The organism is Cetobacterium sp. ZOR0034 (genome assembly GCF_000799075.1).
Taxonomy (GTDB): domain Bacteria; phylum Fusobacteriota; class Fusobacteriia; order Fusobacteriales; family Fusobacteriaceae; genus Cetobacterium_A.
This window is the reverse complement of record NZ_JTLI01000022.1, coordinates 1-47,891: the sequence shown is the minus strand read 5'-3', so window position 1 is coordinate 47,891 and position 47,891 is coordinate 1. Positions and strand designations below refer to the sequence as shown.

At 30.8% G+C, this 47,891-nt stretch carries 42 protein-coding genes; 13 read left to right on the top strand and 29 right to left on the bottom strand.

Annotated elements, in window-relative coordinates; genetic code table 11:
• Nucleotides 1-1,181 (top strand): putative basic amino acid antiporter YfcC (gene yfcC, locus L992_RS05980; protein ID WP_047395045.1); only part of this gene is annotated, 1,181 nt, incomplete at its 5' end.
• 211 nt (nucleotides 1,182-1,392) lie between these two features.
• Complete coding sequence (argH, locus tag L992_RS05975; protein ID WP_047395042.1) at nucleotides 1,393-2,808, top strand: argininosuccinate lyase; 1,416 nt, start codon at nucleotides 1,393-1,395, stop codon at nucleotides 2,806-2,808.
• Between the two features lie 604 nt (nucleotides 2,809-3,412).
• Here the strand turns inward: argH and L992_RS05970 are convergent.
• Nucleotides 3,413-3,946: a DUF2250 domain-containing protein gene (locus tag L992_RS05970; protein WP_047395040.1), complete on the bottom strand. Its 534-nt coding sequence runs from the start codon at nucleotides 3,944-3,946 to the stop codon at nucleotides 3,413-3,415.
• 13 nt (nucleotides 3,947-3,959) lie between these two features.
• Nucleotides 3,960-5,039, bottom strand: a complete 1,080-nt coding sequence (locus L992_RS05965; protein WP_197053388.1) for a replication initiation protein — start codon at nucleotides 5,037-5,039, stop codon at nucleotides 3,960-3,962.
• A 226-nt stretch (nucleotides 5,040-5,265) separates the two neighbouring features.
• Here L992_RS05965 and L992_RS05960 point away from each other — a divergent pair, with 226 nt between their 5' ends.
• The 4 genes from L992_RS05960 to L992_RS05945 are packed head-to-tail and all read left to right on the top strand — an operon-like array spanning nucleotide 5,266 to nucleotide 8,633.
• A complete protein-coding gene (locus L992_RS05960) occupies nucleotides 5,266-5,571 on the top strand; it encodes a PTS sugar transporter subunit IIB (protein ID WP_047382876.1) in 306 nt (101 codons plus the stop codon).
• Nucleotides 5,572-5,585: 14 nt separating this feature from the next.
• Nucleotides 5,586-6,947, top strand: a complete 1,362-nt coding sequence (gene celB / locus L992_RS05955; RefSeq protein ID WP_197053387.1) for a PTS cellobiose transporter subunit IIC — start codon at nucleotides 5,586-5,588, stop codon at nucleotides 6,945-6,947.
• Nucleotides 6,948-6,957: 10 nt separating this feature from the next.
• The gene (locus tag L992_RS05950) at nucleotides 6,958-7,269 is read left to right on the top strand and encodes a PTS lactose/cellobiose transporter subunit IIA (protein ID WP_047382878.1); all 312 of its coding nucleotides are present in this window, start codon (nucleotides 6,958-6,960) and stop codon (nucleotides 7,267-7,269) included.
• A 17-nt stretch (nucleotides 7,270-7,286) separates the two neighbouring features.
• Nucleotides 7,287-8,633, top strand: coding sequence for a 6-phospho-beta-glucosidase (locus L992_RS05945; RefSeq protein ID WP_047395034.1), 1,347 nt, complete (start codon nucleotides 7,287-7,289; stop codon nucleotides 8,631-8,633).
• Nucleotides 8,634-8,666: 33 nt separating this feature from the next.
• On the opposite strand, the gene L992_RS13310 is transcribed toward L992_RS05945, so the two are convergent.
• From L992_RS13310 to L992_RS05925, 4 genes are read right to left on the bottom strand one after another with little or no spacing between them, the layout of a single operon-like run.
• Complete coding sequence (locus L992_RS13310) at nucleotides 8,667-9,302, bottom strand: (deoxy)nucleoside triphosphate pyrophosphohydrolase (protein WP_081982725.1); 636 nt, start codon at nucleotides 9,300-9,302, stop codon at nucleotides 8,667-8,669.
• Nucleotides 9,299-12,193, bottom strand: coding sequence for a DUF3427 domain-containing protein (locus tag L992_RS05935; protein WP_052193927.1), 2,895 nt, complete (start codon nucleotides 12,191-12,193; stop codon nucleotides 9,299-9,301). The genes L992_RS13310 and L992_RS05935 overlap by 4 nt, the downstream gene beginning before the upstream one ends.
• 12 nt (nucleotides 12,194-12,205) lie before the next feature.
• Nucleotides 12,206-12,616, bottom strand: a complete 411-nt coding sequence (locus L992_RS05930) for a nucleotidyltransferase domain-containing protein (protein ID WP_052193926.1) — start codon at nucleotides 12,614-12,616, stop codon at nucleotides 12,206-12,208.
• Nucleotides 12,617-12,619: 3 nt separating this feature from the next.
• Nucleotides 12,620-13,024: a DUF86 domain-containing protein gene (locus L992_RS05925; protein WP_047395032.1), complete on the bottom strand. Its 405-nt coding sequence runs from the start codon at nucleotides 13,022-13,024 to the stop codon at nucleotides 12,620-12,622.
• A 142-nt stretch (nucleotides 13,025-13,166) separates the two neighbouring features.
• On the opposite strand from L992_RS05925, the gene L992_RS05920 reads away from it, so the two are divergent.
• Entirely contained in the window at nucleotides 13,167-13,718 is a 552-nt protein-coding gene (locus tag L992_RS05920; RefSeq protein ID WP_047395030.1) for a flavodoxin family protein, read from the top strand.
• Nucleotides 13,719-13,761: 43 nt separating this feature from the next.
• Here L992_RS05920 and L992_RS13110 read toward each other — a convergent pair whose 3' ends face one another.
• The 5 genes from L992_RS13110 to L992_RS05895 all read right to left on the bottom strand — a co-directional run bounded on the left by L992_RS13110 (nucleotide 13,762) and on the right by L992_RS05895 (nucleotide 21,622).
• Nucleotides 13,762-15,894, bottom strand: coding sequence for a flavocytochrome c (locus tag L992_RS13110; RefSeq protein ID WP_052193925.1), 2,133 nt, complete (start codon nucleotides 15,892-15,894; stop codon nucleotides 13,762-13,764).
• Between the two features lie 78 nt (nucleotides 15,895-15,972).
• Nucleotides 15,973-17,193 (bottom strand): AarF/UbiB family protein, encoded by a 1,221-nt coding sequence (locus L992_RS05910; RefSeq protein WP_047395029.1) that lies wholly within the window; start codon nucleotides 17,191-17,193, stop codon nucleotides 15,973-15,975.
• A gap of 71 nt (nucleotides 17,194-17,264) precedes the next feature.
• Nucleotides 17,265-18,665 carry a glucuronate isomerase gene (uxaC, locus tag L992_RS05905; RefSeq protein WP_047395027.1) on the bottom strand — a complete coding sequence of 467 codons (1,401 nt, stop codon included), beginning with the start codon at nucleotides 18,663-18,665 and terminating at the stop codon, nucleotides 17,265-17,267.
• 30 nt (nucleotides 18,666-18,695) lie between these two features.
• Entirely contained in the window at nucleotides 18,696-20,186 is a 1,491-nt protein-coding gene (locus L992_RS05900; RefSeq protein ID WP_047395025.1) for a UxaA family hydrolase, read from the bottom strand.
• Nucleotides 20,186-21,622, bottom strand: coding sequence for a tagaturonate reductase (locus L992_RS05895; RefSeq protein WP_047395023.1), 1,437 nt, complete (start codon nucleotides 21,620-21,622; stop codon nucleotides 20,186-20,188). Before L992_RS05895 ends, L992_RS05900 begins: the two co-directional genes overlap by 1 nt.
• A gap of 197 nt (nucleotides 21,623-21,819) precedes the next feature.
• Here L992_RS05895 and L992_RS05890 point away from each other — a divergent pair, with 197 nt between their 5' ends.
• The gene (locus L992_RS05890) at nucleotides 21,820-22,461 is read left to right on the top strand and encodes a GntR family transcriptional regulator (RefSeq protein WP_047382897.1); all 642 of its coding nucleotides are present in this window, start codon (nucleotides 21,820-21,822) and stop codon (nucleotides 22,459-22,461) included.
• 51 nt (nucleotides 22,462-22,512) lie between these two features.
• Here L992_RS05890 and kduD read toward each other — a convergent pair whose 3' ends face one another.
• The 6 genes from kduD to L992_RS05860 form a co-directional block, all read right to left on the bottom strand.
• Nucleotides 22,513-23,274 (bottom strand): 2-dehydro-3-deoxy-D-gluconate 5-dehydrogenase KduD, encoded by a 762-nt coding sequence (gene kduD / locus L992_RS05885; protein ID WP_047382899.1) that lies wholly within the window; start codon nucleotides 23,272-23,274, stop codon nucleotides 22,513-22,515.
• 65 nt (nucleotides 23,275-23,339) lie between these two features.
• Entirely contained in the window at nucleotides 23,340-24,176 is an 837-nt protein-coding gene (gene kduI / locus L992_RS05880; protein ID WP_047382901.1) for a 5-dehydro-4-deoxy-D-glucuronate isomerase, read from the bottom strand.
• A gap of 33 nt (nucleotides 24,177-24,209) precedes the next feature.
• The gene (locus tag L992_RS05875) at nucleotides 24,210-24,881 is read right to left on the bottom strand and encodes a GntR family transcriptional regulator (RefSeq protein WP_047395021.1); all 672 of its coding nucleotides are present in this window, start codon (nucleotides 24,879-24,881) and stop codon (nucleotides 24,210-24,212) included.
• Between the two features lie 189 nt (nucleotides 24,882-25,070).
• Complete coding sequence (locus L992_RS05870; RefSeq protein ID WP_047382908.1) at nucleotides 25,071-26,420, bottom strand: 6-phospho-beta-glucosidase; 1,350 nt, start codon at nucleotides 26,418-26,420, stop codon at nucleotides 25,071-25,073.
• A 52-nt stretch (nucleotides 26,421-26,472) separates the two neighbouring features.
• Nucleotides 26,473-27,804, bottom strand: a complete 1,332-nt coding sequence (locus tag L992_RS05865) for a PTS sugar transporter subunit IIC (protein ID WP_047395019.1) — start codon at nucleotides 27,802-27,804, stop codon at nucleotides 26,473-26,475.
• A 15-nt stretch (nucleotides 27,805-27,819) separates the two neighbouring features.
• Nucleotides 27,820-28,134 (bottom strand): PTS sugar transporter subunit IIB, encoded by a 315-nt coding sequence (locus L992_RS05860; RefSeq protein ID WP_047395018.1) that lies wholly within the window; start codon nucleotides 28,132-28,134, stop codon nucleotides 27,820-27,822.
• Nucleotides 28,135-28,376: 242 nt separating this feature from the next.
• On the opposite strand from L992_RS05860, the gene L992_RS05855 reads away from it, so the two are divergent.
• Nucleotides 28,377-29,495, top strand: coding sequence for a replication initiation protein (locus L992_RS05855; protein ID WP_047382914.1), 1,119 nt, complete (start codon nucleotides 28,377-28,379; stop codon nucleotides 29,493-29,495).
• Nucleotides 29,496-29,531: 36 nt separating this feature from the next.
• Here the strand turns inward: L992_RS05855 and L992_RS05850 are convergent, their stop codons facing one another.
• From L992_RS05850 to L992_RS05840, 3 genes are all read right to left on the bottom strand, one after another.
• Nucleotides 29,532-29,753: a DUF6485 family protein gene (locus L992_RS05850; protein WP_047395016.1), complete on the bottom strand. Its 222-nt coding sequence runs from the start codon at nucleotides 29,751-29,753 to the stop codon at nucleotides 29,532-29,534.
• A gap of 180 nt (nucleotides 29,754-29,933) precedes the next feature.
• Complete coding sequence (locus L992_RS05845) at nucleotides 29,934-31,301, bottom strand: glycoside hydrolase family 32 protein (RefSeq protein WP_047395014.1); 1,368 nt, start codon at nucleotides 31,299-31,301, stop codon at nucleotides 29,934-29,936.
• Between the two features lie 118 nt (nucleotides 31,302-31,419).
• Nucleotides 31,420-32,415, bottom strand: a complete 996-nt coding sequence (locus L992_RS05840; protein WP_047382917.1) for a LacI family DNA-binding transcriptional regulator — start codon at nucleotides 32,413-32,415, stop codon at nucleotides 31,420-31,422.
• A gap of 301 nt (nucleotides 32,416-32,716) precedes the next feature.
• Here L992_RS05840 and L992_RS05835 point away from each other — a divergent pair, with 301 nt between their 5' ends.
• Genes L992_RS05835 through L992_RS05820 form a run of 4 tightly spaced genes read left to right on the top strand, consistent with a single transcriptional unit; the run spans nucleotide 32,717 to nucleotide 37,912 of the window.
• Nucleotides 32,717-33,589, top strand: a complete 873-nt coding sequence (locus L992_RS05835) for a carbohydrate ABC transporter permease (protein ID WP_047395012.1) — start codon at nucleotides 32,717-32,719, stop codon at nucleotides 33,587-33,589.
• Nucleotides 33,589-34,407 carry a carbohydrate ABC transporter permease gene (locus L992_RS05830; protein WP_047382919.1) on the top strand — a complete coding sequence of 273 codons (819 nt, stop codon included), beginning with the start codon at nucleotides 33,589-33,591 and terminating at the stop codon, nucleotides 34,405-34,407. The genes L992_RS05835 and L992_RS05830 overlap by 1 nt, the downstream gene beginning before the upstream one ends.
• 17 nt (nucleotides 34,408-34,424) lie before the next feature.
• Entirely contained in the window at nucleotides 34,425-35,657 is a 1,233-nt protein-coding gene (locus L992_RS05825) for an ABC transporter substrate-binding protein (protein WP_047382921.1), read from the top strand.
• 11 nt (nucleotides 35,658-35,668) lie between these two features.
• Nucleotides 35,669-37,912 (top strand): alpha-galactosidase, encoded by a 2,244-nt coding sequence (locus L992_RS05820; RefSeq protein ID WP_047395009.1) that lies wholly within the window; start codon nucleotides 35,669-35,671, stop codon nucleotides 37,910-37,912.
• Between the two features lie 50 nt (nucleotides 37,913-37,962).
• Here L992_RS05820 and L992_RS05815 read toward each other — a convergent pair whose 3' ends face one another.
• The 9 genes from L992_RS05815 to L992_RS05775 all read right to left on the bottom strand — a co-directional run bounded on the left by L992_RS05815 (nucleotide 37,963) and on the right by L992_RS05775 (nucleotide 47,655).
• Entirely contained in the window at nucleotides 37,963-40,269 is a 2,307-nt protein-coding gene (locus L992_RS05815) for a patatin-like phospholipase family protein (RefSeq protein WP_047395007.1), read from the bottom strand.
• A gap of 11 nt (nucleotides 40,270-40,280) precedes the next feature.
• Complete coding sequence (locus L992_RS05810) at nucleotides 40,281-41,015, bottom strand: potassium channel family protein (protein ID WP_052191742.1); 735 nt, start codon at nucleotides 41,013-41,015, stop codon at nucleotides 40,281-40,283.
• Nucleotides 41,016-41,076: 61 nt separating this feature from the next.
• On the bottom strand, nucleotides 41,077-41,796 hold the full coding sequence (locus L992_RS05805; protein WP_047395004.1) for an amino acid ABC transporter ATP-binding protein: 720 nt from the start codon (nucleotides 41,794-41,796) through the stop codon (nucleotides 41,077-41,079).
• A complete protein-coding gene (locus L992_RS05800; RefSeq protein ID WP_047395000.1) occupies nucleotides 41,786-42,577 on the bottom strand; it encodes an amino acid ABC transporter permease in 792 nt (263 codons plus the stop codon). The genes L992_RS05805 and L992_RS05800 overlap by 11 nt, the downstream gene beginning before the upstream one ends.
• Nucleotides 42,578-42,585: 8 nt before the next feature.
• Entirely contained in the window at nucleotides 42,586-43,365 is a 780-nt protein-coding gene (locus L992_RS05795; protein WP_047382929.1) for a transporter substrate-binding domain-containing protein, read from the bottom strand.
• A 99-nt stretch (nucleotides 43,366-43,464) separates the two neighbouring features.
• Nucleotides 43,465-44,805: a YjiH family protein gene (locus L992_RS05790; protein WP_047382931.1), complete on the bottom strand. Its 1,341-nt coding sequence runs from the start codon at nucleotides 44,803-44,805 to the stop codon at nucleotides 43,465-43,467.
• Nucleotides 44,806-45,043: 238 nt separating this feature from the next.
• Nucleotides 45,044-46,396, bottom strand: a complete 1,353-nt coding sequence (mgtE, locus tag L992_RS05785; protein ID WP_047382934.1) for a magnesium transporter — start codon at nucleotides 46,394-46,396, stop codon at nucleotides 45,044-45,046.
• Between the two features lie 246 nt (nucleotides 46,397-46,642).
• Nucleotides 46,643-46,843 (bottom strand): cold-shock protein, encoded by a 201-nt coding sequence (locus L992_RS05780; protein WP_047382936.1) that lies wholly within the window; start codon nucleotides 46,841-46,843, stop codon nucleotides 46,643-46,645.
• Nucleotides 46,844-47,025: 182 nt separating this feature from the next.
• Complete coding sequence (locus L992_RS05775; protein ID WP_047382937.1) at nucleotides 47,026-47,655, bottom strand: polysaccharide deacetylase family protein; 630 nt, start codon at nucleotides 47,653-47,655, stop codon at nucleotides 47,026-47,028.
• Nucleotides 47,656-47,891: the final 236 nt, after the last annotated feature.

The following is a 47,891-nucleotide window of genomic DNA, read 5'->3' as shown; positions in this document are numbered from 1 at the left end:
TTCTGATTACAGGTGGAGCTTTCGGTATTATTTTAAAAACTAAAGCTGTTGAAGCTGGAATTTTAAATATGATTAAAAAAACAAAAGGATCTGAAGTATTATTGATTCCTTTAGTATTCCTACTTTTCTCTCTTGGTGGAGCTGTATTTGGTATGGGAGAGGAAGCTATACCATTTGCTATGATTTTAATACCTATTGTTGTTGGTATGGGATATGATTCTATTACAGGTATCTTTATGTGTTACATCTCAACTCAAATTGGTTTTGCTACATCTTGGATGAATCCATTCAGTGTGGCTATAGCTCAAGGAGTTGCGGGAGTTCCAGTACTTTCAGGAGCTATGTTTAGAATAGCTATGTGGATATTCTTTACAACGTTTGGAATTGTTTACACTATGAACTATGCTAAAAAAGTTAAAGCCAATCCTGAATTATCAATCTCTTATGAGACTGACAAATTCTTTAGAGATGACTTTAAAGCGGATGAATCTGAAGATTTAGAGTTCAAGTTTGGTCATAAATTAGTATTTTTAACTATATTCTTAGGGATGTCTTGGATTATTTGGGGAGTTGTATTACATGGTTACTATCTTCCTGAAATCGCTGCTCAATTCACAATTATGGGTATTATCTCTGGAATAATTGGAGTTATATTCAACCTAAATAACATGACTGTTAATGATATCGCTATATCTTTCAGAAAAGGAGCAGAGGAGCTAATCGGAGCTGCCTTAGTTGTTGGTATGGCAAAAGGAATCGTACTAGTTTTAGGTGGAGTAGATGCAGGAACACCTACAGTTTTAAACACAGTTCTTAACTCTGTAGCTGGAATTCTTAGTCACCTACACGCTTCTTTATCAGCAATAGCAATGTACTTCTTCCAATCTACATTCAACTTCTTCGTTGTATCTGGATCTGGTCAAGCTGCACTTACTATGCCAATCATGGCACCACTTGCTGACTTAGTTGGAGTTCCTAGACAAGTTGCTGTACTTGCTTTCCAATTGGGAGATGGATTTACAAATATGTTCGTTCCAACTTCTGGAATTCTGATGGCGATTTTAGGAATTGCTAAGATCGAATGGGGAGTTTGGGCAAAGTTACAAATTAAATTCCAAGGAGTTCTGTTCCTTCTAGGTTCAATCTTCATGGTAATCGGGGTTTTAATCAATCTTCAATAGATTGTATAAAAATAAAAAATAGAGGTTAGTTCACTTCCATAGACGGAGCCTAAGGCCGACGGCGTTGATGTCATGATCCTGTGAATTAAGTATTGTGACGCTGCCATAACAATACGCTTATTAACTTAGTTAAGTTCTCTAGGGCATACCATATTTGGTATGCCTTTTCTTTTGGGGTAGTAATTTTTACTAAATTTTAGGAGGATGAGAAATGCAGTACTTTTCAGGAAGATTCAAAGAAGCAGCAAGTGATTTAATTTTAGATTTTCACTCGTCAATCCACTTTGATAAAAGATTATATAGATATGATATTATGGGAAGTATCGCTCACGTTAGAGGGCTAGCTAAAATGGATATCATTTCGAAAGAGGATGGAGAGCTAATAGAAAAAACTCTTATAGAAATTTTAGAGAGTATCGAGAAAGGTGAGATTGAGTTTTGTACAACATATGAAGATATTCATATGAATATTGAGAAGATTTTGATTGATAGAATTGGGGATGTTGGAAAAAAGCTACACACTGGACGTAGCAGAAACGACCAAGTAGCTGTTGATATGAGACTCTTTGCAAAGGATGAAGTTAAAAAGATTCAATCGTTTCTTTTAGAGTTGATTGAGGTTACAACAGAGCTTGGAGAGAAAAATTTTGAGACGTATATGCCTGGGTTTACTCACCTTCAAAAAGCTCAACCCATCTCTTTTGGACACTATATGTTTGCATACTCAGAGATGTTTAAAAGAGACTTCAAGCGTCTAGAAAATGCTGCGGAACTTATGGATTACTCTCCTCTTGGAAGTGCTGCTCTTGCAGGAACAACTTATCCAATAGATAGAGAGTTCACAGCTGCAATTCTAGGTTTTAAAGGACCTACTTTAAACTCTTTAGATGGGGTTAGTGACAGAGATTATCTGATTGAGATTATGTCAGGGCTTTCTATAACAATGATGCATCTTTCTAGATTCTCAGAGGAAATCATAATCTATAGCTCAAATGACTATGGTTATATTGAGTTAAGTGACTCTTTCTCAACTGGAAGTAGTATCATGCCACAAAAGAAAAATCCAGATGCAGCTGAGCTAGTTAGGGGGAAAACTGGTAGAGTTTACGGGGATTTAATGGCACTTTTAACTACTATGAAAGGGATTCCTTTGGCATACAATAAAGATATGCAAGAGGATAAAGAGGCTTTCTTTGATGCTGTAGATACTGTCAAAGGATGTTTACAGGTGTTTATTGGAATGGTTAAAACTCTAAAAGTGAAAGATGAGGTTTTACTTTTAGCATGTAACGACGGTTTTATAAATGCGACTGACGTTGCTGACTATCTGACAGTGAGAGGAATGAGTTTTAGAGAGGCTTACAAAATAACTGGGGCAATTGTGAGTTACTGTATTGAAAACAACTTAAATCTAGAGACTCTTTCTCTAGAGAAGTATAAAGAGTTTTCATATATTTTTAGCGGGGATATATATGAAACTATAGCTATTAAAACGTGTGTTGAAAAAAGAAAGTCCTTAGGTGGACCTAGTAAAGATAGTTTACTATCTCATCTAGAAGATTTAAATAGATTTATTGCGGGGGCTAAAATAGATCTTATTAACTATAGATTAAACGATATCTTTTAAATAGTATATTTTAAGAAAAAGCTCTAGGGATATCAAAATCCCTAGAGCTTTTTTTAGTCTTTTTTCACTACAAACATCTTTGTCAATATGAATGTGAAAACTCCTAATAGAGGGCGGTGGTAGTTCATAAGACGGTTTATTTTCCTTACCCCATTTTAGAGTTATTTTCAAAATAACTAAAAAAAGTACAGAATAGAAAAAAGAGAGAAAATTTCTCTTCTCTCTAATCGTAAAGAATAGTCAGTTCTTTACTAAGTGCTATATCCTATTTTAATTTCTAGTATGCTAATTTAGTCAGCATAAAGAAAATCACGATAATAAATAACTTAGTCAAAGTTTCCACCCCCTTTCTGTTAGGGATAATTTTCTTTAATCTGGAATCTAGCACTTACTTATATTTTAGCATTAATTACAAAAAATAAAAAGAGCTTTAAAAGTTGACTAGACTTTAAAGCTCTTTCTCGGAAACTTGACATCTCCAATTATTTATTTATCGTTAACTAAAGTATACTATCTTTTTATATAAAAATCAACTTATACTTTTGATGCTACACTTCCTAAATGTAGTTTATTCAATTATAAATACTCCTACTTACCTAGTCGATTATATTATAACTATATTCTCTAATTTAGCTAACTGTTCTCTTTGAACCTCTAGTATCTCACCACGAAGAGTTATTGTTGAGCCGTACTCTTTTGATAAGATTTCAAAACTATCTTCTAAAACTGTTTTTACAGCAGACTCTTGAGAGTACGGAAAATCTATAACACAATACACTCTTTTTTCAACTGAAACTGTAGAGTTATCCAAACTATTTTGAAGAGCTTTATTATAAGTTTTAAAAGCTTCTCTCACCTCTAGCTCCTCATCAAATTGTATCTCTTTTGCTACTTTCTCACCTAGCTTTGTCAGCTCAAAATAGGTATGATTTCTATGTTTTGTTACAACATTATTCTCTTTCGTTTTATACTTCACCATTACATTTTGCACTCTTTGAAGAACTTTTTCTAAAACTAATTTTTTAACTGTATCTCTCACATCATTTTGATTCTCTAAAATTCTATTGGCCAACTTTGATATAAACGTCGGTCCTATTTTATATATCGTCAATATTATCTTCTTTTCTAAACTATTCATATGAACATCCTTTCTATTTTCTATACTTTAAATAAATATCTATTTTCGAATTTCCAGTAGGATTAAATAGAAGCTCTAGCTTCAAATTCTCACTTATAATTTCTAATGGCTTTTCGGATTTAATTGAAAATAACTGTTTTGCTAAGTTTGTATTATAATCCAATGTACTTATCTCTGGAAAATTAAGAGGATGAATCTCTCTATGGACAATTTTTCTAAAAACATCTATATTTTGAGCTTCGATTTCGTTGCTTTTTAACAAAACATAAAACTCTCCAATTTTATCACATAAAACCCCTTCTAATAAACTATCAAAATTTAATCCATACTTCTTTTTATTTTTTATAGTGAATAATACCTTAGCTTTTACATAGTCATAATTATGTAAACTCATAGCATCAAATAATAGATACGCTACCTTTTTTTTGTCTACTACATGATTCTTATATAATTTTAAAAATAATTTTGTATATATTTTCAATGTTTCAACTTTAGAGTTTTGAATATTAAATACTATACTCCAATTCTCCTCTATCTTTTTCATTGTAAATCCTATATTAAAATCTGTATTTTTATTTATATCCTCAATTAATGGAGTTAATACAAATCTTTTTAAATCATACAATCTCGAGTAACTTTCAATTGATATCAATTCCTTAAATTTTTCCACATCAATATCTAATGTATTTTTTAAAATATTTGTTTTTAACACTTTATAAAAAAATTCAATTGAAAATATATTTTTTAAAAACAGCGCTTCTCTTAATGAGTATTTAAAAACTTTCTCTTTATTTATTAAATAATCTACAAACTCTGAATTTAAGCTAACCTTAAATGAATCTTTTTGAAAAATTATACAATTAAAAAATGGACAATAAACCTTTTCTTTATCTTGCTCTATAAAAAATACCCCTTTTTTACCAAGTCTTTCTATAAAATTTTTCTTACAATTTCTCAATTTGGGTATCTCTATTTCATCTAAAAAAAACTCTAGCTTCTCTTTTTTTAAGTACTTCTCTATTAAAAGTTTTAAAATTATCTTTTCCTCTTTCAATAGTTGTGACGAAAATTCCAAAAAATATTTATTTTTCATAAAAATTTCACACTCTCCCCTTTTTAAAAATAACGAAAATTCTAATCTCTTTTTTTCAACAGTGAATCTTTTCGTGTTTATCATCAAATTTTACCATCTTTTTCCATATTTTTATACAACAAAAACGAAAAATAGAGACTTTGATTCGAAATTTGACATTATTTTTTAGATATCGTATCATTGTGACAATAAGACGTCAAATAAATTTTTTAGGAGGTTTTACTTTATGAAAAAAATATTACTGTTATGTGCTGCTGGAATGTCAACGAGCTTACTTGTTACAAAAATGAAAAATTCCGCTAAAGAGAAAGGAATCGAAGTAGAAATCGAAGCCTGCCCCGTAGAAAAATTTACAGATAAATTACCTGCATATGATATCTTTCTTTTAGGACCTCAAGTTAGATTTAAGCAAGATGAACTCAATTTAATCGCCAAAGAGCACAATAAACGAGTAGAAGTTATAAACATGATGGACTATGGAACTATGAATGGAAAAAAAGTTCTTGAAGATGCACTAAATCACTTAAAATAATCGGAGGTATACATATGGCTGCAATGGATCGTTTAAATAATATTTTAGAAAAACATTTTTTACCTATAGCTATGAAAATTTCATCACAGACACATATTCAATCTGTTAGAGATGGACTTACTTTATCAATGCCACTACTTATTGTTGGATCTATATTTTTAATTTTTGGTTTTTTACCTATCCCTGGTTATCCTGAATTTATGAGTAGCGTATTTGGACCACTTTGGAAAGCTAGAATTTTATATCCAGTACAAGTTACTTTTGATATTATGGCTTTATTTATTGCTATTGGAGTTGCTTATAGACTGGCCGAAAGAAGAAAAGTTGATCCTTTATCTTGTGCCGCCATATCTTTAACTGCATTCCTACTTTTAACTCCATTTAATATTGCTCATAAGTATAGCGATATTGTTTTAAATGTTAAAGGAATTGACTTAGATTTAATTGGAAGTAAAGGAATTTTTGTGGCTATTTTAACCGGTCTTTCTACTACTGAAATTGTTAAATTTGCAGTAGAAAAGAATTTAGTTATCAAAATGCCAGATTCTGTTCCTCCTGCTGTTAGTAAATCTTTCTCTGCTATTATTCCAGCTATGCTAGTTATACTATCTGGTTTAACTTTAAGAATTTTATTTGAAATTACACCATTTGATCATATTCATAATTTTATAATTACTATTATTGGAAAACCGTTAACTATTCTAGGCGGTTCTTTTATTGGAACTCTTCTAGCAGTTTTAGCAGCACAACTTCTTTGGTCTATGGGACTACACGGACCTAATATTGTTGGTTCTGTTATGACTCCTATTTGGCTAGGAATGATGGATCAAAATAGAATTGCTTTTCAAGCTGGAGAAGTCATCCCTAACATTTCTGGATCTAGCTTTGTTTTTTTAGCATCAAAATTAGGAGGCTCTGGATTAACTTTAGGACTAACTTTCTTTATGGCATTCTTTGCAAAGAGTAAGCAACTTAAAGAGATTGGAAAAATGTCTTTAGGTCCTGGAATTTTTAATATCAATGAACCTATTATTTTTGGTACGCCAATTGTTATGAATCCTATTTTAATTATTCCTTTTATCGTTGCTCCTTTAGTTACTACAACTATAACGTATTTCGGAATGAAATTTGGATTTATTGCTCTTACAAATGGAATTAATGTTCCTTGGACTTTACCCGCTCCTATCTATGGTTTCTTAGTTACTGGTGGACATATTTCTGGAGCTGTTATTGGAACTGTTGTTGTCCTTATCTCTTGTGTTATTTACTATCCGTTCTTTAAAATATATGATGCTCAAAAAGTAAAAGAGGAATGGTCTTTTGAACAAGAAGCAAAAAAAGATGAAGAAGAGATTGGAGAGTTTGAAACAATTTAAATAGGGAGGAGTGATTATGGATTTAGAAATGGCCGCTATGGGCTTAGTAGGAAATGCAGGTGAAAGTAGAAGTTTATCTTTCGAAGCTTTAAAGTTTGCTAAGAATGGCGAATTTGAAAAAGCTGAAGAACTTTTAAATGAAGCAAAAAAGTATTCATTAATGGCTCATGAAGTTCAAACAGAACTTATTTGTAAAGAAGCTGATGGAAATAAAGTTGAACTTGGTCTTTTAATGGTTCATGCTCAAGATCATTTAATGACATCTATTTTAGCAAGAGAACTTATACACGAATTAATTGAAATCTATAAAATAAAAAAATAAAACTTGGAGGAAATATTATGGATAAGAGATTAAAAATAGTTACAATTGGTGGGGGATCATCATATACTCCTGAAATCATTGAAGGTTTTATTAAAAGATATAAAGAATTACCTGTTAGTGAGCTTTGGCTAGTAGATATTGAAGAGGGTAAAGAAAAATTAGAGATTGTTGGAAATTTAGCTAAAAGAATGGTTGAACAAGCTGGATTAAAAGGTAAATTTGATATCCACCTTACTTTAGATAGAAGGGAAGCTTTAAGAGATGCTGATTTCGTTACAACTCAATTCAGAGTTGGACTTTTAGAAGCTAGAATCAGAGATGAAAGAATTCCTTTAAGATATGGAATGATTGGGCAAGAAACAAATGGAGCTGGTGGATTTACTAAAGCTTTAAGAACAATTCCTGTAATTTTAGATATTTGTAAAGACATAACTGAACTTTGTCCTAACGCTTGGCTTGTTAACTTCACAAATCCTAGTGGAATGGTTACTGAAGCTGTTATAAAATATTATCCAAATATCAAAATAGCTGGCCTTTGCAATGTTCCTATCGGAGTTAGAAAATCTGTAGTTGACGCATTAAAAGCTAAAGATGAAGAGGTTGAACTAATCTGTGGAGGATTAAACCACTTCTTCTGGGGAAGAAAAGTTTTACACAATGGTGTAGATAAAACTAAAGAAGCTGTAGCTGGAGTTTTAGCTGATCTCGAAAATACTCCTGCAAACCTAAGAACAAAAGAACCTTGGTTAAAAGATCAAATTATGGATTTAGGAATGATTCCATGTGGATACCATAGATATTACTATATGACTGATGAGATGTTAAGAGCACAAGTTGCAGATATTAAATCTGGAAAAGGAACTAGAGGAGAGCAAGTTAAAGTTGTTGAAAATGAGTTGTTCGAATTATATAAAGACCCTAACTTAAATATTAAACCTAAACAGTTAGAGCAAAGAGGTGGACAGTATTATTCTGATGCTGCTTGTGAGTTAATTAATTCTATTTATAATGATAAAGGAACTGTAATTGTTGTTTCAACTAAAAATAATGGTGTTATTGATTGCTTACCTGATAACTGTGCTGTTGAAGTTACTGCTAGAGTTTATAGAGATGGTATCAAACCATTCCCTCAAGATCCTATGCCTGTTGAAGCTAGAGGAATCTTACAGCTTATGAAATCATTTGAAGAGATGACTATAGAAGCTGCTGTTACTGGAAATTATGGAAAAGCTTTACACGCTTTAACTTTAAATCCTCTTGTTAATAGTGGTAATCAAGTAAAAACAATGTTTGACGAAATCATTAGAGAAAACTGGGATTTCCTTCCTCAGTTCCATCATGCTATATCTAGATATAAGTATTAATTTAAAAGGGCTATTGAAATAATAGCCCTTTTTCTATATCTTAGAATTCAATTGATTTAACTTTTTATATACAGACTCTTTTGAAGTTTTACTTATTCCATAACTATCTAGTTTCTCTTCTAACTCTTCTCTCGTTTTGACAACATCTTTATTCCACTCACCAAAAGCGATAACATTCAAAATCAAACTTTTAGGTCTCACCAAAACCTCTATCTCTTTTGTACTCAAAGCCCCTTTATCCACTTTAAAAATAGAGATATTTTTAAGCTCTTTTTCACTTTTTACTAACTTTTCTAACGTAGGAATATCTGTTGGTACCCACTCTAAGTTTTGCAACTCTTCTCTTTTTAACCACTTAAACTCTTGGTGTTCAACTAACTCAAAGTCAGTGAAATCTAAAATATCACAACTGTAAGTAGTTAGATTTATAATAAACTTTTCATACTCCTTCTCTACTACATCAAATAGTTCACCAACTTTGATAGAGATATTTAACTCCTCCTCAATCTCTCTTCTCAAAGCCTCTTTCGGGTCCTCTCCATCCTCTATCTTACCACCAGGAAACTCCCATAACCCAGGAAATGTCTTATCCTCTGGTCTCATAGCACAAAATATCTCACCATTCTGATTCTCTAAAATTGCACCTACCACATAGATAGTTTTTTTCATATCTCTCTCCTATTCTCCAACTCTTTCTTTTCAGCAACTTCTAAGTAATTTTCTACTCTTTCTGTCAACTCAACATACATCTCTTTTGAAAGTGGACTTTCTAACTTCAACTTTGTTCTAATTGGTTTTTCACTACTATAATCTATAGTGTCACCTTTTCCTATATAGATATATGGCTGAATCTCTCCATCAATCTCTTTAATCTTTCTTAAAAATATATGTAAATTTATTCCTCTTTCTCTATTTCTAACTATATTTTGTCCTCTCTCACTCTCAACTTTTGTTGAGTTTGGACTCTCCCATTGGAAGTGATATCTATCCAATATCTTATCATTATACTTGATACTATCTTTTATATCCTCATCTTTATGCAACTCAACAAACAGGAAGTAATCATTTCCATTTGATAACAATCCACTTCCTCTAAAAGCACTATGTTTTTTTTCATAGTTACAAATTAGTGCAACATCTTTCATATTATAGTTTTCATACAATTTTAAAAATGGGAATCCATAATCTTTTTTACCAAAAATTTCTGAATACTTCAAAAGTCCATAGTCTAAAATCTGAAGAATATAATCTTTAACCTCTTTAGATTTTAAAACTTCTTTTAAAACTTCACTCATTTCAATAGAATCACCTTTTTTTAAGAATAAAGACTCACATCTTTTCAAATCACTAGAATCCGAATAATCTCCACATAAAAAATCTTTAGCATGGTTTAAAGTAACTTTTGTATGTTTCAAAGATATCACATCAATATATTTTCCTAAGATTTTTATCTCATCCTCTTTTAATAACTCACCCTTTGATATAATCTCGTGAGCTATTGCGAACTCATACACTCTTTTTATAGGTAACATTCTTTCAAACTCTCTTATAACTATCTTTTGTGTCTCATTTATACCAAAAGTTTTTTCATCTATTTTTTCTAAAAAATCCAAGTATGATTTTACTTTTAATTTTTGAAGTTTTGAATACTTATAAAAATTTGGAGCTTCCTCATACTGAGTGAAGTTTATTGGCATTGGAACTCTACCTTGTAAAATATCTTTAAACTCTTTATACTCCTCTTTCAGATATTTTAAACTATTAAAATTCTCATTATCAAGCTGTTTTAAAATCTCCTCTTTACAAATCTCATCCATTTTTATATGAACAGACTTTGATAAATTGTCAAAATCTCTTTTTACAGCAATCTTTACACTCTCTTTATCATAGCCTTTTTTACCAATCAAAGCCAAAGCTATTAAAAAAGCTCTTGAGTGATTTCCTATAAAATCTATAACTGTTAAAAACTCTTTATTTTCAAAGTGTCTCAGACCTCTTCCAAGTTGTTGAGTGAAAATAATTGGTGAAGCTGTTGGTCTTAACATTAAAATACTGTTTATACACGGAATATCTACTCCTTCATTGAATAGATTTACCGTAAATATAACCTCTAAATGATCACTTTCTCTAAAACTTTTTAAGATTTGATCTCTAGTATCCTTACTGTCTGTTCCTGTAATTGAAACAGCCTTTATTCCCTTTTGAACAAACTGACTAGCCATAAACTCTGCATGTTCTACTGAGATACAAAATCCTACTGTCTTTCTTTTCTCCCCGCTATATCCATAGAAATTCATTTTCTCTATTATAAAATCAACACGTCTCTCTGTATTCAAAACTCTAGCAACTGCCGATATATCATTTAAATCCACCTTTGATAAATCAACTTCCTCTATATCTTTTATCCCATAATAATGAAATGGTACAACTAGTTCTTTATCCAAAGCTTCCTGTAAACGTATCTCAACAGGAACATTCATATCGAAAACTTCATATATATTTCCACCATCACATCTCTCTGGTGTAGCTGTTAATCCTAACAAAAACTGAGGCTTAAAATAATTCAAAATAGGTTCATAACTCTTCGCTGTTATATGATGAGCCTCATCAACTATTATGTAATCAAACTCATTTTCATGAAATTCAGAGTATCTTAAACTCAAAGTTTGAACTGTAGCAAAAACATAATCTCTATCACTATTTTTAAAATTCCCTGTGAACTTCCCCATAGTTTTATTCGGCAAAACCTTTTTAAAAGTAGCTATAGCGGAGTTTAATATCTCCTCATTATGAACAACAAAAAGAAGACGTTTAGCTTTAAACGCCCTCACATCAAAAGCTCCTAGATAAGTTTTTCCTGTTCCTGTGGCTGCGATACACAGTGCTCTTTTCTCTTTATAAACCCTTAAATCCTCTAAGTTTTTTAAGGCTTCTTTTTGCATATAATTCGGTTCTATCTCGCATTCGTTATAGATTCCAAACTCATGATCTTCAGCTGCCATTAGATACTCGTTTTTCTGAACTTTTTTTACAATCTTCTCTTGCTTTTTAACATATGAAACTATATATGGATTTACATTTTCGACTGCTTTTTCCCAAAGGTAATTGAACTCATTTAATATTCCAGTTATAAATTCACTTCCTTTAGGAGTTACTACTCCTGTATTCCACTCTATATTACTTTTAAGACCACTTTTTGTGAGATTAGATGAGCCTATTATCGCTTTATAGCTATTTTCATATTCAAACACATACCCCTTTGTATGAAAGCCTTCCATCTTATCGCTATCAAAAAATTTCACTTCTATATTTTTAAATCTTTTTAGGTATTGGACTGCTTTAATTTCTGTAAAATGTAGATAGTTTGTTGTTAAAATTCTACCTTTAATCTCTGAATTTTCTGTTTTTTTCAAAACATCTAAAAGTATTTGTACTCCCGCAAAATTTATAAATGCAACTGAAAAGAAAAACTCTTTTGCATCTTGAAACCCCTCTTCTAAATATCTATATAAATTTTTATTGTTCTCAAAATTAGTATTACTTATAAATTCATATTTCATAGTATCCCCCAACTATTCTCTAGTTTTTATAAACTCTTCCAAATCCTCTGAATAACTTTGAAGTATATCTTTTCTTAGCTCATTCAGTTCCATATATTTTTTTAAAACTAAAACTTCGAACTTCTGTCTTTCAATGATATTGTTGTCTAAAATTACAATTCCATTTCTTATTACTTCATTTTGAAAAACAGTTGAAGATTCTTTTAAATCAATTAAATCTATCTCTTTATTTACTTTAGATGATATCTCCTGAGCTTTCATAAAAATATCATATCTTTCAAATTTTTTCTCAGATAAAAAAGCTATATCTATATCGCTTTCTTTATGTGTTTTATCACTTGCATACGAACCAAATATATAGACTGTATAACATTCAAACTCTTGTAAAGAATTAATTATCTCACTTATTACAACTTTATCCATACTCTATCCTTCCAATATCTTCTGAGCTAATCTTAAAGAATCCATCAAATGATTTTCAATTATTTTTTGTAAAATCTCTATATTCAAACTTTGATAATCATGAACCGCTATATTTCTAAATCCTACCATTCCTTGAAGATCTAAAGATAATTTTTTATCAATAACTTCATTTTTTTGAAGTATTTCAAATGTTTGTTTACTTGTTTGAGGGAGTTCTAATTTTTTTATTTTTATGTAATGCATACCTAAATCTAAAGTTGCTTCACACATTCTTTGCAAATTCAATATTATAGAATCTTGTTTTGTATAATTTTCTAAATTATTAAAATCATTAGAATATTCTTCCTCTATTCTTTTTATACATCTTTTTATCGTTTCAACTTTATTAATTATAACATCATCTCTCAATTCGATCCGCCCCTCTCATTTTTTCTTATAGTTTATCATTTTCTATTATTCATGTAAACTGAACTGTTAGATTCAAAAAAATCTCTTGCCTTAAAGCCAACTCTAAGTTGTATACTGTGGTATCTTATTTTAGGAGGTCAAAATGGAAAAAATACTATTTTTAAATGGAAGTCCAAGATTAAAAGGAAATACTCATTTTGCTCTAAAAACTTTAGAGGAGCAAATTGATAAAACAAAGAGTGAAGTTGAATTTATTGATGTGACGAAGTTCAACGTAGCTGGCTGCATAGCTTGCGACTCTTGCAAAAGAAACAATGGGAAATGTTTTATGAGTGATGATACTAACGAGTTAGTTCAAAAGATTGTTGATGCAGATACTCTTATTTTTGGTTCACCTGTATACTGGTGGGGAATCTCAGCTCAACTGAAAGCTCTAATCGATAAGATGTATTCAAAAGCTCACGGCACTGAATTAACTGATAAGAAAAAAAGAGTTGGACTTATCTCTGTTGGTGCTGACGAAATCGGTGCTGAACAGTATAGAATTATCTCTTCACAGTTCAGATGTATCTGTGAATACCTTGGATGGGAATTCTTTATCGATGAAGCTATCTCAGCTCACAATCCAAACGACTTATCAACTCAAAATGAAACTCGATCTCTTTTAAAAGAGCTTGGAGAATCACTTAATTGACACAATAAAAGAGCTATCCGTCAAAAACGAATAGCTCTTTTTTCTATTTCATTATATTTTCTCCAGCTCTTTTTCCAAAAACAATTATTTCTGTTATGGCATTTCCACCTAATCTATTTGTTCCGTGAAGACCTCCAACAATCTCTCCTGCTGCAAACAGACCCTCTATAGGCTGAGCCTTTTTATCTAAAACTTGTCCCTTTGTATTCACACGAACTCCACCCATCGTATGATGAACTGCAGGTGCAACTTTCTGGATATAAAATGGTCCTTTTTCTATTGATAGCAATGTTCCTCTTCTATTAAAATCTAAATCCTTTTTATTTTGAACAAAGCCATTATATTTAGATATTGTTTTTAAAAGATTTTCTTCATCTATATTCATAACTCTAGCAATCTCTTCTAAGCTATCAGAAATAGCTATCAGATTAGAATTTTTTAGTCTTTCAACTTCCTCTTTATTCTTACTAACATAGTTTGTTATACTCTCTATTTCCTCTCCCCAAACTAGATACCCCACACCATTTTCCTGTTTTAATATAGCTTCTGAAACCGTATCTCTTCTTTCAAGCTCCTCAACAAATCTATCTCCAAATTTATTAACTAGTATAGCACCATCGAATCTACTTCCACCAACATGAGAAAGCTCTCCAGTTTCTGGATTTGATATAGGGAACGTCTGAATATATTCCATCTGAACAAAATCAGCATCTACCTTTTCACACATCAAATGTCCGTCACCAGTTATTCCACTAATATTTGTAGTTTTATACCTTTCATCTAAACTTGGATTATATTTTTTTCTCAACTCTACATTTCCACTAAAACCACCTGTAGCTAAAATAACACCTTTTTTAGCCATGAACTTAACCTCTTTTTCATCAATACTTGATAAAACCCCAACAACTCTTTTATTTTCATCTGTTATTAACTCTTTTGAACGAACTGCCGTTCTAATATCTACACCTAGCGAAATTGCTTTAGCTCTAAGTTTAGCAATCAGTTCAATTGCATATTTACCTGAAAAAACAGCTGCTCTTGGCACCGAATGTCCTCCAAAGTGTATAAGTTCATCTTTAAAAGAAACCTTAATCTCATCTTTTAGCCATCTATATGTAGGTAAAGCTTCATTTACAAAGATATCTAAAAGTTCTAAAGAGTTTTCATTATCTCCGCCAGAAAGAATATCCTTTCTATAAAGTTCTATTGAATCTTGGATATCTTTTTCAATTTGAGCATCGTTCCCCGGAATATTTATTCCTCCCATTGAAATCAAAGTATTTCCACCTATAGATGACATCTTTTCCAATAAAACGACTTTAGCTCCTTTAGATGCTGCTGAAATAGATGCTGATAATCCAGCTCCTCCTGCTCCCACTATAACAACATCAAAATTTTCAACTGGTTTAATCAGCTTTCTACTACCACCATCTCCTATTTTCACTAAATTCTCTGCTTCAAGCATTTGAATCTCAAGTTTATCAATGTTTTCACCGGCTTCAATCAAAGCATTTTCTCTATTTCCAGCTCTATATCTTATAGTTATATATTCACTTTTTTCAGTTTTTTGAATTTTTTCCAAATTTTTTAAAAAACCTTCATTTTGAAAAAGTAAAAATTCGCTTATTTTTTCAGTCGTATCTTTAGTAAAATTTAAAAATCTAAACTTTTTTCCTAAATAAGCATTTCCACATTCAACTGATGCTTCAATAATTTTGTAAATATCAAAAATAGAGTTGTTCAGATTTTTATTTGTGATAGTGTCTAAATTATAAATAAACTTTTCAGGTAAACACTTTAATACAATCTTATCCACTTCTAAATATGAAAATTCATCTAATAGATTTTGTAATCTCATCTTACTCTGTTTTAATTCCTCTATCTCCCTATCGATATCCTCTATTTTCTTTCGATAAGTAGTAAAAAAACTATTCATCTCTCTCGAGCTCACCTGCTCGAATCTATTTTTAATCTCCTCTAAAGAAAATCTGTTATCTTTCAAAGTGATTATATTTTTTAATTTTAAAATTTGATACTCACTGTAGTATCTATAACCATTACTTTTATCCACATAATCTGGCTTCAAAATGCTATTTTCATCATAGTATCTCAATGTTTTATTAGAAAGTCCTGTTATTTTAGATATCTCACCGATGGAATAGAACTCTTTTTTCATAACTTTTTTCCTCCAAAAACTTATTCTACAAGAAAAGTATAAACTATACCCTAAGGTCAATGTCAACTTTTAGTTATTTCAATCTTTCAACTCACTTTTTAACAACTCTGTAAACTCTCTTATATCATTCATTAAGTTAACTTCTGGATTACATTTCAAAACCATACCATCTAAATACATAAGACTTTTAATAACATGAAACATCCCCTCTTCAAACTCCATCCCAGAATTTATAGATAACTTTATTGTCTCCATCATACGTTTTGTTAAGCTCACATCTGAAACACTGCTATCTTTAAAATCACTGTAAAGAGCTTTAAATTTTTCTAAGAATTTTTCAAAATCTTTCTGATTCAACCTCTTCTCCGACATCTCATTTAAATAAAAAGCTGATTTATCATAATTGTATCTCGAAAGATAGTAGAAAAATCCAAATAACCCTTTTCTCAGTTTAGACTTTACTTTACCTATAGTTGAGCAATCAATTAAAGTTATCTCACCATTTTCATTTAAAATAATATTTCCGGGATGTAAATCTCCATGAAAAACTCCTAACTTAAACATAAAAAATGTATGATATTTAAAAAGCTTCAACAACTCAGAATATTTCAATCTTCCCTCTTTCAGAAGTGTATTAAAACTTTCTCCCTCTATAAATTTAGAGACAATAACCCTTTCACAACATAAAGATTCTACAAAACTTGAAAAATACAAATCTTTCAAATCAAATTTTTCACTATTTTCATTTTTTAATCTTCTAAGATAATTAGCACCTTCGACCTCATTTAAAAAATGGAGCTCTTTTAAAGTCCCCTCCTCTATGTTTTCTAAAACTTCCAAAGGATTAAAAACCTTTTTCAATTTTGGATAGAAAAACAGTAAAATATTCGCTATTTTTTTTGCATTCTCTATATCTTTTAAAAAGCTCTCTTTAAAATTCTCCTTTCGAATTTTTATAGCTACTTTTCTATCTTCTTTATCATTCCCTCTTAAATACCCAATGTGAACTTGACCTATAGAAGCCGACGAAAATGGTAAGTTTTCATAAGATTCTAAAGCATCTAAAATCCATTTATCCTTATCAATTGCTAAATCTATCTCTCGCTTTTGAGCAGCATAACTATACTCGTAAAGCTTAGATAGATAAACGCAGGTTTTCTCATCTATAAAGTCAGCTCTCAAAGCGTAGTATTGAGATATTTTAACAGCCAACAAGCCCATCTCCTCTATCTCCTCTAATCTAGGCGGTTCATTTCTATGAATTTTATATATCAATCTTATCAACTTTAAACTTTTCATTTTCTTCTCCTCTCTCCTATTTTTTCTTTGTTATACAAAAAAAGAGAGGTTAAACCTCTCTTTCATCGCTCTTATTTTGTAATATAGTTATTTACATTGTTGTAACATATATTTTGAACCATTTTCCCTAACTTTTCAATATCGTTTGGAACCTCTCCGTTTTCAACCCACTCAGCAAGTAGGTTACAAAGGATTCTTCTGAAATATTCATGTCTTGTATAAGATAAGAAACTTCTTGAATCTGTTAACATTCCAACAAATCTTGAAAGTAAACCTAGATTAGCTAAAGCCGTCATCTGCTTTATCATTCCATCCTTTTGATCTAAGAACCACCATCCAGATCCTAATTGAATCTTACCTGGGATTCCCCCTCCTTGGAAACATCCAATTAAAGTTCCTAAAGCTTCATTTTCTCTAGGATTTAAGTTATATAAAATAGTTTTAGGTAACTCATCTGTATCATCTAAAGTATCTAAGAAGTGAGATAACGCCTGCACAAAAATGTCATCAGCTATACAATCAAACCCTGTATCAGGACCTAATTTTTTATACATTCTAGTTGAGTTATTTCTGATAGTTCCCATATGAAGCTGCATTATCCAACCTCTTTTGTTATACTCTTTTCCTAGGAATAACATTATAGCTGTTTTAAACATCTTAACTTCATTTTCTGTTAACTCTTCACCAGCTAATCTCTTTTTAAATATATTCTCTACTTCCTCATCAGTTCCTAATAAAAATACAATCGGATCTAATGCGTGGTCAGAAACTCTACATCCAACCTCATGGAAGAACTCAACTCTCTCTGCTAAAGCCGACTTAAACTCTACTACAGTATCAATCTTCTTTCCGTGTAATGTTTCTAACGTTTGAAGCCAAGGCATGAAATCCTCTTTATCTATTCTAACACCTTTGTCAGGTCTAAACGTTGGATTTACAACTACATCAAAACTATCATCTTTTTTTATAGCTATATGATACTCTAAAGAATCGATTGGATCATCTGTTGTACAGATAGCTTTTACATTTGCTCTTTTTATTAAAGATCTTGCTGTAAAATCATCTTTTGCTAACATCTCATTTGTCTTTTCCCAAATCTCTTCAGCTGTTTCCTTCGAAAGGATTGTATCTATTCCAAAGAATCTTTTAAGCTCTAAGTGTGTCCAGTGGAAAAGTGGATTTCCATAACACTCATCTATCGTTTCAGCCCATTTTAAGAACTTCTCTTTATCCTCTTTAGCTCCAGTAATGTATTCCTCATCAACACCGTTACTTCTCATAGCTCTCCATTTGTAGTGATCTCCACCTAACCAAATTTCAGTTATTGATCTATATTTTTTATCCTCGAAAATCTCTTTCGGATTTAAATGACAATGGTAATCGTAAATTGGCATATCTTTTGCATAATCATGATATAACGTTTTAGCTATATCGTTAGTTAATAAAAAATCTTCACACATAAATTGTTTCATATTTTTTCATCTCCCATTTTAAATTAATCTTTATAAAGTAACCCCGGATTTAAATATTGCAATCTCTTGGAACCTATTTAATTCATTGTTTACTTTTTTCCCATTTATTACTTCAACTATGTAGTCTATAAATTCATTTAGTAGCTCATCCATAGTTATATCCTCTGATACCAATCTTCCTGCATCAAAGTCTATCCATCTTTTCTTTTTATTATATAACTCACTATTTGTAGATATTTTAACTGTTGGAACATATCCACCATATGGATTTCCTCTTCCCGTTGTAAATAAAACCATATGACAGTTTGCTGCTGCTAGTGCTGTTGTTGCAACTAAATCGTTTCCTGGAGCACTCAGCAGATTTAACCCCTTCTCTTTTAAAGTTTCTCCATATCTAATTACATCTACAACCTCTGACTTTCCAGATTTTTGAGTACAACCTAGTGATTTATCCTCTAAAGTTGTAATCCCTCCTTTTTTATTTCCAGGTGATGGATTCTCATATATCTCTTGGTCATTTTTTATAAAATACTCTTTAAAATCATTTATTAAAGAAACACATCTATTAAAGACATCCTCATTCTTACATCTTTTCATAAGTAGCGTCTCTGCCCCAAACATCTCAGGCACCTCTGTTAAAACTGTAGTTCCACCTTGAGATACGATATAATCCGAGAACTCTCCTAACATTGGATTTGCAGTTATTCCAGATAACCCATCTGAACCTCCACACTCCAATCCAAAGTTTATCTCCCCTAAATTAGCCTCTTCTCTTTTATCATTTAACATATTCTCATAAAGTTTTAGAAGAATATTTTTTCCCTCTTCTACCTCATCCTCTACATCTTGAGAAACTAAGAATTTAACTCTATCAGTGTCATACTCTCCCAAAGTTTTTTGGAACTCAGCAACCTGATTGTTTTCACATCCTAAACCTAAAACTAATACTCCACCTGCGTTTGGATGTTTAACTGTATTTTGAAGAATTGTTCTTGTATTTAGATGATCCTCTCCCAATTGAGAGCAACCATAGTTATGTGTTAAAACATTTATATTGTCGATTTTTAAATCTCCAATCTCTCTTAAAAGATCCTCTTTTATACGTTGAGCTATTCCGTTCACACAACCTACAGTTGGAACTATCCAAAGCTCATTTCTAATTCCCACATCTCCATTTTTTCTTTTATAAACATCGATTTTTCTTTCAGATGTCTTTAGAATTTTTTCACAAAACTCAGGAGAATAGCTGTAGTTATTCAAATCCTTCAAATTTGTTTTTGTATTGTGAGTATGTACCCACTCTCCCATTTTTATATCTAAAAGTGCATGACCAATTGGCATTCCATACTTTATTACATCTTCATCTTGAGCGATATCTTGAAGGGCAATTTTATGCCCTTTCAATACATCCTCTAATACTGTAATCTCTTTATCTTCTAAAACTATTTTCTCATCTTTCGAGTAATCTCTTAAAACTATTAAGACATTATCTCTTTCATTTATTTTTATAAACTCTTTCATTATTTAACCTCTTTTAAAGCTTTTGCAACTCCAACCTTGTCTATATTTTCTAAGTATTTAGCTACTAAATCAGTCATACCTTCTACTGCATTTAAATCAGTATCCCAGTGACTCTCTAATCCTAAAACTGTTTTTGCAATCTCATTGTAGTTATTCGTTTTCCATAACTCTTTATACATATCTAAGTGATGTCTATCATCTCTTAATTGGATAGCATCTCCATTCTCTCTAACACCTTTGTAGAATCTGATCAGTGCAGCTAATGAGAATAAAAGCTTTTTAGATAATTTTCCTGTTCTGCTATTTAACTCTAAAACTTGTGGTAAAATTCTAGATTTATATTTTGCCATTGAGTTTAATGAGATATCCATTAACATATGTTTTACGTATGGATTTTTGAATCTGTTTATAACAGCGTCTTTAAACTCCTCTAACTCTTTTTTATCCATATCTAAAGCTGGAATAATCTCCTCATCGATAGCTGATTCGATAAACTCTCTTAAATCATCATTTTCCATAGCTTCTCTAACTGTATCTATTCCGTATAAATAAGCCACTGGAACCATCGCAGTATGAGCACCATTTAAAATTCCAACTTTTCTCATTTTATATGGCTTTAAGTCATCAACTATTAGAATATTTAAATTTAATCCTTCTAATTTTAACTCTTTAGTTAATATATCTTTTGGTCCTTGAATTACAAATAGATAGAAGTATTCTCCTGTTGTTATAAAGTTATCAGAGTATCCTAACTCTTTTTCTAACTCCTCTTTCTCTCCTCTTGGATATCCAGTTACTATTCTATCAACTAGTGTAGAACACCAGATATTTCCATTGATTAACCAGTTTGTGAACTTTTCTCCTAAGTTCCAAAGTTCAGCATATTTTAAAACAACTCTTTTTAACTCTTCCCCGTTATAGTCAATTAACTCACACGGTAGTAAGATAAATCCTTTTGTCATATCTCCATTGAAAACAGTGAATCTTTCATGAAGTAGTCTTGTTAATTTTGCTGGGAATGTAGCTTGTGGTTCATCGTCATATTTATCTTCTGAACTGAAAGTGATTCCAGCTTCTGTAGTATTTGAAACGATAAATCTCATATCCTCATTATGAGCTAACTGTAAATACTCTTTAAAGTTTTTGTAGATAGGAATCTCTCTGTTAATTGATGAGATAACTGTATAGTCTTTTACAACTTGTCCACTTTCATTTATTCCTCTGATTATTGCTGTATAAAGTCCATCTTGAGTATCTAATAAAGGAACTGCATCAAAATCGATTGGTCTTACTACGGCAACACCTGCATTTAAATCTGTATTTTTATTGATTATATCTAACTGCCAGTCAAAGAAACATCTTAAAAAGTTTCCCTCTCCAAATTGAATTACCTTTTCCGAATATTTAGGTAAATTTAGCTCTTTTCTTGTTAACATAACTCTCTCCTTTTCTTGTGATATATCACTATTATATTACGAGTATATTATATTTTGTAGGAAAAAGCAAGTTTTTTTAATAAAAAATAATCTCTATTTATTTTTTTTGTTCTCAAAAAGAACATTTTTTGTTTAGTATTGGTTTTTTATAAAAAATATTATATAATATATGTATAAAAAAATAGGGAGTTATATTTATGAAAAGTTTAAAAGAGAAGGCTTACGAAGAGATTAAAGAATTAATTATTTCTGGTAAACTAAAAACGAATGAACGAATTGATGAAGATTTTTTATCTAAATCACTACAAGTTAGTCGTACTCCTGTTAGAGAAGCTATCAACAAACTCGAACAAGAGGGATGGATTAGTATCGTTCCTAGAAAAGGGATGTTTGTTAAAAATATTTCAATAAAAGAGATCAACGACATTTTTCAAGTTAGAAGCAACTTAGAACCTATCATACTCAAAATGGCTTTTTTCAAAATTGATAAGAATTATCTTTTAGGTTTAAAAAATAAATTTTTAGAATTTTCAAGTAAAGAGATTTTAACGTCTGAAGAGAAACAAAGTCTTGATAACTTAGATAATGAGCTACATATTTTTATTCTTAAAAATTGTGCTAATGACTATATTATCAAGATGATGGAAAATGTTTACGAACATAATATGAGAATTAGAAATTTAAGTCCTCAACCTCCTATTAGAAGATTTGAGGCAATAAAAGAGCATATGAATATCATTGATTTTATTTTAAATGACAATTTAGATGCAGCTATTGAAGAGTTGAAAAATCACAATTTAAAAGCTAAAGAAGGATTTTTCTACAGTTTAATTGACTAACGGAAAACAAAAGTAAATCAAAAAAGGACCGAAAGGTCCTTTTTAATTATACTATCTTACTAACCATCCACCATCTATCGCTAAGATGTGTCCGTTTATGTAATCTGCCGCTTTTGATGATAAGAACACCGCTCCTCCAACTAAGTCAGAAGTTTGTCCCCATCTTCCAGCTGGTATTCTTCCTAAAATCTCATCATTTCTCTTTTGATCAGCTCTGATTGGTGCTGTATTTGCTGTTTCAATATATCCAGGTGCAATTGCATTTACTTGGATATTATCTACTGCTAACTCGTTTGCAAATGCCTTAGTTAATCCTGCAACTCCATGCTTACTTGCAGTGTAAGATGGAACAAACTTTCCACCTTGGAATGATAACATTGAAGCTATATTTATTATCTTTCCTCCACCTTGCTTTTTCATCTCAATAGCTGCCATTTTACTTAAGTAGTAGATTGATGATAAGTTTAAATCGATAACTTGTTGCCAGTCTGAGTTAGGTCCCTCTAATAGTGGTGATCTTTTGATTGTTCCTGCGTTATTTACTAAAATATCAACTCTTCCAAAAGCTTCGATACATTTAGATACAGCTTCCATCGCTACATCCTCTTTCGATAAATCTCCAGTTGCGTAAGCTACCTTTCTTCCAAGTGCTTCAACCTCTTTTATCATATTTTCCATATTATCATCATTATATGTAAAGATGAATAGATCTGCTCCTGCTGCTGCTAACCCCATTGCAAGTGCGTTTCCGATTCCTACGTTTCCACCAGTTACCATTGCAACTTTTCCTTCTAAATTAAACATATTTAACATTTTTCCCTCCTAAATTAACCTAACGATGTCGTATAATCTTTTTATTTTTTTATTTAATTATTATCTTACTTGATTTCGTTCATTGGAACATGGTCCATATCTGTGAACGTTTGGTTTTCTCCAGCCATTCCCCAGATGAATGTGTAGTTCTTTGTTCCTACACCTGAATGGATTGACCAAGATGGAGATATTACAGCTTGCTCATTAGCCATTACAATATGACGAGTTTCATTTGGTTGCCCCATTAAGTGGAATACTCTTGAGTTCTCATCCATATCGAAGTAGAAGTAAACCTCCATTCTTCTTTCGTGAGTGTGACAAGGCATTGTGTTCCACATGTTGTTTGGATCAAGTTCAGTCATTCCCATTACAAGTTGACATGACTTACACACAGCTGGATGAACATATTGGAATATAGTTCTCTTATTTGAGTTTTCTAAATCTCCTAATTGAACTTTATTAGCTGTTGTTCTATCTATCTTTACGATTGGATATGTCACGTGTGCTGGTGATGAGTTGATATAGAACTTTGCAGGGTTATCTTTACAATTAGAAGTAAATGCTAACTCCTTGCTTCCCATACCTACATATAATCCATCTTTTGCTTCCATATTATATTCAACACCGTCGATAACTACTTTTCCAGCTCCTCCAACGTTGATTATTCCTAGCTCTCTTCTCTCTAAGAAGAATTCAGAACCTAATTCTTTACATCCTTCTAGTTTCACTTCAGTTTCTATCGGCATAATTCCACCTGCTATCACTCTATCAACATGAGAGTACACAAGATTAACTTCATCAGCAACGAAAACTGTTTCCATTAAATAGTGCTTTCTTAACTCCTCTGTAGTATAGTGCTTTGAATCCTCAGGATGATTTGCATATCTTACATCTAACTTCATTTTTTACACTCCCTTTTATCTTTTAATTTAGTCTTATTTTACATTAAAATAATGTGAAAACTCCCCATTTATTAACTCTTGTAATCTATTTATTCCACTGTTAAGGTGAGCCTTTATAACCTTTTCAACTTTCTTAACATTTTTTTCCTTTATTATTTCTACTAGCATTTTATGATCCTCATAAATAGCATCAAAATTTCTAACCCCAATAATATCTAGCATTTTGAATCTCTTATAGTGAATCTGTGCTTTTTCTATCTGCTCCCAAACAAATAGTTTATTTGTTGCTGCAAACCAAGCTTTATGGAATTCACAATCTAACTCATAAAACTCTTTTGGTTCAAACTCTCTTTTTAGCAATAACTCTTGAAGCTTTAAATTATACTCCATTTGAGCTATAAATCTATCATCTAAAATCTCTATTACATCTTTTATAACTTGTAACTCTATGACTATTCTCATGTAGATACTTTGCTTTATTATATCCATATCTAATAAGCTTACGTAACTTGATTTGAATGGGACACTTTCAATTAAACCTGCTGAATTCAGTTTACTTAAAATATCTCTACTTGGAGTTCTTGAAACTCCATATTTTGTACTTATTTCCTGTTCAGTTATAACTTGACCTGGTTTATATTCTAAATTCATTATTTTTTCTTTTAACTCTTCATATATATTTTCTGTATTATTTTTTGTCGACATTTTTTACTCCTTAATACTCTTCATTAAATTAAACAATCGCTATAATTGTATACGATTTTAAATTTAGTATACAATTATACAGTGTGTTTGTCAATTATTTTTTCAATAAAAAAAATAAATCACATCTCAAAAAATTGTTCTATTTTAGTTTTTTTTAAACAAAAAAAGAGTGGTTATCCACTCTTTAAATTAATATTTATATCTATCTATTGCATTATGGAATTTCGGTAAATAATCCCAGTTCTCTCTAATTATTTCATCTAAAATAGTCTTTGCAACTGCTCCGCTCGTAACTAAAGGATTTATTGTTAAAGCTTGAAGTGCTTTCCCATAGTTTCCTGTAACAGCAGCCTCTATTGTCAATTGCTCAAAGTTTTTCATAAGTTGTAAAATCCCTCTAGCTTCTAATGGCATAGGTTTTTGTGGGAACGGCTTAACTCCATCCTTGTACACTTTTGCAGATACCTCTACTGCACATCCTTCTGGCAAACAATCAATTAGACCATTCTCATTTTTAGTTGAAACAACTATTACTGTTCCTTTATCATTGTATATTGAATTTATCAATTCACAAGCTGCATCAGAGTAGTATTGTCCTCCTCTTTGCTCTAACTGTTTTGGTTTAACATTTAGTTCAGGGTCTTTATATAATTCAAATAACTCATTCTCTACTTTTTTAACTTGCTCTCCTCTTGTTCCTTTTCCACTTCTTATCTCTTCTAATTGATCTGCTAGCATCTCATCTGTTAAGTAGTAATATTTATGATATGCACAAGGAATCATTCCTAAATCCATAATTTGCTCTCTAATCCAAGGTTTTCCATGTCTTAAGTTCGCTGGTAGGTTTTCAATATCTGTAAGTATCTTTCCTAACGCTTCCTCTGTTCTATCTACTCCATTATGTAAAACTTGTCTTCCCCAGAAGAAGTGATTTAATCCTCCACATACTAACTCTATCTCTTCATCTGGAACTCCTAATGCATCAGTTACAGATTTTCTAACTCCAATAGGTACATTACAAAGTCCTGCTACCTTTATATTAGGATAGTATTTTAAAACTGATTCTGTTACCATTCCACTTGGATTTGTAAAGTTTACTAACCACGCATCTGGACAAAGCTCTGTCATATCTTGACAAATATCTAAAATTACAGGAATTGTTCTTAAAGCTTTAGCAAACCCTCCAGCTCCATTTGTTTCTTGTCCTATCATTCCATATCTTAAAGGAATTCTTTCATCTCTTATTCTAGCTTGTAATAATCCTACTCTGAATTGTGTTGTAACAAAATCTGCATCTTTTAAAGCTTCTCTTCTATCAAGAGTCAAATGTACTGACATCTTATCAGCTAATCCAGCTTGTTGAACCATTCTTTTTGCTAAATTTCCAACAATTTCTAACTTATCTTTTCCATCCTCTATATCAACTAGCCAAAGCTCTTTTATTGGTAGTTCATTGTATCTTTTTATAAAACCTTCAACTATCTCTGGAGTGTATGATGATCCCCCACCAATTGTAACTATTTTTACTGGCTTTTTCATAATTTTGTTCCTCCTATGTTTTAAATTCTATATTTTATATTTAACTTTTTAATTATAACTCACTTAATAATGATTCTAAGCTTTCCTCTTTTTCAACCTCATTTTCAGATGCAGCTAATTGAGCATCATAGATTTTAAAGAACGGATAAAATACTACTACTGATAACAAAATACTAAATACTCCTAACAAAGCTGTTGAAACAGAGAATCCTGCTGATAAAAATCCTGCAATCACAGGTGGTGTTGTCCAAGGTACCATTGAGAATGGTATTTTTACAATATCCCATTTCATTAAGAACCAACTTATTAATGTTATTAAAAGTGGATTTAAAATAAACGGAATCATAAGTAGTGGATTCATCACTATAGGTGTACCAAATATTACAGGTTCATTTATATTAAATAACGATGGTGTTATTGATAACTTTCCAACCTCTTTTAACTGCTTCGAACGAGCTCTAAACAGCATTAGAAGTACAAATCCAATTGTAGAACCACTTCCACCTAACTTCATTGTCATATCTCCAAAAGCTGCACTTGAGATTATATATCCATTTGAATACAGATTTTCTATTCCTGCAGCCGCTAAAGAAGCGTTATGCATAGTATTTTCCAACCAAATAGGGTCCATTATTCCAGATACTATAGTTGCCCCATGAATCCCTGCACACCATAATATAGTTGTTAAAAGTACTACCATAATTTGTCCAGGCAAAGATGCACTTGCAAATCTTAAAGGTGTTCCTACTAAAATTGTTATCATGTCGTGGAAGTTCCCAAAATTTGTATTTAGAATAACCGCCGTAATTAATCCCCAGAAACTGATTACTATAACTCCAGGTATCAGCGACATAAAAGTTTTTGATATCGCTGGTGGAACACTTTCTGGCAAAGTTATTACAAAGCCTTTTTTTACTATTTTCACTATTATTTCAACACTTATAAGTGATATTATAACCCCTGCAAAAAGACTCTTAGCTCCTAAATATGATGTATCCATCTTTCCATCCATAACAGTTGGAAACATCGTTACAAAATAACTTGCAACTGCTATTATTCCATTTGATAGTGCCATCTCAGGCATTCCAAATCCAATTGTCATTCTATAAGCTACTGATAATGCCGCTACTAAACCTACAATACCTAAACAAGCTGTAGATATGTATGAGAAATATCTTCCCATTCCACTCGCTTCTATAAGCTGACTATAACCTGGAATTGGTAAGAAGTTTAAAATTAAAAATAGTGAACCTACTATAGTTAATGGCATTGTTGCTACAACCCCATCTTTTATTGCTATTACATGTCTTTGAGCTGCAACTTTATTAGCTACTGGAACAAAGTATTTATTTAAAAAGTTATTAAATTTTTCAAATATCTTCATCTGTACACTCCCTTTCTATTTTTTAAACTCTTTTATTGCTAATATGGCATCTTTTAATACTCCAAGACCGTCCATCATTCCATATTTTTGAGTATTTATTGTAAGAACTGGAAATCTTCCATTTGCTAATCCTATCATCTTTTCCTCTAAGAATTTAATTTGTGGACCTAGTAAAAGTATATTTATATCATTGAAATGATCTGGTGCTTGCATCTCTGGAACTGCTTTTATTTCAGCTTCTAACTTATGCTCAGCTGCTATCTTTTTCATTTTGTTAACCAATAAACTTGTCGACATTCCTGCGTTACATGCTAGTAAAATTTTAATCATAATTCTTTACCTCCAAATATTTTTTATATTTTCATTCACATATTTTGTTCTGTTCTTGTTATTAAGATACCACTTGATTACATTTTTTGTCAAATTTGCAAAAATTAGCTTTGTTTTTCGTCTGTTTTAGCTTATAATATTTTCAAGAAATCAAAATAAATATCTCTTTTTCGTTTGTTTAACTTTTTTTCTAGAAAAAAATATTAAAAAAATTTAATTTTTTTTAAAAAATGGAGGAATTTATGTATTATCAACTGGAAAATTTTAATAAAAGAATAAATAATGCTAACTTTAGCTTTGATTTAAATTCGAATCTGAATAAAACTGAACGAACTTTTCTAAACTATCTACTAAAAAAATTTTTAAAATTAGATGATTTAAAGGTTCAAATTCCTACTGAAGAAATTTTAAACTTTCTAAAGTTGGACTTACAAGAAACCAACCTGTTTTTAGAACGTTTATCTAAAAAATCTATTCTATATAATTTCAATGATTCATCTGATGATATTTTAGGAGCTTTTAATCTTATAAACTCATATCTTATATCTAATAAGATAACTTTTATTCATCTGCCTAAAGAGGTTAAATATTCAAAATATATAAAAATTTTATACAGTTTTTCAAATAAGCCAACATATAAATTTTATAGCTATTTCATTAAAAATTTTATTTTAAAAAAACGATTTGAAGTGAAGCTAGAAGATTTTAAAGATATTCTAAATTCAGAGAATAAATATGAACGTTTTTTTGACTTTGAAAAAAATGTATTAAAACCTTTGCTTAAAGATTTAGAAGCCTCTTATAAAATCAGATATGATAAAGTTAAAATTGGATGCAATTTAAATAATAAAGTCATTGCTATTGCTTTTTATTTTGAAGACGAGATGTGGGAAGCTGATGAAGATTTGAAATTGAGAAGTATACTATTTATGATTAAAAGTGATTTGCAAGATGTTGCTGAGGTTTATTCAATTTTAAAAAATGGTATTCAAAACCATGGGTATGATATCACATATAAAACTTGTTTTAAAATTAAGCAACTCTATAAAAAAAGTGCACTTACTTTTGATGAGGTTTTAAAAGCGAGTTTTAAAAAGTTAGATTTAAAAGATATTGAACCAGTTGTATATATAAAAAAAGTTTTTAGCTCTCCAAAAGAGCTAAAAAAATGCTTCACTCATGAACTTGAAAAAATAAAACCCGGAATTATGTTAGATACCTCTGTTTTTTGCGAAAAGTTCCTTCAAAGTCTTTTTCTTTTAAAAGATGACAAAATTTTACATTTTAAAAACTCTGATTTCTCTGTTTTTATAAATTGGAAAAATGGAGATGAATCTATTGTTAAAATTTACTTATTTTAATTTTTTAGGAAAGAGGCAGTGACAGCCCCTTTCCATTTACTCCTCTACTTTGCAGTGTTTTTCTACAAAGTTACTGAATCCTTTAAATGTATAATCCTCATTCTCAGGTCTCTCTAAAGATATTTTTTTAAAGAAGCAAGATGGAATTTCGTCTTTTTTTAAACACTTGATAATACAAAGATCACACCCTTTATCATGATTTACTGGGTGTAATGGACATTTGTGATCTGTACAGCTACAAAAATCTTTTGCATTCATATTTTTCCTCCTAATTTTAAATAAATTTAAAAAAAAAAAGCTCATCATTACCTCTACTAAGACCTAAAGAGATAAAGATGAACTTTTACAAGTTCGCTGTCCGGTGACAGTTCATTTTTATTTATTTTTTAATTTTGTATACAGAATATATCATAAAAAAATATCTCTGTCAATTTTTATTTATTTTTCTAAAATATAAATCTCTTTCGATAAAATCTCTCCTAAAACCTCTATCTCAATTTGGTTATCTCTAGGATTTACAACGGCACTCATTACCTTTTCGCCATCGTTTATATATATCTCTGCAACACACCTATCAACTATTACTCTTAAATTCATCTCTTTATTTTCAGAAATTTTGCACTCTCTTAAAGTTCCAAAAGTTGTAAGAGGTTCAAATCCATTTATAACACCCTCTCTATCTAAAACGAAAGATTCTCTCTCCTTAAAGTAACTTAACTTCAATCCATTTCTTCCATCTTTAAATAGAGTCATACTGAAGTCATCTAATTTTTTTAATCTCAACTCAATTTCATAGCAGTTTTTAGCTTTAGAAATTTCTGAAAACTCTGCTATTTTTTCTTTTCTAAAGTCTTTTAACTCCTCTACAGGCAAAGTCGAAACTTTTCCATCTCTTAATTTTACCTCTCGTGGAAGTGTCATCATTCCATTCCACCCCTCTCCATCTAAAGGAGCATGACCTACTAACCACCCTATAATAATCCTTCTTCCTTTCTCATCCTCAAAACTCTGTGGTGCATAGTATTCAAAACCATAATCAACTCTTTGAAACTCTTCGTGTTCGAACCCGCCATTTTCATAGTTGAAATCTCCTAAGTAATATCCAGATATACTTTTTTGTCCATCCTCAGAGACCCCTTCTGGACTAAACATAAGTAAATCCTTTCCACCAATCTCAAATAAATCAGGGCACTCCCACATATACCCCATATTTTTCTCTGAAATTTTACTAAAAAGCTCCCACCTTCTCATATCTTTAGAAGAGTATATCAAAATTTTTCCACCCTCATTGTCCTTAGCTCCTATTGCTAAATACCAAAACCCACCTTTTTTCCAAACTTTTGGATCTCTCACATGAGCCTTTGAACACTCCTCTGGAATAGAAAGCTCTATCTTCTCTAGCTTTTCAAATTTTTCACCATCTTTAGTTTTAGCTAAAATTTGAGTAGGAACCAAATCATCTGGTCCTATAGTTATTGTATTCCCAAATTGATTAGCTTGCTTTGTAAGCATCTTTACCCCTGTATAAAAAAGATAAAGCTCTCCATTCTCTACCAATCCACTTCCCGAGAAACATCCATCTATATCTCCAAATTCTTTAGAATCAGGATGAAGTGCATGAGGTAAATATTCCCAATCAAAAAGATTATTACTCTTAGCATGCCCCCAAGTCATATTTCCCCAATAGCAATTTTCTGGATTATGTTGATAAAACATATGATATTCTCCATTGAAATATGATAATCCGTTTGGATCATTTATCCAATTTTTCTCTGCTGTAAAATGGAATAACGGTCTTTTACTCATCAATTTTCTCCTTATTATTTTTTATTTTAATATTTATGAAATTTATTAAGAAAATATGAAAACGTTTACATTTGATTTTAAAATATAAAGATAAGAATTCTCTTATCTTTAATTTTTACTAAACTATCTTTTTTACAGTTGTATCTCTAGGAATCAATCTTGGTAATATCTTTGTATGTTTACAATCTCTAACTCCTGATTTCATCTCATTTATCAATTTTTCAAAAGCTAAAAATCCAATCTCTCTAACTGGCTGTGCTACCGTTGTTATCGATAAATAGTTTGTAAAACTTATATTATCAAATCCAGCTACTGCAATATCCTCAGGTACTTTTATACCTTTCTCTCTAAAGAAGTTAATAACCTCCATAGCCACTATATCATTTCCTGTGAATATTGCACTAAATTTAAATTCTCCATTTTCTTTTAAATGTTTCTCCATAGTTTCAAAAACTAACTCTTTTAAATTCCCAGACGAGTAATTATAAAACTCTATACAGTTTTTATTTTTCAAAGGGATGTTTAAACTTTGTAATCCATCTTTAAATCCTTCAAATTTCTCATCTTTATTTCCTATATAACCTATATCTATATGACCTAAACTTCCAAAATGTTTAGCTAATAGCTCTCCTCCAACTCTATGATCTATAGCAACTCCAGAAAAACTTTCTGTTAGGGTTGAAATTGTAACTACAGGAATTCCTGCTTCAGAGAATTTTTTCAAATAAGCAATATCTCCGTCTAAAGGTGAGATTAAAACCCCTGCTGGGTTATATTTTAACGAATTTTCTACTAATTTTTTTTCTTTATGTGTATTACCTTGACTATTCATAAACATAACCTCAAATCCACTTTGATAAGCTTCATCTTCTATTACACTCAGCATCTCTGAAAAATATGGATTTACTATATCTGGTAAAATTACCATTATTATTGAGCTCTTTCTACTTGAAAGAGATTTTGCAGCACTATTTCCTTTATACCCTAACTCTGCTATAACCTCTAAAACTTTCTGTCTTGTTTGAGGCTCTACATAACTAGTTCCATTTATTACTCTAGAGACTGTCGCCTGTGACACTTGTGCTCTAAAAGCAACATCTTTCATCTTTACCATGAAACAACTCCCTTTTTCATGAAATCGTATACCTATTTCAAAATTTGTTTTTATTATATTACTAAAATTTTATTTTTTCAACAATTTTTATTTTTCAAATTTATTTTTGTCTATAACCTCTTGTAAAATCAATACCTAATTATAATTTTTATTTAAAAAAATAAAATGATTGTTGAATTTTTAAACTTTATGTGATATAAATGACTTTATAAACTTTAAGTGAACAATTATATTTTTTTACATTTTCATGAAAACGCTTTCACAAAGTAAGAAAACAAATAAAATTCAAAGGAGAATATTTATGAGTTTAAAAAAATTAAATACGATTAACTATATGTATTGGCCAGCTATGGCTCTTTTTATAGGTATTGTTTTCTACCCATTTCTACATGGAATAAGAATTTCCTTTACTGATTGGAATGGATTTTCTCAAAATTTTAACTATATTGGTTTCAATAACTATAAAAGACTATTTTTAGATGCTAATTTCTATATAGCCTTTAAAAATACTCTTATCTACGGATTAGGAAGTACACTTTTTCAACAATTTTTAGGTCTTAGTTATGCTCTTCTATTGAATAGAGATTTTAAAGGAAGAAATCTACTTAGAGCTATAATATACCTACCGGTTTTAATTTCTGGTCTTATAATGGGTTACATGTGGTACTTTATATTCCAATATAGCGATGGAGCATTAAATGATATTCTTCTTTTCTTTAATCTAGATCCTAAAGATTGGCTTGGAAATCCATCTTATGGTGTTTGGATTATTGTTGCTGTGAACACTCTTCAATATTGTGGTGTTTCAATGATTATATACTTAGCTGGGCTTCAATCTATTTCAAAATCTTACTATGAAGCTGCAAATATTGATGGAGCAAGTAGCATTCAACAATTTAGATATATTACTCTGCCTCTTTTAAAGCCAGCTATCATAACTAGTTTTACTCTAAACCTTATCGGCGGATTGAAACTATTTGACACAATAAAGGCTTTAACAAATGGAGGGCCAGGATATGCTTCGAACTCTTTATCAACACTTATAAATGTTTCATATTTTAGATCACAAATGGCTGGATATGCCTCATCAATGGGACTTGTTCTGTTTATTTTCATAGTTTCTGTAACTATTATTATTCAAAAGAGATTTACTGTAAAAGAGGGTGAGCTGTAGTGAAAAAAAATCTTAAAAAAATAGGTTTTAGTCTTTTAGTTTTCATATTGGGATTCATACATCTAATCCCCATCTATATATCTTTAACTGTTTCATTAAAAAAGAAGAGTGATTTAAGCTCGAGATGGTTTTTACCAAAAGAGTTTTTCTTTGAAAACTTCTCTTTCGCTTTTGAAAAAGCAGAGCTTTTATTAGCTATGAGAAACAGTTTCTTTATAACAGCGCTTTCAATCGCCTTGATAACTTTGCTTGGAGCTATGGCTGCTTATCCGTTAGCTCGTCATAAAACTATGACTAATAAAATTGTTTTAAATCTAATCTTAGCAGTTATGATGGTACCACCTCTAAGTATTTTAGTGCCACTATTGACAATCATGACAAAAATTCATGGTGTAAACACTTACTGGGGAATTATTTTAACACTAACAACATTCAATCTGCCTCTAAGTATTTTCCTATACAGTAATTTTATACACACAATACCTAGAGAGCTAGAGGAAGCTGCAATGATTGATGGATGTAGTCAATTTAAAACTTTTTATACAATAATCTTTCCCCTTTTAAAACCTATAACTGCAACAGTAGTTATTTTAACTGGAGTTGGAATTTGGAATGACTATCAATTCTCAGTTTATCTGCTTCAATCACCTAAAATGAAGGTAGTAACTTTAGCTATCTCTTCATTTTTCAGTCACTCATCTTCTAACTTAGGAGCGGCTGCAGCTGGAGCGATAATAGCAGTTTTACCAATAGTTACTTTATATATTTTCTTACAAAGATACTTTATTGCTGGAATGACAAGTGGTTCAATCAAATAAAAAAGGAGACATTATCTATGAAAAAAATTATTTTATCTTTAGCTCTTTCAGGTTTGTTTTTAAGTTGTAATAAATCTGATGATACACCTCAAAAAACTTTAGTTATCACAAGTAATTCTCATGCTCAAGAGCCCTCTTCTGTAGCTCTTCAAGAGATTATTGATGAGTATACGAAAGCTAATCCAGAGATTAAAATCGATTTTATTCCTGGAAGCTCTGACTATGAAGAAACTATGAAAACTAAAATGGCTACAAATTCTTTGCCTGATATTTTTGGAACTCATGGTTGGTCTATTAACAGATACAAAGAATATTTAGAACCTCTTAATGATAGAGAGTGGGCACAATATGTAAGTCCTGCTATAAAACCTGTTATCACTGATATGAACGAAAAGTTTTATGTTCTACCTTTAGATATAGATATTGTTGGGTTACCATATAATCTTGATGTTCTAGAAAAAGCTGGAGTTGACCCTAAAGCTATTAAAACAACTGATGATTTTCTTCTCGCTTTAGAAAAAATAAAAAATACTGGTGTCACTCCCATCTATTTAGGTGGTAAAGATTCCGCTTCTATCGGAAATATATATGATTGGATTGCACCTGGATTGATTATTTTAACAAACGAAAATCCTCAAGGAGAAAATCTAAAAAATGGAGTATTTGATGAAAAAGCTTGGAATATCACAGGTGAATTTATAAAAACTTTAAAAGACAATGGATATATTAATAAAGATGCACTGACTGGAAATGATGCAGCTAGAGCCCTTGGAACTGGAAAAGCGGCTTTTCTTTTCTTTGGGACATCAATGATTAGAGAAGGTTTAACTTATAATCCAGATGCAAGAATGGATTTTATTGCATTACCAACAAAAGAGAGAGATCAAAAATCATACTTTATAACAGGTGAAAGAATGGCTCTTGGTGTTTGGAAAGATTCTCCAAATAAAAAAGAAGCTCTAGATTTTTTAGACTATCTTGCTAAGCCTGAAAATATCTCTAAAATGGCAACAGCTAACGTTTTGCCAACTGGTCTTACAAATGCTAAAAGTGACCTTGGAGAGTTTGAAAGTAGCTATGATTTAGGAGATAAATATCAATATGTTGGATTCTTTGATAGAGAGTATCTACCTAGTGGAGCTTGGGAAACTCTTTGCTCTATTGGAGCTGGTATAATCTCTGGTCAACTTACTGTCGAAGAAGCCTCTAAAAAAATGAAAGAGGATTTTGATAAACTAAAAAATAAATAGGAGCAACTACAATGAATATATATGTTAATTCTAATTCTGAGTTTCATTTACAAAATGATTCTATCAGTTATATTTTAAAAGTTTTAGACAATGGAGATCTTGGTCATCTTTATTTTGGAAAAAGATTACATCATAAAGATAATTTTTCAAATATGCTTCAAATTTTTGAACACCAAGTTCCTTATACTCCAGAACAGATTGATGGTGTATCTGGATTTGCATTAGATAGCTTAAAACAAGAGTTTCCATCTTTTGGAACAGGAGATTATAAAGAACCAGCTTATGTTGTTCTACAAAAAAATGGAAGTAGAGTCACTAATTTCAAATTTTCTAAATATGAGATTCTAGATGAAAAACCCTCTTTAAATGGGCTTCCTCATACATATATTTCAGAAAAAAATGCAGTTAAAACTTTAAAAATCACTCTTCGAGATGAACTTTTAAGCTCTGAGATTGTTTTAACTTATTCTATATATAGGGATTTTCCTATTATAACTAGAAGTTCTAGTATCACAAATAATGGCGATGATGATTTAACTTTAGAAAGATTTTTAAGTTTCAGTATGGATATAGATCAGAAAAAATATGAACTTCTACATCTTTCTGGAGCTTGGGCTAGAGAAAGAAATATTGTCACTAACACCATAAATCAAAATAAAATTACTATTGATAGTAAAAGAGGCGCAAGTAGCTCTAACAACAACCCTTTTATAGCTTTAAAAGAAAATGGAGCCGATGAATTCAAAGGTGAATATATTGGAGTTAACCTTGTTTATAGTGGTAACTTTGTTGCTGGAGTAGAAAAAGATCATTATAATCATATTAGATTAAATATGGGAATAAATCCTTTTAACTTCTCTTGGGTTTTAGAGAAAGAGGAAAGCTTCACCGCTCCAGAAGTCGTTATGTGTTACTCTGATTCTGGATTAAATAAGATGAGTCAAAACTATCATAAGTTCTATCAAAACCACCTTATTAGAGGTGAATGGCAACATAAAGCTAGACCAATTCTTATCAACAACTGGGAAGCAACATACTTCGATTTCAATGAAGAAAAAATCTTACAAATAGCTAAAAAAGCAAAAGAGTTAGGGGTTGAATTATTTGTTTTAGATGATGGATGGTTTGGTTCTAGAAATGGAGATACCGCTGGGCTTGGTGATTGGTGGAGCAATCTTGATAAATTAGAAAGTGGAGTAGAGGGTCTTTCTAAAAAAGTTGAAGAGCTTGGTTTAAAATTTGGACTTTGGTTTGAACCTGAAATGGTAAATCCAGATAGTGATTTATATAGAACTCATCCTGAATGGGCTCTTTCTATTCAAAATAGAAAGCCTACTTTAAGTAGAAATCAACTTACCTTAGATTTAGGTAGAGATGAGGTTGTAGAATACCTATTTGAAAAAATATCTAACATTCTGAAGAATTCTAAAATCTCATACATTAAATGGGATATGAATAGAAATATGACTGATGTTTGGTCTGGTGTTTTAGAAAGCAAAAGACAAGGAGAAACAGCCCATAGATATATTTTAGGTGTTTATAAACTTATGGAAAAAATCACTACAACTTTCCCTGAAATACTTTTTGAATCTTGTGCTGGTGGTGGAAATAGATTTGATCCTGGAATGCTTTACTATATGCCACAAATTTGGACAAGTGATAACACCGATGCTGTTGAAAGACTTAAAATTCAATATGGTACCTCTGTAGCTTACCCTATCTCAGCTATGGGAGCACATGTTTCGGCTGTTCCTAACCATCAAACTGGTAGAATAACTTCTATCAATACAAGAGCACATGTCGCTTTCTTTGGTGCTTTCGGTTATGAATTAGATCTGAATGAAATAACTCCAACAGAGATGGAAGAGGTTAAAAAACAGATTATTTTCTTTAAAGAAAATAGAGAACTTCTACAATTTGGGACATTTTATAGAATAGAATCTCCTTTTGAAGATGAGTTTCAAAATATATCTTGGGCTATGGTGAGTAAAGATCAATCTGAAGCTATCTTAGGAGTTTATAGAGTTCTCTCTATTCCAAATCCTGGTTTTGATTCTGCTTTTGCTGCTGGATTAAATCCTGATTTTAAATACTCTATAGAAAACGAAGATATCTTAGGAAAAGTTTTCTACGGTGATGAACTTATGAGTTCTGGAATTAAATTTAGAAAAGTTGGATTAGATGCACATAACCCTAAAAGTTTAGAAAATCTTGGAGATTTTAGAAGTAAACTGATAAAAATTTCAAAAATATAGTCTTATCTAAATAGAAAAGTCAGAGCATTTAACTCTGACTTTTTCATTTTTTAAAACACATATCCTATATGAACTTGGAATAGTGTTCCACCATTTAAAACATCATTTGATACCGAGAAATCCATTGGTCCAAGGAATGTGTCCCAACCAATTCCAACTCCATACCCTTGTTCGCTTCTATCCCAGATATCATTTTTAGTTTCAAATCCTGAACTATAATTATATGTTCCTACATTATAGTTAAAGTTTAAATATAGATTAGGGACTATTGTGTATTGCAGTCCAGCTGATCCCATAAAGAAGTTATCTGTATAAACTGCTCCTATAGGCAATCCTACAAATGAATAACTTCTTCCCATAGGATTATTTCTTAAACCACCTATACTAAATAGTTCAGATAACGGTGTATTTTCAGAGTTATACATCTGTCCACCACGAACTCCAGTATTTAGTGACCAATTTTTACTTAAGCTGAAATACTTTGTTGCCATAGCCGAATATCCTTCGTAAGTTTCACCTGATTTTGTATTTGATTCTGAGAATAACTGTAACAATCCATTAGAACCAGTTGTCGCATACTCTGCTTGATTCATCGTATCAAAGTAGAAGCTGAATGTATTTGATATATAACTTCCATCTTTTTTAAACTCTGAGAAATTCTGGATTTTTTCTCCAGAATCATAGTATGTATCCATATTTTTAAATCCTAAAGTATATCCAGCTATTATATTGTTAAATATCGTTGTTCCTACTGACAAGTTTGTTGTAAATGTATCGTTTCTATATGTCGATACGTTATCTCCATCACGATATAAGAATATAGGGTTTAATCCATAACCTAAATCTACCGAAACGATTAACTTATGATTTAAGAAATCATACTGTGTCATATCTGTTAATGAAATTTTTGGATATTTAGAAAACTCTGTTTTTAATGTATAATTCTTCTGCGATAGATTGAATTTATTAAATACAGGCACTTCTGCCACTGCTTCTAATCCAGCTCCATAATTGGAAATATAAAATACTCCCGCTTTTAATTTTGTATCCATTCTTTCTTTTACTGTTAAATTTAAAGTTTCACCCTCTACATTATAAAAGACTCTATCCACGTAGCTTTTAGCATATATCTTCTCAACCCATAGATTCAAATCTTGAACTGTCATCTCTCCGTCAACAGGTTTTAATTTCTGAATCTCTTTTTCTGTTAGAAGGTTATTTCCTGATATTTTTATATCCTTTATTATAAACTCTTTTTTAGCAAAACTTTCTTTCTCTTTTTTCACTTTATCAAACTCTGCTTCATCAGTTAATTTCACAAGTGCGTAATCTAAGCTTTCAGCTGCTATCTCTCCCTCTTGGACTAAAGTCGATAGATTGTCAAAGTTTAAAGTACTATGTTTTTTAACATCTGGTGTTATCAAGATATCTGGAAGATGTGCTTGAGTTTGAGTTTTTTCAGTTCCCATATAACTTGATAATTTATCAAGTATTTGAACTATATTTGAATTATCACTTATAACTATTGGATCCGCTGCTATATCAACACCTATAACAACATCTGCTCCCATATTTATAGCTTGTATCACTGGGAAGTTATCTGCAACTCCACCATCAACATAGTAGTTACCCCCATCTCTTATAGGATCTAAAAATGTTGGTATAGCCATACTTTTCAATGTTGCTAAAGCTAAATCTCCACTATCTATAGCTACAGACTCTCCTGTTTGTAGATTTGTTGTCATCGCTCTAAATGGAATTGGAAACTCTTCGAAATTTTTTGTTCCCTCTGCTCTTGCAAATATTTTTTTCAACTCTAAATAGATATACTCTCCATTTAAAACTCCCATTGGAAGAGACAAATTGAAATCTTCATTCAATGAAATTGTAAGAGGATATTTATTCGATTGAGTTTTTCGAACAATCCCTTCTAAATCTCTATTAGATGCATTTCTAAATAGTTCATAAAATTGTAAATCAGTAACTGTTTTTTCTATCTCATCTGGAGTATATCCTACTGAATACATAGCTGCAATTATACTTCCAGCACTTGTTCCTACTACATAGTCAACCGGTATCTGATACTTTTCAAGAACTCTTAGCACTCCTATATGGGCAGCACCCTTCGCTCCTCCTCCACTCAATACCAATCCAACTTTGGGCCTATTCTCATCATTACTTTTCAAAAATGTGGCCTTTAGATTTTCTAAATTCTTTCTCTTTAATTCTAATTCTTCAATCTGCCTTTCAATCTCTTTTACCTTCGCTTCTTTAGAGTTAACTCTATTAGGTGAATGAGAAGCAAAAATAGATAAGCTAATTAGAAAAAATAGTACTATTTTTTTCAAAACCTTCATTATTTCTCTCCTTATTGTTCTTTAGATGTCAAAATTCCAGAACCAATAACCAGTCCAAGAATCACATTTGTAAGTATAAGTCCTGTTATTATCTCAACCACTACAAGAAATTGTGATAATGCTGTTAGAGGATAGACATCCCCATATCCTATTGTCGTGATTGTAATAAAACTAAAATAGATATGTTTAAAGTAAAAATGAAAAGCCCCTAAACTACGATCTATACCATTAAATACTGGTTTATCACTAAATAGAGTTAGAATAGTAAATAATAATCCAAAACTTATCGCTATAGTTATATATGTTGTAATTACAACAATTACATCTGAAGCTACTACTCTTCTTCTTCTCCTTAAAAAATCAGTAACTACATATTTTAGTAAAATCACATGAGACAGTATTAATAGTATCACATTTAAGAAAGATAGAAAATAGAAAAAATATTTTAAACTATCGTTTTCATTTAAACCTAAGGAAAAGTTAATTATTGGTACTAAAATTAAATAATATAAGATTAAAACTGTCGCTTTTAAAGGACCATCTTTAAATAAAAAATTCCTTTGCCTCAAAAATACTAGTGGTAAAATACTAAAAAATATTTTTATAGAACTTAGAGTTATCGTTATTAGTATTATTTTTTTCTCTACCATCAAATGAGCAAAAAATGATATTAAAATTGAAACACTTCCCGCTGTCACTGAATTTTTTAAGAATTGTAAAATCTGCTCTTTATTATATATTCTCATTTTCTCTCCTATTGTTATTTAGTATATGAAAAAAGCATAGTAAAACTATGCTTTTTATATTCTACGCTTTTAAAAATTCTTGAAGTTCTTCTGTTTTTGGATTATGAAAAACTGAATCTGGAAGTCCCATCTCAACAACTCTTCCTTCACTCACAAAGATTACATAATCTGCTACTCCTCTGGCGAACTCCATCTCGTGAGTTACTAAAACCATATCCTTTTGATCTTTTCTCAGCTCTTTTATAGCTTCTAAAATCTCCTTTGTTAAAGCTGGGTCTAAAGCTGATGTGGGTTCATCTAACAATAAAACTTTTGGTTTTAAAGCCATCGCTCTAACAATTGCAACTCTTTGCTGTTGCCCTCCCGAAAGTTGGTGGGGGTACTTATCTCTATGTTCAAAAAGTCCAAATCTTTTAAGTAGTCTTAACGCACGATCCTCTGCCTCAGTTGAATTTATCTTATGAACTTTTTCTAACGGCAACAAAATGTTATCAAGTGCTGTTAGATGAGGAAAAAGATTAAACGCTTGAAATACAACACCAATCCCCTTTCTATACTCATGAAGGCTCTCCTCTGTCTCAGGAATAACTTCTCCATTCAAAATTATTCTTCCACTATCTAGGGATTCTAATCCAGCTAATATTCTAAGAAGTGTTGATTTTCCTCCCCCAGACGGGCCTATTATAACCAAAGAGTGAATTGATTTTAAATCTAAATCAAGTTTATTCAGTACAATCTGATTTCCAAAAGCTTTAGATAGTTTTTCTATCTTAATTTCCATAGTTATACCTCCTCTCTAAATACTTCGAAAGATGAGATATAGGATATGTCAATATAAGATATCCTACTGCTAAAATACAGTAATTTTCTATAGGTGAAAATGTCAATGAATCAACCTCTTGAACATTTTTAGTAAACTCATTCACAGCAATTATAGACAATAAAGAAGAATCCTTTATCAAACTTGCAAATTGTCCCGCCAATGGTGGCATCACTCTTTTGATTACCTGTGGTAAAATTATATATCTGTATGTTTGAGCCTTTGTAAAAGCTAGCGCTTTTGCTGTTTCTAGCTGACTCTTATCTATACTTTCAATTCCACCTCTGAGAATTTCACAAACATATGCTCCCGAGAAAACTCCCATTATTAAAATTCCCATAACATATCTATTATTTATACCAAAAGCTGTTCCTATTACATAGTAGAAAAGATATATCTGAACGATTAAAGGAGTTCCCCTTATCATCTCTGTAAATCCTTTTGCAAAATAATATGTCGGCAAAAATCTCCCTCTTTGACCCAAAACTAAAAGTGTTCCAATTAAAAAGCTAGAAACCAATGAAAATACAGAGATTACTAATGTCATTTTAAATCCTAAAAGGAATTTATATCTATATTTTTCAATTATCCCCTTCCAATTATACGGATAATCGATACTACTAAATGCAAAATGAAAAATTCCTAAAACTAATATAGTCACTAAAATTATATTGAACCATTTCACGAATAAATTTTCTGTTTCTTTTTCAGGTTTAAAAAATATAGTTTTTAGTATACTCATACCATCTCCTAATCAAAGAAGAAAGGGACATTTTTCTCTTTAAAGAAAGCTCTCTCCTCACCTAAATATTTATCAGCTAACTCATTAAACTTTCCACTATTTTTATACTCTACTATAAACTCATCTATTTGAGCTCCTAAATCCTCTTCACCTTTTCTATAGGCTATTGCCCACGGTTGAGATTCTGTTTCAAACTGCTCTAATAAAGGTGTTGTTGTCTCTTGATTTCTTGACCAATTTTTATAAATTGTAAGAGGGTCATATATAAAAGCATCAACTTTACCTTGAGAAACTTCCAATATAATTGCACTCTCTTTGTCAAAAACCATAATCTCTGCATTTGGGAAATATTTTTGAGCTACAGTATGTCCACTCGTACCTTTTTTTACAGCAACTTTTTTCCCTTTTATATTTAAATCACTCGCTTTTGTTATCCCAGATTTATTATTTACTAACATTGCTAAATAGCTTTTAGCATATGGCTTTGAAAAGTTAACAGATTGCTTTCTCTCCTCTGTTACTGACATTGAAGAGATGATTATATCTATTTTTTTTGTTTTCAGAGCTGGAATCAGCCCTCCATAAGCCATATCTTCTATGATTACATCTCTTCCTAAATATTCACCTAAGGCATAAGCCATATCTACACTTATTCCTGTTGGTCTTCCCTCCTCATTTGACATCTCAAATGGTGGATAAGCCAGTTCCATTCCAACTATCAAAGGTTGACTTTGAGAAAATGTTAAACTTCCTAAAATTAAAGTTAAAAAAAACAATATTTTTTTCATAAATTCCTCCCTTTATGTAAAAAGTTATTTTTATAGCTTTATTCTACTTCTAAATAAAGGGAAGATTTCCTCTATTTTTATATTTTAGATTTTTAAACTCTAATTTACTAACAATCCTATCTTCAACATAAATAATCCTGCTGCATATATCATCGGAAATGCAACTATACTTCTTAAAAAGAAGATTTTCATAACATCAAAAAAATTAAATCCAATTTTTGAATTCATAAGAATAATTCCTGTTTCACTAAAATATATCAACTGTGAAAAAGTTAATCCTCCAATAACAAATCTAGCCAATTCACTTGGACAATCCTTTATAAAGACAGCCGGTAACCACATATCAGTTATTCCTATTATCATAGAAGGAGCCATGTATTGAGCTATCTCTCTTTCAAAGCCTATGAATTCTAAAAATGGAACCATCGGCGCTGTAACTATTTGAAAGAAGTTTGTTTTATCAGCTAGTACTAAACCAATTGTTCCTACAAGCATTATTACAGGAGTAAACGTCACATATATCGTTAATACTTTTATAAAAGAATCTCTTAAAACTTTCGTAGCTTTCGTTTTTCCAGCTACATCCGAAGCTAATCTGATAGCATAATTCATACTTGTATCTCTCTCATCTGGAGCTTCTCCCTCTCTATAATACCTATCTTTAAATTTTTTCAAAGGCATTCTAGATATCACAACACCAGTTAAAATTGTACATACTATTATTGTTCCATAAAAATATCCAAAAATATGTGATAATCTAAGCAAATCCGCCATCATTATTGCGAATGAAATTCCAACTAACGAGAATGATGTTGCTATAATAGCTGCTTCTTTTTGTGTATAGTATCCTTTTTCATATTGTTGATCTGTTACTACAATTCCTATCGTTCCATCTCCAACAAATGATGCTAAAGCATCAATTGCTGCATAGCCTGGAACTTTAAATAATTTTCTCATATAAGGGGCTATCAAAGTTCCTATAAATTCAACCAACCCAAAAGAAGTCAGTAGTGGTATAAGCATAACCTCTAAAAAAAATGTTACTAATATTGTTGGCAATAACTCATCTATCATCATAAGTCCCGTTGCTTCATCTGCAACAACTCTACTCAAACTTTCTGGTAAAAAATTATATGTTATTAAAATTAGAGTTAAAGCCCCTAATATTCTTATTCCAGCAACAAATTTACTACTTATAAAAAATCCGTCTAAAACTTTATCATTAAAAGTTTTTCTTTTCATTCCTAAGATAGTTCCAAAGATTGTGACCACAGCGAATCCTGCTGTCACTATTTTCACTATATCATCATACCTTTCTACTATATGACTCTTGATGTGTCCTAACAACATCCCTGACTCTCCTCCAATTACCATCGGTACCAAGAAAAGCCAAATTCCTACAAAAGAATAAAATCCGAATTTAAAAGTATTGATTACCACTATCCTCCTCCTTATATTTTAAATAAAAAAAAGCGTACAAAAGTACGCTTTAATAACTAATAAAAAATAACAAAATTTCACAATATTGTTATGGCAGCGTCACAATATTTTTGTTCACAGGATTACAACATCTTTGCCGTCGGCCTTAGGCTCATTTGTAAAGGTGAACTAATATTTAATTTTTTATAATGCATTATGAAACATTTTTATTATTTTGTCAATATTTAATTTATTTTTTTTATCTCAATACATCACTATAAAGTGTCATCGCTAAATAGAAGTAAATAACTAATGCTAATGCATCTACAATTGTCGTTACTAGAGGTCCTGCCATTATCGCTGGATCTAAGTTTAACTTTTTAGCACCTATTGGTAAAAGTCCACCTACAAGTTTTGCTATAACTACAGTTACACCTAAAGTTACTGAAACTAGTAGTGACATTTTCAAATCTTGCTTCAATATAAAATTCATACGTAAGAAGTTCACTGCACCTAATCCTAAACCAACAATTAGACTAACTCTTAACTCCTTCCATACAACTTTTAAATAATCATTTATTTTTATCTCTCCTAAAGCCATTCCTCTTATAATAAGAGTTGATGATTGAGATCCTGCATTTCCACCCGTATCCATTAACATCGGAATTGCTGCTGCTAATACAACCATCTGCTCAATTATCTCTTCATATTTACTTATTATAGATCCTGTGAATGTAGCTGACACCATTAATACAAGTAACCAAGTTAAACGATTTTTAGCTAAATCAAATATTGGAGTTTCTAAATACTCCTCTTTACTTGGCGCCATTGCAGCCATCTTTTGGAAATCCTCTGTATTTTCCTCTTCTATTACATCAACCATATCATCGATTGTTATAATTCCTACTAAAATATTTTCTTTATCTATTACTGGTAAAACTGTCAAATCATATTTCTTAAACAAAGTAACTGCATTTTCTTGATTTGTCGATGTTTTTACAGATAAAACACTCTTATCCATAATATCTTCAATCATTTCATCATCATGAGATGATAACAGTTTTTTTAAGGTTATCTGTCCTTCTAATCTTTTATAGCTATCTATAACATAAGCTACATCTATCGTTTCAAGTTCTTCAGCGTATTTTCTAATATGTTTAATACTATCTTTTACAGTACAATTACTTTTCAAAGATAGATATTCTATAGTCATCAAACTTCCTGCTGAATCCTCCTCATAAGATAGGAATTGATTAATCAAAGAACGATTTTCATGCTTGTAGTTCTCAAGCACTCTTTTTACAACATTTGAAGGCATCTCCTCTAAAAAGTCAATCATATCATCGAAGTATAACTCTTCTAATAGTGATTGTAACTTATCATCATTTATTGAACTCACAATTTTAATTTGCTCATCGGTATCTAAATTTGCAAATACCTCTGCTGCAATATCCTTGTGTAACAATCTAAAAAGAATAATCATATCCTTTTCATTTTCATCGTTATTCTCAATAAATTCAGCAATATTAATCGGAGTTTCACAATTTAGAACCTCCTTTAAAGATTTTAAATCCTTTTTTAATAGAAGTTCTTTTACTTTTGTTTCAAACATCTTTCCTCCTTGTTTTTTGCAGAGGAAAAACGAAGAAAAATTCTAGACCTTTCCTCTACAAACGAATATTAAATTGTTATTTTTCACATTGCGTTTGGGATAACTGTCCATCTTTTTCTCTCCTTCGATTTATTTTGCTTGTATAGCCTATAAATTATACCTTTTATTAAATAAAAAGTAAATGTTTTATATTTTTACAAAAAACAAAAAGACCTTAGAACTAAGTTCTAAGGTCCTTAAATATCATTACTTTACAGTTACGATGTTAGAAGCTTGAGGTCCTCTGTCACCTTGAACTACGTCAAAAGTAACTTCTTCTCCTTCTACTAACTTCTTGAATCCATCTTTCTTGATTTGAGAGAAGTGTGCGAATACATCTTTCCCGTCCTCACCAGTGATAAATCCGAATCCTTTTTCTTCGTTGAACCATTTAACTGTACCTTTCATTTGATACCTCCATAATTATTTTTTATAATTCTACAAATCTTAATCTTTAAATCAGAGGTTAAACAAACTCAAGTTACCAATGGTTTCTCTTCTAAAAATTTTAAAACTCATATTATTAATCTAGTATTATTATACTACGTTTCTATCAAAAAGTAAATGTTTTTATTTTTTATCTTTCTCATTTATCTTTTATATAGTTCATCAATCGTTACAAACTCATACCCATTACGCTTTAATATAGGAATCGCAATTTTTAGAGCTTCGCCTGTTTTTTCATAGTCATGAAGTAAAATAACTCCTTTATCCCTTGCATTTTCTACTAAAAACTTTGCGATATATTCTGAATCAAATTTTTTCTCCCAATCTTGAGGACAAATATTCCACATAACAGAGATCATTCCTAGATTTTTTCTCACTTCCTCTTTCTGCGATTTTGCGAGCGATCCATATGGAGGTCTAAAATATTTTACACTCTCACCTGTTGTTTTCTGTATAATTTTATTTGTATCCTCTAATTCTTTTTTTACATCTTCAATTGATATTTTTTTAAAATTTGGATGATTATATGAGTGATTGGCTATCTGATGTCCATCGTTATAAATCTTTTTTAAAATTTCCGGATACCTCTTTCCATTTACACCCACAATAAAAAATGTCCCTTTTGCCTCGTTCTCTTTTAAGACGTCCAATATTTGTTCTGTAACCTTAATCTTAGGTCCATCATCAAAAGTCAACGCTATTCTTTTCATATCCACACTTTGAGACAAAGCTGAAACCCCAATAAAATACAGAGCTATTAAATACTTTCTCATTATTTATCCCCCCATTTTTTTCTAAAAAAACTATACCACAATTGCTATTTTTTATATAGTTTTTTTATTTTTTTATTTTTCAATTTTTGAAAAAAAGTTTTATTTTTTTTCAGAAAACATATATCTTTTTGCAAAAGAATGTATTATAATAGATTCAATTTAAAGAATCTGTTAACTAAAGATGAAAAATAGGTCCAATTCCTTAAAAAGGGATAAAGATTTTCGATTTGAAATAA

Excerpts from the sequence above, each read along its gene's own strand:
- L992_RS05900 (WP_047395025.1), bottom strand. The coding sequence starts at position 20,186 with ATGAAAGAGTTTATAAAAATAAATGAAAGAGATAATGTCTTAATAGTT.
- L992_RS05890 (WP_047382897.1), top strand. The coding sequence starts at position 21,820 with ATGAAAAGTTTAAAAGAGAAGGCTTACGAAGAGATTAAAGAATTAATT.
- L992_RS05845 (WP_047395014.1), bottom strand. The coding sequence starts at position 31,301 with ATGAGTAAAAGACCGTTATTCCATTTTACAGCAGAGAAAAATTGGATA.
- mgtE (WP_047382934.1), bottom strand. The coding sequence starts at position 46,396 with ATGTTTGAAACAAAAGTAAAAGAACTTCTATTAAAAAAGGATTTAAAA.
- kduI (WP_047382901.1), bottom strand. The coding sequence starts at position 24,176 with ATGAAGTTAGATGTAAGATATGCAAATCATCCTGAGGATTCAAAGCAC.
- L992_RS05775 (WP_047382937.1), bottom strand. The coding sequence starts at position 47,655 with ATGAGAAAGTATTTAATAGCTCTGTATTTTATTGGGGTTTCAGCTTTG.
- L992_RS05820 (WP_047395009.1), top strand. The coding sequence starts at position 35,669 with ATGAATATATATGTTAATTCTAATTCTGAGTTTCATTTACAAAATGAT.
- L992_RS05970 (WP_047395040.1), bottom strand. The coding sequence starts at position 3,946 with ATGAATAGTTTAGAAAAGAAGATAATATTGACGATATATAAAATAGGA.
- L992_RS13310 (WP_081982725.1), bottom strand. The coding sequence starts at position 9,302 with ATGAAAAAAACTATCTATGTGGTAGGTGCAATTTTAGAGAATCAGAAT.
- L992_RS05795 (WP_047382929.1), bottom strand. The coding sequence starts at position 43,365 with ATGAAAAAAATATTGTTTTTTTTAACTTTAATTTTAGGAAGTTTAACA.
- L992_RS05840 (WP_047382917.1), bottom strand. The coding sequence starts at position 32,415 with ATGGTAAAGATGAAAGATGTTGCTTTTAGAGCACAAGTGTCACAGGCG.
- L992_RS05835 (WP_047395012.1), top strand. The coding sequence starts at position 32,717 with ATGAGTTTAAAAAAATTAAATACGATTAACTATATGTATTGGCCAGCT.
- L992_RS05945 (WP_047395034.1), top strand. The coding sequence starts at position 7,287 with ATGGATAAGAGATTAAAAATAGTTACAATTGGTGGGGGATCATCATAT.
- L992_RS05815 (WP_047395007.1), bottom strand. The coding sequence starts at position 40,269 with ATGAAGGTTTTGAAAAAAATAGTACTATTTTTTCTAATTAGCTTATCT.
- argH (WP_047395042.1), top strand. The coding sequence starts at position 1,393 with ATGCAGTACTTTTCAGGAAGATTCAAAGAAGCAGCAAGTGATTTAATT.
- L992_RS05810 (WP_052191742.1), bottom strand. The coding sequence starts at position 41,015 with ATGAGAATATATAATAAAGAGCAGATTTTACAATTCTTAAAAAATTCA.
- L992_RS05870 (WP_047382908.1), bottom strand. The coding sequence starts at position 26,420 with ATGAAAAAGCCAGTAAAAATAGTTACAATTGGTGGGGGATCATCATAC.
- uxaC (WP_047395027.1), bottom strand. The coding sequence starts at position 18,665 with ATGAAACAATTTATGTGTGAAGATTTTTTATTAACTAACGATATAGCT.
- L992_RS13110 (WP_052193925.1), bottom strand. The coding sequence starts at position 15,894 with ATGAAAAAAGAGTTCTATTCCATCGGTGAGATATCTAAAATAACAGGA.
- celB (WP_197053387.1), top strand. The coding sequence starts at position 5,586 with ATGGCTGCAATGGATCGTTTAAATAATATTTTAGAAAAACATTTTTTA.
- L992_RS05855 (WP_047382914.1), top strand. The coding sequence starts at position 28,377 with ATGTATTATCAACTGGAAAATTTTAATAAAAGAATAAATAATGCTAAC.
- L992_RS05935 (WP_052193927.1), bottom strand. The coding sequence starts at position 12,193 with ATGAAATATGAATTTATAAGTAATACTAATTTTGAGAACAATAAAAAT.
- kduD (WP_047382899.1), bottom strand. The coding sequence starts at position 23,274 with ATGTTAAATATGTTTAATTTAGAAGGAAAAGTTGCAATGGTAACTGGT.
- L992_RS05875 (WP_047395021.1), bottom strand. The coding sequence starts at position 24,881 with ATGTCGACAAAAAATAATACAGAAAATATATATGAAGAGTTAAAAGAA.
- L992_RS05860 (WP_047395018.1), bottom strand. The coding sequence starts at position 28,134 with ATGATTAAAATTTTACTAGCATGTAACGCAGGAATGTCGACAAGTTTA.
- L992_RS05965 (WP_197053388.1), bottom strand. The coding sequence starts at position 5,039 with ATGAAAAATAAATATTTTTTGGAATTTTCGTCACAACTATTGAAAGAG.
- L992_RS05850 (WP_047395016.1), bottom strand. The coding sequence starts at position 29,753 with ATGAATGCAAAAGATTTTTGTAGCTGTACAGATCACAAATGTCCATTA.
- L992_RS05910 (WP_047395029.1), bottom strand. The coding sequence starts at position 17,193 with ATGAAAAGTTTAAAGTTGATAAGATTGATATATAAAATTCATAGAAAT.
- L992_RS05805 (WP_047395004.1), bottom strand. The coding sequence starts at position 41,796 with ATGGAAATTAAGATAGAAAAACTATCTAAAGCTTTTGGAAATCAGATT.
- L992_RS05930 (WP_052193926.1), bottom strand. The coding sequence starts at position 12,616 with ATGGATAAAGTTGTAATAAGTGAGATAATTAATTCTTTACAAGAGTTT.
- L992_RS05800 (WP_047395000.1), bottom strand. The coding sequence starts at position 42,577 with ATGAGTATACTAAAAACTATATTTTTTAAACCTGAAAAAGAAACAGAA.
- L992_RS05960 (WP_047382876.1), top strand. The coding sequence starts at position 5,266 with ATGAAAAAAATATTACTGTTATGTGCTGCTGGAATGTCAACGAGCTTA.
- L992_RS05865 (WP_047395019.1), bottom strand. The coding sequence starts at position 27,804 with ATGAAGATATTTGAAAAATTTAATAACTTTTTAAATAAATACTTTGTT.
- L992_RS05895 (WP_047395023.1), bottom strand. The coding sequence starts at position 21,622 with ATGTTAACAAGAAAAGAGCTAAATTTACCTAAATATTCGGAAAAGGTA.
- L992_RS05825 (WP_047382921.1), top strand. The coding sequence starts at position 34,425 with ATGAAAAAAATTATTTTATCTTTAGCTCTTTCAGGTTTGTTTTTAAGT.
- L992_RS05780 (WP_047382936.1), bottom strand. The coding sequence starts at position 46,843 with ATGAAAGGTACAGTTAAATGGTTCAACGAAGAAAAAGGATTCGGATTT.
- L992_RS05920 (WP_047395030.1), top strand. The coding sequence starts at position 13,167 with ATGGAAAAAATACTATTTTTAAATGGAAGTCCAAGATTAAAAGGAAAT.